The sequence below is a fragment of the Caballeronia sp. HLA56 genome (assembly GCF_054655155.1).
Genome location: NZ_BAAHOB010000002.1, coordinates 1,081,483 through 1,139,153, shown reverse-complemented (window position 1 = coordinate 1,139,153; position 57,671 = coordinate 1,081,483). Strand labels below are relative to the sequence as shown.

At 62.2% G+C, this 57,671-nt stretch carries 49 protein-coding genes (2 of these 49 only partly in view); 27 read left to right on the top strand and 22 right to left on the bottom strand.

Translation table 11 applies throughout. The features are described 5' to 3' along the window. The 10 genes from epsC to ACYQ47_RS11505 form a co-directional block, all read left to right on the top strand. Window positions 1-904: the 3' portion of a serine O-acetyltransferase EpsC gene (epsC, locus tag ACYQ47_RS11550; RefSeq protein ID WP_244830271.1), read on the top strand. Its footprint begins 74 nt before the window's first position; 904 of the gene's 978 nt are visible here — the last part of the coding sequence; its start codon lies beyond the left edge, outside the window; it ends in the stop codon at window positions 902-904. Beyond that, window positions 901-1,161, top strand: coding sequence for a helix-turn-helix domain-containing protein (locus ACYQ47_RS11545; RefSeq protein ID WP_250468178.1), 261 nt, complete (start codon window positions 901-903; stop codon window positions 1,159-1,161). Before epsC ends, ACYQ47_RS11545 begins: the two co-directional genes overlap by 4 nt. Window positions 1,162-1,478: 317 nt before the next feature. After that, window positions 1,479-4,220, top strand: coding sequence for a LuxR C-terminal-related transcriptional regulator (locus ACYQ47_RS11540; protein ID WP_250468179.1), 2,742 nt, complete (start codon window positions 1,479-1,481; stop codon window positions 4,218-4,220). Window positions 4,221-4,363: 143 nt separating this feature from the next. Then, window positions 4,364-5,503 carry an acyl-CoA dehydrogenase family protein gene (locus ACYQ47_RS11535; protein WP_250468180.1) on the top strand — a complete coding sequence of 380 codons (1,140 nt, stop codon included), beginning with the start codon at window positions 4,364-4,366 and terminating at the stop codon, window positions 5,501-5,503. A gap of 27 nt (window positions 5,504-5,530) precedes the next feature. After that, window positions 5,531-6,718 (top strand): lipid-transfer protein, encoded by a 1,188-nt coding sequence (locus ACYQ47_RS11530; RefSeq protein WP_250468181.1) that lies wholly within the window; start codon window positions 5,531-5,533, stop codon window positions 6,716-6,718. Window positions 6,719-6,811: 93 nt separating this feature from the next. Beyond that, entirely contained in the window at window positions 6,812-7,969 is a 1,158-nt protein-coding gene (locus ACYQ47_RS11525) for an acyl-CoA dehydrogenase family protein (RefSeq protein ID WP_459905443.1), read from the top strand. Window positions 7,970-7,994: 25 nt separating this feature from the next. After that, window positions 7,995-8,999 carry an acyl-CoA dehydrogenase family protein gene (locus tag ACYQ47_RS11520; protein ID WP_459905442.1) on the top strand — a complete coding sequence of 335 codons (1,005 nt, stop codon included), beginning with the start codon at window positions 7,995-7,997 and terminating at the stop codon, window positions 8,997-8,999. 88 nt (window positions 9,000-9,087) lie between these two features. Next, window positions 9,088-9,882, top strand: coding sequence for a crotonase/enoyl-CoA hydratase family protein (locus tag ACYQ47_RS11515; protein WP_459905441.1), 795 nt, complete (start codon window positions 9,088-9,090; stop codon window positions 9,880-9,882). Between the two features lie 23 nt (window positions 9,883-9,905). Next, the gene (locus tag ACYQ47_RS11510) at window positions 9,906-11,462 is read left to right on the top strand and encodes a long-chain-fatty-acid--CoA ligase (protein ID WP_459905440.1); all 1,557 of its coding nucleotides are present in this window, start codon (window positions 9,906-9,908) and stop codon (window positions 11,460-11,462) included. A 161-nt stretch (window positions 11,463-11,623) separates the two neighbouring features. After that, window positions 11,624-12,784 (top strand): CaiB/BaiF CoA transferase family protein, encoded by a 1,161-nt coding sequence (locus ACYQ47_RS11505; protein WP_459905439.1) that lies wholly within the window; start codon window positions 11,624-11,626, stop codon window positions 12,782-12,784. A gap of 82 nt (window positions 12,785-12,866) precedes the next feature. Here ACYQ47_RS11505 and ACYQ47_RS11500 read toward each other — a convergent pair whose 3' ends face one another. From ACYQ47_RS11500 to ACYQ47_RS11465, 8 genes are all read right to left on the bottom strand, one after another. After that, on the bottom strand, window positions 12,867-13,691 hold the full coding sequence (locus ACYQ47_RS11500) for an SDR family NAD(P)-dependent oxidoreductase (protein ID WP_250468187.1): 825 nt from the start codon (window positions 13,689-13,691) through the stop codon (window positions 12,867-12,869). 24 nt (window positions 13,692-13,715) lie between these two features. After that, a complete protein-coding gene (locus tag ACYQ47_RS11495) occupies window positions 13,716-14,132 on the bottom strand; it encodes a MaoC family dehydratase (protein WP_459905438.1) in 417 nt (138 codons plus the stop codon). 12 nt (window positions 14,133-14,144) lie between these two features. Continuing rightward, window positions 14,145-14,585: a MaoC family dehydratase N-terminal domain-containing protein gene (locus tag ACYQ47_RS11490; protein WP_244830295.1), complete on the bottom strand. Its 441-nt coding sequence runs from the start codon at window positions 14,583-14,585 to the stop codon at window positions 14,145-14,147. 28 nt (window positions 14,586-14,613) lie between these two features. After that, window positions 14,614-15,798, bottom strand: coding sequence for a lipid-transfer protein (locus ACYQ47_RS11485; RefSeq protein WP_250468189.1), 1,185 nt, complete (start codon window positions 15,796-15,798; stop codon window positions 14,614-14,616). 30 nt (window positions 15,799-15,828) lie between these two features. Then, entirely contained in the window at window positions 15,829-16,968 is a 1,140-nt protein-coding gene (locus tag ACYQ47_RS11480; protein WP_250468190.1) for an acyl-CoA dehydrogenase family protein, read from the bottom strand. A 44-nt stretch (window positions 16,969-17,012) separates the two neighbouring features. Beyond that, complete coding sequence (locus ACYQ47_RS11475; RefSeq protein WP_250468191.1) at window positions 17,013-18,902, bottom strand: feruloyl-CoA synthase; 1,890 nt, start codon at window positions 18,900-18,902, stop codon at window positions 17,013-17,015. 176 nt (window positions 18,903-19,078) lie between these two features. Further along, window positions 19,079-21,919 carry a LuxR C-terminal-related transcriptional regulator gene (locus ACYQ47_RS11470; protein ID WP_250468192.1) on the bottom strand — a complete coding sequence of 947 codons (2,841 nt, stop codon included), beginning with the start codon at window positions 21,917-21,919 and terminating at the stop codon, window positions 19,079-19,081. Window positions 21,920-22,054: 135 nt separating this feature from the next. Beyond that, a complete protein-coding gene (locus ACYQ47_RS11465; protein WP_250468193.1) occupies window positions 22,055-22,945 on the bottom strand; it encodes a DUF2889 domain-containing protein in 891 nt (296 codons plus the stop codon). 87 nt (window positions 22,946-23,032) lie between these two features. On the opposite strand from ACYQ47_RS11465, the gene ACYQ47_RS11460 reads away from it, so the two are divergent. Both ACYQ47_RS11460 and ACYQ47_RS11455 read left to right on the top strand, forming a co-directional pair. Beyond that, a complete protein-coding gene (locus ACYQ47_RS11460) occupies window positions 23,033-24,196 on the top strand; it encodes a porin (protein ID WP_309847916.1) in 1,164 nt (387 codons plus the stop codon). A 45-nt stretch (window positions 24,197-24,241) separates the two neighbouring features. Next, window positions 24,242-24,607 (top strand): BON domain-containing protein, encoded by a 366-nt coding sequence (locus ACYQ47_RS11455; protein WP_459905437.1) that lies wholly within the window; start codon window positions 24,242-24,244, stop codon window positions 24,605-24,607. A gap of 71 nt (window positions 24,608-24,678) precedes the next feature. Here the strand turns inward: ACYQ47_RS11455 and ACYQ47_RS11450 are convergent, their stop codons facing one another. From ACYQ47_RS11450 to ACYQ47_RS11425, 6 genes are all read right to left on the bottom strand, one after another. Continuing rightward, window positions 24,679-26,100, bottom strand: a complete 1,422-nt coding sequence (locus tag ACYQ47_RS11450; RefSeq protein WP_250468196.1) for an aldehyde dehydrogenase family protein — start codon at window positions 26,098-26,100, stop codon at window positions 24,679-24,681. A 9-nt stretch (window positions 26,101-26,109) separates the two neighbouring features. After that, window positions 26,110-27,030, bottom strand: coding sequence for a TauD/TfdA dioxygenase family protein (locus ACYQ47_RS11445; protein WP_250468197.1), 921 nt, complete (start codon window positions 27,028-27,030; stop codon window positions 26,110-26,112). Window positions 27,031-27,058: 28 nt separating this feature from the next. Then, the gene (locus ACYQ47_RS11440) at window positions 27,059-28,747 is read right to left on the bottom strand and encodes a GMC family oxidoreductase (RefSeq protein ID WP_459905436.1); all 1,689 of its coding nucleotides are present in this window, start codon (window positions 28,745-28,747) and stop codon (window positions 27,059-27,061) included. Between the two features lie 83 nt (window positions 28,748-28,830). Further along, on the bottom strand, window positions 28,831-30,144 hold the full coding sequence (locus ACYQ47_RS11435; protein WP_250468199.1) for an MFS transporter: 1,314 nt from the start codon (window positions 30,142-30,144) through the stop codon (window positions 28,831-28,833). Between the two features lie 383 nt (window positions 30,145-30,527). Next, window positions 30,528-31,145, bottom strand: coding sequence for a flavin reductase family protein (locus ACYQ47_RS11430; RefSeq protein ID WP_250468200.1), 618 nt, complete (start codon window positions 31,143-31,145; stop codon window positions 30,528-30,530). A gap of 98 nt (window positions 31,146-31,243) precedes the next feature. Continuing rightward, window positions 31,244-32,173 (bottom strand): DMT family transporter, encoded by a 930-nt coding sequence (locus ACYQ47_RS11425; protein WP_459905435.1) that lies wholly within the window; start codon window positions 32,171-32,173, stop codon window positions 31,244-31,246. A 77-nt stretch (window positions 32,174-32,250) separates the two neighbouring features. Here ACYQ47_RS11425 and ACYQ47_RS11420 point away from each other — a divergent pair, with 77 nt between their 5' ends. After that, window positions 32,251-33,102 (top strand): LysR substrate-binding domain-containing protein, encoded by an 852-nt coding sequence (locus ACYQ47_RS11420; RefSeq protein ID WP_250468201.1) that lies wholly within the window; start codon window positions 32,251-32,253, stop codon window positions 33,100-33,102. A 163-nt stretch (window positions 33,103-33,265) separates the two neighbouring features. Here ACYQ47_RS11420 and ACYQ47_RS11415 read toward each other — a convergent pair whose 3' ends face one another. Further along, the gene (locus ACYQ47_RS11415; RefSeq protein ID WP_244830318.1) at window positions 33,266-33,523 is read right to left on the bottom strand and encodes a hypothetical protein; all 258 of its coding nucleotides are present in this window, start codon (window positions 33,521-33,523) and stop codon (window positions 33,266-33,268) included. Window positions 33,524-34,037: 514 nt separating this feature from the next. Here ACYQ47_RS11415 and ACYQ47_RS11410 point away from each other — a divergent pair. The 8 genes from ACYQ47_RS11410 (at window position 34,038) to ACYQ47_RS11375 (ending at window position 43,966) form a co-directional block, all read left to right on the top strand. After that, the gene (locus ACYQ47_RS11410; RefSeq protein ID WP_459905434.1) at window positions 34,038-36,062 is read left to right on the top strand and encodes an acyltransferase family protein; all 2,025 of its coding nucleotides are present in this window, start codon (window positions 34,038-34,040) and stop codon (window positions 36,060-36,062) included. 127 nt (window positions 36,063-36,189) lie between these two features. Further along, window positions 36,190-37,365, top strand: coding sequence for an acyltransferase family protein (locus ACYQ47_RS11405; protein WP_459905433.1), 1,176 nt, complete (start codon window positions 36,190-36,192; stop codon window positions 37,363-37,365). A 150-nt stretch (window positions 37,366-37,515) separates the two neighbouring features. After that, the gene (locus ACYQ47_RS11400) at window positions 37,516-38,508 is read left to right on the top strand and encodes an ABC transporter substrate-binding protein (RefSeq protein WP_250468204.1); all 993 of its coding nucleotides are present in this window, start codon (window positions 37,516-37,518) and stop codon (window positions 38,506-38,508) included. 35 nt (window positions 38,509-38,543) lie between these two features. Further along, window positions 38,544-39,533 carry a quinone oxidoreductase family protein gene (locus tag ACYQ47_RS11395; RefSeq protein ID WP_250468205.1) on the top strand — a complete coding sequence of 330 codons (990 nt, stop codon included), beginning with the start codon at window positions 38,544-38,546 and terminating at the stop codon, window positions 39,531-39,533. A gap of 94 nt (window positions 39,534-39,627) precedes the next feature. Beyond that, window positions 39,628-40,935, top strand: a complete 1,308-nt coding sequence (tcuC, locus tag ACYQ47_RS11390) for an MFS transporter (RefSeq protein WP_250468206.1) — start codon at window positions 39,628-39,630, stop codon at window positions 40,933-40,935. Continuing rightward, the gene (locus tag ACYQ47_RS11385; RefSeq protein ID WP_459905432.1) at window positions 40,932-41,609 is read left to right on the top strand and encodes a response regulator; all 678 of its coding nucleotides are present in this window, start codon (window positions 40,932-40,934) and stop codon (window positions 41,607-41,609) included. Before tcuC ends, ACYQ47_RS11385 begins: the two co-directional genes overlap by 4 nt. Further along, complete coding sequence (locus tag ACYQ47_RS11380) at window positions 41,590-42,993, top strand: sensor histidine kinase (RefSeq protein WP_310392389.1); 1,404 nt, start codon at window positions 41,590-41,592, stop codon at window positions 42,991-42,993. Before ACYQ47_RS11385 ends, ACYQ47_RS11380 begins: the two co-directional genes overlap by 20 nt. A gap of 130 nt (window positions 42,994-43,123) precedes the next feature. After that, on the top strand, window positions 43,124-43,966 hold the full coding sequence (locus ACYQ47_RS11375; RefSeq protein ID WP_250527562.1) for a PA4780 family RIO1-like protein kinase: 843 nt from the start codon (window positions 43,124-43,126) through the stop codon (window positions 43,964-43,966). 38 nt (window positions 43,967-44,004) lie between these two features. Here ACYQ47_RS11375 and ACYQ47_RS11370 read toward each other — a convergent pair whose 3' ends face one another. The 3 genes from ACYQ47_RS11370 to ACYQ47_RS11360 form a co-directional block, all read right to left on the bottom strand. Next, on the bottom strand, window positions 44,005-44,847 hold the full coding sequence (locus ACYQ47_RS11370; protein WP_244830331.1) for a polysaccharide deacetylase family protein: 843 nt from the start codon (window positions 44,845-44,847) through the stop codon (window positions 44,005-44,007). After that, window positions 44,844-45,926, bottom strand: coding sequence for a glycosyltransferase family 4 protein (locus ACYQ47_RS11365; RefSeq protein ID WP_250468210.1), 1,083 nt, complete (start codon window positions 45,924-45,926; stop codon window positions 44,844-44,846). The genes ACYQ47_RS11370 and ACYQ47_RS11365 overlap by 4 nt, the downstream gene beginning before the upstream one ends. 720 nt (window positions 45,927-46,646) lie before the next feature. Continuing rightward, complete coding sequence (locus ACYQ47_RS11360) at window positions 46,647-47,375, bottom strand: GlcG/HbpS family heme-binding protein (RefSeq protein ID WP_459905431.1); 729 nt, start codon at window positions 47,373-47,375, stop codon at window positions 46,647-46,649. 446 nt (window positions 47,376-47,821) lie between these two features. On the opposite strand from ACYQ47_RS11360, the gene ACYQ47_RS11355 reads away from it, so the two are divergent. Genes ACYQ47_RS11355 through ACYQ47_RS11345 form a run of 3 tightly spaced genes read left to right on the top strand, consistent with a single transcriptional unit; the run spans window position 47,822 to window position 50,773 of the window. Next, a complete protein-coding gene (locus tag ACYQ47_RS11355) occupies window positions 47,822-49,501 on the top strand; it encodes an outer membrane protein assembly factor BamB family protein (RefSeq protein WP_459905430.1) in 1,680 nt (559 codons plus the stop codon). A 55-nt stretch (window positions 49,502-49,556) separates the two neighbouring features. Next, window positions 49,557-50,114, top strand: coding sequence for a c-type cytochrome (locus ACYQ47_RS11350; RefSeq protein WP_250511255.1), 558 nt, complete (start codon window positions 49,557-49,559; stop codon window positions 50,112-50,114). Window positions 50,115-50,155: 41 nt separating this feature from the next. Then, complete coding sequence (locus ACYQ47_RS11345) at window positions 50,156-50,773, top strand: ankyrin repeat domain-containing protein (protein WP_459905494.1); 618 nt, start codon at window positions 50,156-50,158, stop codon at window positions 50,771-50,773. A 1,166-nt stretch (window positions 50,774-51,939) separates the two neighbouring features. On the opposite strand, the gene ACYQ47_RS11340 is transcribed toward ACYQ47_RS11345, so the two are convergent. From ACYQ47_RS11340 to ACYQ47_RS11325, 4 genes are all read right to left on the bottom strand, one after another. Continuing rightward, complete coding sequence (locus tag ACYQ47_RS11340) at window positions 51,940-52,200, bottom strand: hypothetical protein (protein WP_309958589.1); 261 nt, start codon at window positions 52,198-52,200, stop codon at window positions 51,940-51,942. Window positions 52,201-52,237: 37 nt separating this feature from the next. Next, window positions 52,238-52,498 (bottom strand): hypothetical protein, encoded by a 261-nt coding sequence (locus ACYQ47_RS11335; protein WP_309936315.1) that lies wholly within the window; start codon window positions 52,496-52,498, stop codon window positions 52,238-52,240. Window positions 52,499-52,535: 37 nt separating this feature from the next. Continuing rightward, window positions 52,536-52,796 carry a hypothetical protein gene (locus tag ACYQ47_RS11330; RefSeq protein WP_459905429.1) on the bottom strand — a complete coding sequence of 87 codons (261 nt, stop codon included), beginning with the start codon at window positions 52,794-52,796 and terminating at the stop codon, window positions 52,536-52,538. A 490-nt stretch (window positions 52,797-53,286) separates the two neighbouring features. Beyond that, window positions 53,287-53,736, bottom strand: a complete 450-nt coding sequence (locus ACYQ47_RS11325) for a winged helix-turn-helix transcriptional regulator (RefSeq protein WP_250494688.1) — start codon at window positions 53,734-53,736, stop codon at window positions 53,287-53,289. Window positions 53,737-53,875: 139 nt separating this feature from the next. On the opposite strand from ACYQ47_RS11325, the gene ACYQ47_RS11320 reads away from it, so the two are divergent. The 3 genes from ACYQ47_RS11320 to ACYQ47_RS11310 form a co-directional block, all read left to right on the top strand. After that, the gene (locus ACYQ47_RS11320) at window positions 53,876-55,111 is read left to right on the top strand and encodes an MFS transporter (RefSeq protein ID WP_459905428.1); all 1,236 of its coding nucleotides are present in this window, start codon (window positions 53,876-53,878) and stop codon (window positions 55,109-55,111) included. Between the two features lie 276 nt (window positions 55,112-55,387). Beyond that, window positions 55,388-57,187, top strand: a complete 1,800-nt coding sequence (locus ACYQ47_RS11315) for a serine hydrolase domain-containing protein (protein WP_459905493.1) — start codon at window positions 55,388-55,390, stop codon at window positions 57,185-57,187. Window positions 57,188-57,587: 400 nt separating this feature from the next. Next, window positions 57,588-57,671: the beginning of a DUF4118 domain-containing protein gene (locus tag ACYQ47_RS11310; protein ID WP_459905427.1), read on the top strand. It continues 657 nt past the right edge of the window; the window shows 84 of its 741 coding nt (coding positions 1-84); the start codon lies at window positions 57,588-57,590; its stop codon lies off the right edge, out of view.

The window sequence follows — 57,671 nt, the reverse complement described above, 5'->3', positions numbered from 1 at the left end:
GCGATCGCTCGAACCGGGCGGGCGCGAACTTCCGGCGCGCGAGGCGCTGACCGATATCGTCGGCGCGATGAAGGGCGCGCTCTTTCCAATGCGGCTCGGACCGCCCGATCTGCGTCAGGAAAGCGAGAACTTTTACGTGGGCCATGCGCTCGACTTCGCGCTGCAAGGGCTTCTCGTGCAAGCAAAGCTGGAACTGCAATACAAGGCGCGTCACGCACCGCGCGACGATGCGGCCATCGACGCACGCGCGAGCACCGCGGTGAAGGCCTTCGCGAAGACGTTGCCGCGCATTCGGAGCCTTCTGGACAGCGATATTCTCGCGGCCTATCAGGGCGATCCGGCGGCAGGCAGCGTCGATGAAGTGCTGCTCTGCTATCCCGGCATTCTCGTGATGATTCATCACCGGATCGCGCATGAGTTGTACCGGCTGGAGTTGCCGTTGCTCGCGCGCATCGTCGCGGAACTCGCGCATAGCGAAACGGGCATCGATATTCATCCGGGCGCGAAGATCGGCGCGGGATTCTTCATCGATCATGGCACGGGCGTGGTGATCGGCGAGACGACGGTGATCGGCGACCGCGTGCGCATCTATCAGGCGGTGACGCTCGGCGCCAAACGCTTTCCACGCGATGCCGCAGGCAATCTGGAGAAAGGACTCGCACGGCATCCCGTGGTGGAAGACGATGTCGTCATCTACGCGGGCGCGACCATTCTGGGCCGCGTTACGCTCGGTCAAGGCGCGGTGATCGGCGGCAACGTATGGCTCACGCACGATGTCGCGCCGGGAAGCTACGTGACGCAGGCGCTTTCGCAGAGCGCGGCGGTGTCGCATGCGCAGACGCCGACCCAAACGGTCGTGCAAACGCCCAAGCGCGCGCCGCAAGCCGAACAGGTCACGCCATGAGCACGGTGGTGCGTCACTTCGGCGCGACCGTGCGCGAGTTGCGCGAGTCGTTCGGCTGGACGCAGGAACAACTCGCCGAACAAGCCGGGCTCAATCGCTCCTATGTCGGCGAGATAGAACGTGGGACGTGCATCGCTTCCATCGTGACGCTCGACAAGATCGCGCAAGCGTTCAATGTGCCGGCGGGGCGTCTTTTCGGCGCGTCGCGTGGAGATCTGGCGTCGCTGATATCGGAGTCCACGCCATCGGCGAAGTAACGCGGGCGCGTCGGGTTCATCGGCCGTATTGCGTGCGATGCATGCACAGACGCTTCTTGTAGAAGTGTCTTCGTAAGCCTGCGGCAGCATCGCGCTTGGCCGTCCCGGCGGGCCGCTCCTCAAGACGATCTCAATTCGGAACAAAGGCCGCGCGTCGATGAATCCGCCGATGCCGTCGCCGCATGCGTGGCCATCGGGGTAGGGTGGCCGGCTCGCCAACCCACCCGAATCGGGTGGGTGGTAGTAAGGGGCCTTCGGAATGCATCGACCGGGTCCTACAATCGGGACGAATCACGGCCCCGCTTGCAGAGTCCAGCATGTCCGATCTTGGCGAAACCGCAGTCGAATCCCACGTGTCTGTCGTGCGTGTGGCGCACAAGTTCGTACCGCCACGCGGCGCACGTCAGTTGATGCCACGAAGCGCCTTGCTGGCCCGCCTGCTCGACGCACGGCGCCAGCGCTGCATCGTCATTCACGGGCCGGCCGGAAGCGCGAAGACCAGCACGCTCATGGGGTGGCGGCACTCCCTTCTGACGCTCGACTTCGACGTGGCATGGCTGTCGCTCGCGCCTGCGGACGACGAGGTGCGCATATTCTTCGCCGGTCTGCTCGCGAGTCTCGCCTTGGTGGACCGGTCGATCGTCGACTTGGCGGAACGCCTCACCGCACGCGATGGCGACGAACTTGCCGTGGAACATTGGGTCATCGCTCTCGTGCGGGGTGTCGCCCGTCACAAACGCGAACTCGTGCTGATGCTCGACGATGTCCACCATCTCAGGGACGCGCGCATCTTCGAGGCGTTGCGATGGCTGATCGACTACGCGCCGCCGCAACTGCATGTGGTACTGACTTCGCGGCGGCCGTTGCCGCTGTCGCTCGCGCGATTGCGCGCGCAAGGTCTGACCACGGAGTTCGATCAGCAGGACTTGCGTTTCTCCGCCGAGGAATCGGAGCGTTTTCTTCGCGAGCAGTCCGGCCGGATCGGCAAGCGCGACGCACAGGTCGTGCACGAACTCACCGACGGCTGGGCGACCGGCCTCCAGTTATTCGCGAACGACCTCAAAGCCAGACGCGGGGCTCCGCCTGCGCCAGCGAGCGTGTGCGAAGGCGCGGCGTTCGTGGGCTACTTCGAACGCGAGGTGCTGGCCCGCTTGCCCCGCGACGATGTGCTCCTGCTCACCCACGCGGCCCTCTGCGGCCGCTTCTGCGCGCCGCTCTGCGCTGATCTGCTGGAGCAAGCCGGCGTCGTTGGTCTCGCCATCGACGATATCGCCGCGCAACTCATTCGCCTGGAGGCCGACAATCTGTTCGTCACGTCTGTCGCCCCCGAACAGGAGCGCGATGCGTGGTACCGCCTGCATCCGTTGTTGCGCAGCGTCCTGCTGAACCGCGTGGCGGGGTTGCCGGACGAGGCGCAACGTGGGCTTCATGCAGCGGCATGGCACTGGTTCGATGCGCACGGTCACATGGACGAGGCAGTTCAACATGCCGTGCTTGCTGGAAACAGCGAGGCAGCCGCCAATATGGTCGAGGGATTCGCTCACACGCTGCTCGCGCGCGGCGAATTGCGGCAGCTCGCGAGCCTCATGCGCCGCCTTCCGCCGGGACAAGTGGCGGCGCGCTTCGATCTCCTCGTGATGCAGGCGTATCTGCAAATGTATGCCGGCGAAACCGATGCGCTGCAGCAGGGCATTCGGCAGATTGCACGGCGCAGCGAGCGGTCCGGCCCGCGCGAGCGGTATGCGCTTGCCGTGTTGCGGGGTGGACTGGCGCTGCAGCGCGACGATACCGACTCCGTGGCCGCCTTGCTACCGGAATTGCAGCGCGTGCCGTCCGACGCCGACGCCTTCACACGTGCCGGGCGCAGCAACATTCTCTCGTGGATGTTCATCCATCGCGGCGAGTACGCGGAGGCGCGCAAGGTGCTGGAAGAAGGTGCGTCGCGTGAAGGCGCGCCGCGCGGCATCCTGCTCGGCCGATGCATGGGCGGCATGACGCACGCCGCCGAAGGACAGGTGCTGCTCGCGGAGCGCGTTCTGCGCGAGGTGCTGAGCGAGGCAGACAAGCAAGGCGCGGCGTATATCGGTATTGCGTGCATGTCGGCGGCGCTGCTGGGCGAGGCGCTTTACGAACTGAACGATGTCGAGGCCGCGCTCGCGCTGCTGGAGAACCGCATCGACCTGCTCGAACGAGTGTCCATTCCCGACACCGTACTGCGCGCGCTGACCGTGCTGGCCGGCGCTCACTGGCTGGCCGGCAGACGCGGCGAAGCGCTCGATTATCTGACGCGTCTTGAAGATTACGCGGCGCGCCGCCAGGTCGACCGGCTGCTCGCCTGCGCGCTGCACTGGCGTTCGCGCTGGCTGCTGGACGACGGCCAGGTCGACGAAGCGGATGCCGCGCTGTCACGGCTGGAGGCGCTCGCCGTGCGTTACTCGGGCGCGGTGCGCAGCACGGCGTGGGAAATCAGCGTATGCGCCGGTCTTGCCCGTATCGCCATGTGTCTGCATCAGAACGATTTCGACGGCGCCGTCGCGCGTCTGAAGCCGCTCGCCGCGTTGTCCGAGGCGGGCGGGCGGTGGAGCCGCGTGGCGAGCCTGCGCCTGCAGCTGGCCATCGCGGAGCAAGGCCGTTGCAACGACAAACGCGCCCGCGAGCATCTGACCGAGGCGTTGCGCGTGGGCCATCGCCTCGGACTCATGCGCAGCGTGCTCGATGGCGCGGGTGACTCGCAGGCGATGCTCGACGTCGTCGTGTCGGATCCGCACTTCGATCCCGTGCTGGCGTTCTACGCGGAGCGTCTCGTGAATGCGGGGAAAGCACGCGCACGCTTCCCTGCCGGGGCGAGCAGTCCGCAGGCCTCGGGCGATCTGTTGAGCGAACGCGAGAGCGAGGTGCTGAGTTTGCTCGCGCTCGCGCTGCCGAACAAGAAAATAGCGCGCGTCATGGATGTATCGCTCGACACCGTGAAGTGGCATCTGAAAAATATCTATCGAAAGCTCGACGTATCCGGCCGCGATGGCGCTGTCGCCAGAATGCGCGATCTGAACGCCGGCTGACCATGCGCTCGCTGCCCGCTTTCCCGTGCTTTCCACCCTACGCGGGTGGGCTCGTTCCATCCGTTCCCGACGCAGAATGACCTTGTCGAAGCGGCACGCTCCCGCATGCGTGGGCCGCGACAATCCGTCATGAGGAGTGTTCGGTGGAAGTCAAGCGTAATGTCTATCGCGAGGACCATGAAATGCTGCGCGAAACCGCGCGGCGTTTTTTCGAGCGGGAATGCCTGCCCCGTCAGGCCAAATGGGACGAGGCCGGTTGCGTGGATCGTGAGACCTGGCTGAAAGCGGGCCGCGAAGGACTGCTGTGCGTGACCGTGCCGGAAGAATACGGCGGTGGCGGCGGCGACTTCGGGCACTCGGCCATCGTGGCGGAAGAACTGCATCGCGCTGGCGTGTCGGGCTTCAGCTATTCCGTGCATTCGGACATCACCGCGCCGTACATCGTGCGTCTCGGCACCGAGGCGCAGAAACGCAACTGGTTGCCGCCCATTTGTCGCGGCGAGAAGATTCTCGCCATTGCCATGACCGAGCCTGGCACGGGCTCCGACCTGAAGTCCATCCGCACCACGGCGGTCCGCGACGGCGACGAGTACATCATCAACGGCAGCAAGACCTTCATATCCAACGGCCTGAATTGCGACATGGTGGTGGCGGTCTGCAAGACCGACCCGTCCGCGGGCGCAAAAGGCGTAAGCCTCATCATGGTCGAGACTGACCGCGCGGGCTTTCGGCGCGGTCGCAAGCTGGAGAAGGTCGGTCAGGCCGCCGCCGACACGGCCGAACTCTTTTTCGACGACGTTCGCGTGCCCGTCACCAATCTGATCGGTCAGGAAAACGGTGGATTCATCCACCTGATGGAAGAACTGCCGCAGGAGCGCCTGATCATCGCGATCTACAGTGCGGCGAAACTCGAACGCCAACTGGAGCTCACGCTGCAATACGTCAAGGATCGCCGCGCGTTCAATCAGACGGTGTGGGACTTCCAGAACACGAAATTCAAGCTGGCCGATGTCAAGGCGCAAGCAGTGGCCGTACGCACGCTGGTGGACTATTACCTCCGCGAGCATATGGAGCGCAGGCTCACCTTGCAGGAAGCCGCCATCGCCAAGCTGTTCGCGACCGAAACCATGTGGAAGTGCATCGACGAGATGGTGCAGTTGCACGGCGGCTACGGCTACATGCTCGAGTATCCGATCGCGCGCGCGTTCGCCGACATGCGGGTGACGCGCATCTTCGGCGGCACCAGCGAAGTGCTGCGCGACCTGATCTCCAGAAAACTGTAAGCATCCCTACTATTGACGGGAAACATCATGAGCGAAAAAGTGCTGGTGGCAGGCGTCGGAATGATTCAGTTCGCCAAGCCGGGCGCGAGCCAGAGTTACATCGAAATGGGAGCGGAGGCGACGCGCCGCGCACTCGCCGACGCCGGCATTCCCTACGACCTCGTGCAACAGGCCTTTACCGGTTACGTCTATGGCGATTCCACCTGCGGCCAGACCGCACTGTACGAAGTCGGCATGACGGGCATCCCGATCGTCAACGTCAACAACAACTGTTCGACGGGTTCGACGGCGCTTTATCTCGCGCGTCAGGCCATTGCCACGGGCGACGCCGAGTGCGTGCTGGCGCTCGGCTTCGAACAGATGCAGGCGGGCGCGCTGAAGTCGCACTGGGACGACCGCCCGGTCACGCGCGCACGGTTCGTGCCGATCATGCATGGCCTGACGGCGGATCTCGCGCATCTTCCACAGGCGTTGCGAACCTTCGGCGGCGCGGGACGTGAACACATGAAGCGTCACGGCACGACGATGGAAACGTTCGCCGCCGTGCGCGCCAAGGCGAGCCGTCACGCCGCCAATAATCCGCTGGCGCTGTTTCGCAAGCAGGTCAGCACCGAAGACGTCATGAACGATACGGTGCTGATCCCCGGTGTGATGACGCGCCTGATGGCATGCCCGCCAACGTGCGGCGGCGCTGCCGCCATCCTCGTGTCGGAGCGTTTCGCGAAGAAGCACGGGCTGCGCAACGACGTGCGGATCGTCGCGCAGGCGCTCACCACCGATCCGCCCGCTTCGTTCGATCCGCCGTCGATGCTCAATTACGTCGGCACGCATATGACGCGTTCGGCGGCCAACAAGGTCTACGAAAACGCGGGTGTCGGACCGGAAGATATCGACGTATGCGAACTGCACGACTGTTTCGCGCACAACGAAGTCATCTGCTACGAGGCGCTGGGCTTCTGTCCGGAAGGCGGCGCGGAAAAATTCGTCAAGGACGGCGACAACACGTATGGCGGCAAGGTCGTGGTCAATCCGTCGGGCGGGCTGCTATCGAAGGGACATCCGTTGGGGGCGACGGGGCTTGCGCAATGTTACGAGCTCACGCATCAGTTGCGCGGCAGCGCGGACCGGCGTCAAGTCGAGGGCGCGCGGCATGCGTTGCAGCACAACCTCGGGTTGGGCGGTGCGTGCGTGGTCACGCTTTACGGCACGAACTGACGCGGCTTCGAGCGTGACCATGCATTCGACTTCGCACTTCGAACACGGGCGCCGTTCATCGGACGTCTGTCATGCAAACACGGGGAGCGAGACGTGAGTAATCTGCTGGATGCCTTTCATCTAACGGCGTTGCCCATCGAGGCCGAAGCCTTCCGCGCGGAAGTGAAGGAGTTCATCGCGGAACATCTGCCGCCCGCCGCGGCCGACGTCCGCGCCCGTTCATGGATGGGCTTCGATGCCGCATTCAGCCGTCGGCTCGCCGCGCGCGGCTGGGTCGGGCTCACGCTGCCCACGCGTTACGGTGGCGCGGGAATGGATGCGTTTCGACGGTTCGTGCTGGTGGAAGAATTACTTGCCGTTGGCGCACCGGTGGCCGCGCACTGGATCGCGGACCGGCAAAGCGGTCCATTGATCCTGCGCTACGGAACGCAGGCGCAGAAGGACTTCTACCTGCCGCGCATTTGCGCCGCGTCGGCGTTTTTCTGCATCGGCATGAGCGAACCCAACGCGGGCTCGGATCTCGCCAGCGTGCGAACCCGCGCGGTACGCAGTGAAGGCGGCTGGCGGCTGAACGGCCGCAAGATCTGGACGACCAATGCACAGCACTGTCAGTACATGATCGCGCTCGTGCGTTCGTCGGGAGCGCCGGAGGATCGCCAGAAGGGTTTGTCGCAGTTCATCGTGGATCTCACGTTGCCGGGCGTGAATGTGCGGCCTATCGTGGACCTCACGGGCGACGCGCACTTCTCCGAAGTGACCTTCGACGATGTCTTCCTCAACGACGAAGCGCTGATCGGCGAGGAAGGCGCAGGCTGGGAACAGGTGACCGCGGAACTCGCGTTCGAACGTAGCGGCCCGGAGCGGCTTTATTCGAGCGTCGTGCTGCTCGATAGCTGGGTCGCCCATTTGCGAAGAGAGAGCGCGAAACCCGCTGACCTTGCTTTGCTTGGCAGCCTCGTCGCGCAACTGGCGACATTGCGTTGCATGTCCATTGCGGTGACGGCGCGGCTCGCGCGCGGCGAGAGCCCCGTGGTCGAGGCCGCCCTGGTGAAGGACATCGGCACCGAGTTCGAGCAGACCATACCCGCGCTGCTGGAAGCCGCGATCACGGCCGATCCGGCACGGTCCATCGCACCCGAGCTGTACCGGACGCTGGCCTATCTCAGTCAAGTTTCCCCTGCATTCTCGTTGCGCGGCGGCACGCGCGAAGTGCTGCGCGGCATGATCGCGCGCGGCCTGGGCTTGCGCTAATTTTCATGCATCAGGAAAGACTCCCATGTTCACGGAAGCAATCGAGGCCATTCTGCGCGATTACGCGACTCCGGGTGCCATCAGGGCCATCGAAAACGGTGGCTCGCCCTCGGCCGTCTGGGCTGCTCTGGAAGAAGCCGGCTTTCTGGAACTGCTGACGCCGGAAAGCGCGGGCGGTGCCGGGCTTGCACTGTCCGCGCTCGCGCCTGTCTTCGTCACGCTGGGGCGGTTCGCCACGCCCGCGCCGGTGGCGCAGAGCATCGCGGCGCGGGCGTTGTTGCGCGAGAGCGGCATTGCGGCTCCAGCCGGCATGATCACGCTGGCGGGCCGCTGCCGACGACTTGACGATGAGCACCATTCGTTGGAGGCGCCCGCCACGCCGTTCGGGACCATCTGTGAATATGTGCTCGCGAATCTCGATGGCGATCTGCTTCTGCTCGACGCGAACCATGCCGCACGCGAGCCGGGCGGCGTGCGGGGCAGCCCGTGCGCAACCCTGACATGGCGCGGCGACCGCGTTCCCGCGCCGCTCGGTCGAAGCGGCGGGGAAGTGCCTGTGTTCAGCGCGGCCATTCACGCGGCAGCCATCTCCGGTGCGATGGATCGTGTATTCGGCATGACGCTTCGGTACTGCAACGACCGGTCTCAATTCGGCAAGTCCATCGGCAAGTTTCAGGCGGTGCAACATCAGTTGAGTGTGATGGCCCAGCACACGAGCGCGGCGGCAATTGCAGCCGAATTGGCGTTTTCCGGCGCCGGTCCTGTGCCGGCGCGGCTCGCGACGGCGATCGCCAAGGCGCGCACCAGCATGGCGGTGCCGCTGGTGGCGTCCACCGCTCACGCGCTGCACGGGGCTATCGGCGTGACCGCGGAGTACGACCTGCAGCTCTATACGCGCCGACTGCACGAATGGCGCATGGCCGACGGTTCCGAGGCGTACTGGAATTGCGTGGTCGGCGAGGCGGCGCTCGCGCGGATGACCCCCACGATCGCCGACTTCGCACGAACCGCGCCGCTCGAAACAGCCTGAGTGACGGGCCTGAGACGAGGGCCTGAGACAAAACGGCCTGAGACAAAACGGCCGGAGACGACGGCTTCTAATAACGACCGGACATTCCATGAACGACTTTCTGAAGTACGAGCAGGACGGTCATATCGTCACGCTGACGATGAACGAGCCCGAGCGCCGCAATCCGCTGACCGGCAACACGGCGGTGGACGAATTCCTCGACGCGATCAGGCGGATCGAGACGGACCGCTCGGTGCGGGCCGTGATCCTGACCGGTGCCGGAACGGCCTTCTCTTCGGGCGGCAACGTCCATGACATGAAGCGGCATGCATCGGGGTCCATGTCAGGCGTGGAGATCCGTCAGGAGTACCGGCGAGGCATTCAACAGTTGCCGCTCGCGCTCTTCAATCTGGAAGTGCCTGTCATCGCGGCGGTAAATGGCGCGGCAATCGGCGCCGGACTGGATCTCACCTGCATGTGTGATATACGCATTGCGTCGGAACACGCAAAGTTCGCCGAAAGTTTTGTCCGGCTTGGCATCATTCCCGGCGATGGTGGCGCGTGGCTCCTGCCACGCATCATCGGACTGTCGCGGGCGGCGGAACTGACCTTCACCGGCCGGGTGATCAGCGCCCAGCAGGCGCTCGAATGGAATCTCGTATCGCGCGTCGTTGCGCATGACACGCTGCTTGCAACCGCGCGCGCCCTCGCCGAGGACATCGCGGCCAATCCGCCGCATGCGGTGCGCCTTGCCAAACGGCTGCTGCGCGAAGGCATGCATTGCCGGCTCGACACGCTGCTGGAGATGTCGGCGGCTTATCAGGCGTTGGCTCATCAAACGGACGATCACCGCGAAGCCGTGTCCGCTTTCATCGACAAACGGCAGCCGTCGTTCAACGGATAACGCGCCGGCAGAGGGAAGACAGCATGCAGTTGACTCAGGGCCTTCATCGCTCGCTTCGGCAGAACCCGGACCGGACGGCGGTATCGTTCAAAGGGCGCAGGCGGACCTTTCGTGAATTCGGCGATCGCGTCGCGCGGCTTGCGTCGGCTCTGGTCGAACTCGGCCTGACGGAGGGCGAGCGGGTCGGCATGCTGGCGCTGAATTCTGACCGCTACCTCGAGTATGCGATGGGCGTTTGGTGGGGCGGCGGCGTGCTCAATCCCGTCAATATTCGCTGGAGCGCCGCGGAGATCGCCTATTCGTTGAACGATTGCGACACGCGCATCCTGATCGTGGATGACCAGCACCTCGAGGCCGCGCGCGACGTATGCCGCCTCGTGCGAACCGTTCCAATACTGATTCACGCAGGCGATGGCGCGGCGCCGGACGGCATGCTGTCGTTCGACGCCCTGATCGCGGCAGCCGCGCCGATGGAGGACATCGGTCGCAGCGGCGCCGACCTCGCTTGTATCATGTACACCGGCGGCACCACCGGTGTTCCGAAAGGGGTGATGCAGACGCATCTGAACATGTGGTCGTCGTGCATCATGCGGATCGCGGAATCGGCGCCGCTCGCCGGGACCGCGGTGCTGCACGCCGCGCCGTTTTTTCATGTCGCGGCTCTGGGGCGTGCGCTCGTGCAGTTCGTTGCGGGCGAGGCGCATGTGATCATTCCCGCCTTCGACGCGCGCGAAGTCTTGAAGGCAATCGATCAGGAGCACGTCAGCGAAACCCTGCTCGTGCCGACGATGATCCAGGCCGTCTTGAATCACCCAGATTTTGCCCAGGCCGATTTGTCGCGCTTGCGGCGCCTCACCTATGGCGCGTCGCCTATTCCCGAGCCGTTGCTGAATCGCGTGATCGAATGCCTGCCGGGTGTCGAACTGGCGCATTCGTACGGCATGACCGAGGCCTGTCCCAGCATCTCCGTCAATCCGCCCGCCAATCACGATGACGCGGCGAGAAGGAGCGGCCTTTATCGCTCCATCGGCCGTGGGCTGCCCGGACTGCTGGTGAAAGTGGTCGATGTGCAGGGCCAGGAAGTGCCGCGCGGTACGGTAGGGGAGCTCGTCGTGCGCGGACCGAACGTAATGGCGGGCTACTGGAACAAGCCGGAGGAAACCGCGCAGGCCTTACGTCGCGGCTGGCTGCATACTGGCGACGGCGCGTATATGGACGACCGAGGCTATCTGTACATCGTCGACCGGCTTAAGGACATGATCGTCAGCGGCGGCGAAAACGTCTATTCCGCCGAGGTCGAAAACGTGATCGCACTTCACGGCGCGGTCGCCGCGTGTGCGGTGATAGGCGTGCCGCATGACATGTGGGGCGAAGCGGTCCACGCCGTGATCGTGTGCAAGCCCGGCGAAACGACCAGCGAAGAAGAGATACGCAGGCATTGCCGCGCGTTCATCGCCGGCTATAAATGTCCCAGAACGATCGAGTTTCGGGAGCGGCTGCCCTTGTCGGGCGCGGGCAAGATCCTCAAGCGCGAACTCCGCGCGGCATGCTGGGCGGGCAGGGCGCGCGCCGTCAACTGACGAAGTCAGGCAGCGAAGCCTTCCACCCGGCCAGGGGGGTGCCGCTTCTCCTGCATTCTGGCTTACTTCCACTGAATCGAGGCCGTCATCCGGAAGACGGAAAGCCGATCTACCGCGGTGCGCCGAACGCACCGTCATGCAAAATCGAAAAGGGAGGGACGATGGGTGTTTTGAGCGGTGTACGCGTGCTGGAATTCGAGGCAATCGGTCCGGGGCCGTTCGGCGCCATGTTGCTGGCCGACATGGGCGCGGATGTCTTGCGAGTCGACCGGCCCCGTCCGCACGCCGATCTGGGTCCGAAGACCAACGGCAACCGTGCCGATGTCACGGGGCGCGGTCGTCGTTCGGTTACGCTGGATCTGAAGCAACCCGAAGCGGCCGAAGCCGCGCTGGATCTTATTTCCCGCGCCGATGTGCTGATCGAAGGCTTTCGGCCCGGCACCATGGAACGCCTTGGGCTCGGCCCGCAGGCCGCACTGTCGCGCAACTCGCGACTCGTGTATGGACGCATGACCGGTTGGGGGCAAACGGGTCCGCTCGCCGCGCGCGCGGGGCACGATCTGAACTACATCGCGCTGTCCGGCGTGCTGTCCGGCATCGGCCGCGCCGACGGAGCGCCGGTGCCGCCGCTGAATCTTGTCGGCGACTACGGCGGTGGCGGCATGCTTCTCGCGCTGGGCGTGGTGGCGGCGCTCTTCGACGTTCAGCGTGGCGGCGAAGGTCAGGTAGTCGATGCCGCGATGATCGAAGGCGCGGCGCAACTGGGTTCGATCTTTTGGGGCATGCTCGCTTCGGGCAACTGGCGCGAGGAGCGCGAGAGCAATCTGCTGGATGGCGGCACGCCCTGGTACGACAGCTACCGCACTCGCGATGGTCAATACATGACGGTCGGCGCGGTCGAGTCGCGGTTCTATGCCGAACTCCTCACGAAGCTCGGCCTCGCGGACGCGGAATTGCCGGAGCAGCACGATCGCAGCGGCTGGCCGGTCCTGCGCGAACGCTTTGCGGCGGCCTTTCTCGAACGCACGCGCGATGAATGGTGCGCCGTGTTCGAAGGTAGCGACGCGTGTGTCGCACCGGTTTTGAGCTTTTCGGAGGCGCCGGCTCATCCGCAGCATCAGGCGCGCGGCAGTTTCGTCGAGGTGGCTGGCGTGGTTCAGCCTGCACCCGCACCGCGTTTTTCTCGCACGCCTTCGAAAGTCACGCGCGCCGCGCCGCAACGCGGTGAAGGGGGGCTGCGTGCGTTGCACGATTGGGGGTTCGACGACGCCGCCATCGATCGCATGCGCCTTCACGGGGTCGGCTTTCAGGCAGAGGGCTGAGCCCGTCCGAGTCATACGCGGTAGCAAAAAAAAACGGTCCGGCTTCGAGCCGGACCGTTGCGCGTTCATGTCACTGCCCGCATCACTGCAGATTGCCGGCTACCGCCACCGTCTGCCCCGTGATGTAGTTCGACTCGGGCGAGCAAAACAGATAGACGCCGCCAGCCGCTTCTTCCGGCGTGCCCCCGCGTCCCAGCGGATTGCTCATCGCGTGCGCTTTCAGCCGCTCCGCATTCACGCCCACGCGAATATCGCGCCCTTCGATCCTGACCGTCGCGCCGGAATCCGCATCCGCCTTCGTCATGCGCGTGTGAATCAGCCCGAACGCCACGCAGTTGACATTGACGTTGAAGCGCCCCCACTCGCGGCTCAGCGCACGCGTCATGCCGATCACGCCCGCTTTCGCCGACGAATAGTTCATCTGCCCGGCATTGCCGGTGAGCGCCGATACCGACGAAATATTCACGACCTTGCGATATACGTCGCGGCCGGCTTCCTTGTCGGCGGCATGCAACGCCTTCACATGCGGATAGGCGGCGCGCAGAATGCGAAACGGCGCGGTCATGTGACAGTCGATGATCGCGTACCACTGTTCGTCGGTCATCTTCTGGACCACGTCGTCCCACGTATAGCCGGCATTGTTGACGATGATGTCGATGCCCTTGAACGTGTTCATCGCCGTGCCGATGAAGCGGTCGGCGAAGTCGGGCGCGCTTACGTTGCCGACGACCGCGACGGCCTGCGTGCCCATCTTCTTCAAAACCTCGACCGTTTCGTGCGCCGGCTCGGCGTCGAGGTCGTTGATCACGAGACGCGCGCCTTCGCTTGCCAGTTTCTCCGCGATGGCGCGGCCAATACCACGTCCGGAACCGGTGACGAGCGCTACCTTGCCGTCGAGCTTACCCATGTCTATCTCCTTGATGAAACGAAACTACAGTGCGATCGACGCGTCACCCAGGACGCGCGGCTCGCCGTATTGATTGGTGGTCTGGATCTCGACCTTCACGAGACGTTCGCCATTCGCCTCGGATTTGTCGACGACCCGTCCGCTGCACGTGATCCGGTGTCCCAGTTGCGTGATGCCGACGAAGCGCACGCCGAAGTGCCGCAGATTGCGCTGGTCGGTCCACAGCGTCAGCAGGCGGCCGAGCCAGGCCATCGACAACATGCCGTGCGCAAAGACGTCGGGCATGCCGGCACGCCGTGCAAAATCGAGGTCGATGTGCACCGCGTTGTGATCGCCGGATGCGCCTGCGAAAAGCGCCAGCATCGTGCGGTCGACGGGCGCCAGCGTGAGCGGCGGCAGTATGTCGCCCACCTCGATGTCATCGAAACTCAATGGTGTCATTCGGGTTTCTCCTCAGCCGTTGCGATGCACGAGCACGCTGCGCAGATCCGCGACATGCTCGCCATGCTGGTTGGTCACACGCGTTTCGCGCACCACGAAATCGAGCGCGCCGCCTTTCTTGTCGTAGATGTCGGCGATGCGGCACTCGAAGCGCAGCACGTCGCCCGCATAGGCCAGACGGTGATAGGTGAACGACTGCTCGCCGTGCAGGATGCGCGCGACCTGAATGCCGATCTCGTCGCGCCAGCTTTTATCGGGCTGCTCGAGTTCCAGTGAAAATAGGAAGGTGGGCGGCAGTGGCAGGCCGGGGTGGCCGGCATCGCGCGCCGCCGATTCATCGAAATAGATCGGGTTGGTCTCGCCGATCGCCTTCGCGAAAAAGCGCAGTCGTCCCGCTTCGGCCACGGTACGAAAGGCCGGAATCACCAGGCCGATGTGCTTCTTGTCGATCATGTCGGATACTCCATCGGAAGGCGCGGCATCAGGCGGCCTTGTACACGGTCGTGACGCACGCGCCGCCGAGCCCGAGGTTATGCGCCAGCGCGACCTTCGCGCCTTTCACTTGACGTTCGTCGGCCGTGCCGCGCATCTGATGGGTCAGCTCGTAGCACTGAGCAAGGCCGGTCGCGCCGAGCGGATGACCCTTGGACAAGAGCCCGCCCGAGGGATTGACCACCCACTTGCCGCCGTATGTGTTGTCGCCGTCGTTGACGAGTTTTTCCGCATCGCCTTCGGCACACAGACCAAGGCCCTCGTAGGTCAACAACTCGTTCTGCGCGAAGCAGTCGTGCAATTCGATTACGTCGATGTCTTCGGGACCGACGCCTGCCTGCTCGTACGCGAGCTTCGCGCCGGAGCGCGTCATGTCGAAGCCGACCACGCGGATCATGTCGCGGCTGTCATAAGTGCTCGGCTCGTCGGTGGTGAGAGACTGGCCGGCGATCAGCACGTCGGTGCGCAAGCCGTGCCGCCGCGCGAACGCCTCCGACACGACGATCGCCGCAGCTGCCCCGCAAGTCGGCGGACAGGCCATCAGGCGCGTCAGCACGCCTTCCCAGATCATCGGCGAGGCCAGCACGTCTTCCGGCGTCACGACATTGCGGAACACGGCGAGCGGATTGCGCGCCGCATGCTGGCTCGCCTTCGCGCGAATCCTGGCAAAGGTTTCGAGGCGGGTGCCGTACTTCTCCATGTGCGCCCGGCCCGCGCCGCTGAATTGGCGGATGGCAGACGGCAGATCGGTTCGGTCGACCAGTTCGTTGACCAGATCCAGCGCGCGTTCGAGCGCCGGTGCGCGGTCGCTCCACTTCGATGACAGCGCGCCCGGCTGCATGAATTCGAAGCCGACCGCAAGCGCGCAGTCCACCGCGCCGCTCTGGACGGCCTGACGGGCGAGGAACAACGCCGACGAACCGGTTGCACAGTTGTTGTTGACGTTGATGACCGGAATGCCGGTCATGCCCACGCGGTAGAGCGCTTTCTGACCGCAGGTCGAATCGCCGTAGACGTAACCGGCGTAGGCCTGCTGGACGTCGGCGTAGTCGAGCCCGGCATCGGCCAGTGCCTGGCGTACCGCGCCGGCGCCCATCACGTCGTAGGTGTCGCTGGTGCCGGGTTTCTTGAACGGGATCATGCCGACGCCGGCGACGAAGACGTTACGAGTCATATCACTGCTCCGTGGAAAAGAAGGTTCGACTTACAGCTTGCGGGAGATGAGGTCGCGCATGACCTCGCTCGTGCCGCCATAAATGCGGTTCACGCGCGCATCGGCGAAGGCGCGTGCGACGGGGTACTCGAGCATGTAGCCATAGCCGCCGTGAAGCTGCACCATCTCGTCGAGCGCCTTGCCAAGTGTCTCGGTGGCGTAGAGCTTGGCGATGGCGGCTTCTTCGAGCGTCAGGCGACGGCGCACGTGCTCGGCCAGATAGTGATCGACCATCAGGCGCACGGCCGTGGCCTGGGCCTTGATGTCGGCAAGCTTGAATTTGGTGTTCTGGAAGTCCCATACGGTCTGATTGAAGGCGCGGCGGTCCTTCACATAGTTCAGCGTATGTTCGAGGCAGGCTTCGAGCTTCGCCGCCGCGCCGATGGCGATGGACAAGCGCTCCTGCGGCAGTTCACCCATCAGGTAGGCAAAGCCCTGACCTTCCTCGCCGAGACGGTTGGCGACCGGAACGCGCACGTCGTCGAAGAACAACTCGGCGGTGTCCTGCCCGTGCATGCCGACCTTGTCGAGCTTGCGGCCACGGCGAAATCCCGCACGAGTTGCCTCGACCACGATCAGGCTCACGCCCTTCGAACCCGCGCTCGGGTCTGTTTTGCAGATCACGATGATCAGGTCGGCATTCAGACCATTGCTAATGAAGGTCTTGCTGCCGTTGATGACGTACTCGTCGCCATCGCGCACGGCGCTCGTCCGCACGGACTTGAGGTCGCTGCCGGTACCCGGTTCGGTCATTGCGATGGCGAGAATCGCCTCGCCCGAGCAGACTTTGGGGAGCCACTTCTGCTTTTGCTCTTCGCTGCCGATGCGCGCGATATAAGGCGCGATGACGTCCGAGTGAACGCCGAAGCCCAGCCCGCTCAGGCCCGCGCGATTCACTTCCTCGTTGAGCACGGCCGCATGCCCGAAATCGCCGCCGCCTCCGCCGTATTCGGCTGGCAGCGTCAGGCACAGCAGTCCTTCACGGCCCGCCTTCAGCCAGGTTTCGCGATCGACGCGGCCGGTCTTGTCCCATTCGGCCTGTTTCGGAACGCATTCCCGTTCCAGAAAGCGGCGCACGCTGGTGCGCAGCATTTCGTGATCGTCGCGGAAGACGGTTCGAGTAATGTGCATGACTAAGTTCCTGAGAAAAGATCCGCCTGATCCGGGTGTGAGGCTTACCGTGCGCAGGCGATATGCGCGGCCGGCTCGGCGTGAAAGAGAGGCTCGATCAGATGAGCGCGCCGCGCGCGGGTGACGGCCTGATTGACGTAGCCTTTTTCGGCGATCTCGTTGGCGTCGATGGAAGGCGGTTCCGCCATCAGCATCACGCGTTCGATGGTGCGGCTGGCGCCACCGCCTCGCTGAGTGACGAGGCGTTCGCGCAGCGCGGCCACCACGAGCGGATGCCGGGCGAGCGCTTCCGCGTCCAGTTCGGCAAGCTCGGGGGCGAGCCGTTTGCAGGCGGCCACGTTCGGCCATGCAAGCGCGGTGAGATAGTCGTGATCGTGACCGCAGATCACCGCGTCCGAAATGAGCGGGGCGCACAGTTCGAGCAGACCGAGACGGACGGCGCCCGTGCGTACCCAGGTGCCGTTGGTGAGCTTGAAGTCTTCGACCACGCGGCCGGCGAAGAGCAGGCCTTCGCCCGCGTCTTCCGGATTGGCCAGACGGACGGCGTCGCCGAGGCGGAAGAATCCTTCTGAATCGAACGCGGCCGCGCTCAGTTCCGGATTGTCGAGATAGCCGCCGAAGACATTCGCGCCGCGCATGCGGATCTCGTAGCGTCCGTCGCCGCCGTCGAGCGGCACCAGCTTCACTTCGGAGCCGGGAACCGGGCCGCCGATGTTACCGAGGTCTTTCGACGGCCAGCCACAATAGGTGCCCATGCCGCTCGTTTCCGTGCAGGCGAGACCGGTCGAAAAGACGATGCGCCGGCCGATGGTATCGACGGCGACGCGCTGGATGCGATTCCACACGTCGGCGGGAAGGCTGGCCCCGCCATAGCCGAAATACTGGACGTCGGCGAACAGGCTCCGCGCGAGCACGGGGTCACGTTCGAGTTCGCCCGCCAGTACGGCCCACGCCGAGGGAACACTCGTGAACACGGTGGGCGAGACGTCGCGCAGATTGCGAACCGTGCGCTCGATCAGGCCCGGAAGCGGCCGGCCGTCGTCGATATAGTGGGTCGCGCCGAACTGGATCGAACGGCCGAGATTGAGCACGCCGCCCAGACCGTGATGCCAGGGCAGCCAGTCGAGAAAGACCGGTGGCGATTCCAGCAGCCAGCCGAGGTTGTCGGCGTAGTAGGACGCGACTGCCCTGAAGTTGCCGTAGGTGAGCGGCACGCCCTTCGGAACACCAGTCGAGCCCGAGGTGAACAGCACGCGAACGGTGTGGGCGCCGTCGATCGATGCATGCGCTGCCGCGACGGCGGCGCTGCGCGCGTGCGTCAATCCGCTGGCGAGCAAATCGGCCCAGGTGCGGTGGCCGGGCGCGGCGTTGCACACGGTGATGATCGATGTGCCCGCGACGCCCGAAGCGGCGAGAGCGGCAAGCGCGCGCGCGAACTGCGCCGCATCCTGCACGAACACCGTGGCGGGCGGAACCATTCGCAGCACGCCTTTGAGACGCGCGAAGTCCCGGCTGACGAGCGAATAAGCAGGCGACACCGGCGCACTCGGAATGCCGACGTATTCGGCCGCGAGCAGCAATACCGCCTGCTCGATCGAATTGCCTGATAGCAGGATCACGGGACGCTGCTGACCCAGTCCCATTTCGAGCAGCGCAGCGGCAACCGTCTGGACTTGTACCCACAGTTCGCGCCAGCTAATGGTGCGCCATGCGCCCGTTGCATCGCGCTCGGCGAATGCCGTGTCGTCGCCGCGACGCTCGGCCCACGCGGGAATGAACGCGGCAAAGCTGCGCTCGGCAATGACCGGCGGCGCGCTCGCCGAACTGAGGATAAGCGTGCCGTCGGGACGGTGCTCGATGTGCGGCCGGCGCTCCGGGAAACGCACGGGACGATAAGGCGCTACTGCAGATACGTCATCCATCAGCGTACTCATTTACGCCTGTCTCCTTGGCTTCAGTGCGCACCGCGGCGCGCACCGGCGTTATTTCGTGGAGTTTTGTGTGCGCAATGATTACGCACTACCCCTTGAATCGAAGGATAGTGCGTTGCGGCTGCGACGGAACCACCCAAGGCGGGTGGCGTGGCTGCGCAAGAACGAGTCAGGGCTCGTCAGCCTGCTCCACTGGCGGCGCTGCCCAGCGTCGCGTTGCTCAGTTCGAGATCGCGCACGCGGGCGACCGCTTCGTCGCGGCTTGCCACGCCGAGCTTCCCGTAGATGTTCTTCAGATGCCACTTGACGGTTTCGGGCGAAATGCCGAGCGTGCGCGCGATTTTTTTATTCGGCAGCGCGTGCGCCAGCAATCCAACCACGCGCGTTTCGCGTTCGCTCAACGTGTCGATGCTCCCGCCCGCGTTGTTGAGCCGCGCGGCCGGCTTGGCACCGCTGCGCGGCGCGCCTTGTTGCGCGGCATGCAATCGGTCCACGTAAAAGGAAAGCACGGGATCGTGCGGTTCACTCTGCTCGACATGAGTGATGAGATCGAGGGCGCCGGGGTCCGTATCGAGCAAACTGCGTATGAGACCGAGCCGGTGTCCGCGCCGCAATGCGGCCAGCACGGCCACGCGCGCCGCGTCCGGTCGGCCGCGCCGCTCATCGACCAATGCCGACTGCATTTGCAGACAGGCAACGTGCCGCTGCCAGCCGTGCGCTTCGTAAAACGGAATGAGCGATTGCAGACGCAGTGCCGCGCTTTCCCAGTCTTCGTGCGCCATGCACCAGTCGATCTGCCCGCGTGCCGCCATCGCCCGAATCTCCGCGACGGTCGTGGAAGGGGCGGCGTCGCTGTGCGCGGCCATCGTGTCGAGGCGGGTCAGTCCCGCTTGCGCCGCGTCGAACTGTCCGCATGACAGATGACGCCGCGTCTGTTCTGCCACGGCATGAGCGACGAGCCGCACGAGGCCGTGTTGCGTCGCGTATCGTTCAAGCCGTTCGAGGTATGCGAACGCGTTCAGCCGATGCCCGGTCGTCCAGTGCACCGCCGAAAGCACGGTGAACACGCGCAGCACGGAGTCGGGGATGGAGACACGCTCCAGCACGTCGATACGCTCTTCAAGCAGCTTGCGCGCGGCGCCGGGTTCGCCGAACTCGTAGAGCGCTTCGGCCAGCAACGCGGCGGCGAAACATGCGGCTTCGGCGGCCGCACTGCCGAGTCTGTCGGCCTTGCAGAGTACGTCGCGGGCAATGCGCTCGACCTGTACGAACCTGCCTTCCAGCGCATGGCTGAATCCGATCATGCAGCGGCCGTTCAGCGCGCCCGCTGGCGTGCCGGAAAGCGGTGCGCCTTCGAAGAGCAGTTGCGCCGACTGCGTCTGCACGCGCCGCGCCTCTTCGTACGCGCCGTGGCGCATGTGGATCCACGAGAGCAGGTTGGTGCGCGCGCCCGTCGCGAGACTGTCCGCGTCGGTGGGAATGTCCAGCAGTTGCGGCAACATCAAGGCGGCGGCGTCGGGGTCGTCGCGTTGCACGGCGAGCGCCGTGCGCAAAAGAGCCAGGCGGTAGCGCGATTGAGTGTCGGCGAAAGGAATGTCGTCGTGCAGTCGCGCGATGGCCGCCGCGCAGGCGCCGAATTCGCGCGCATACAGATGCAGATGCGCCATCAGAAGCCGCAGACCGATGCGAGCCTGAACCTCGACGCATGGGAGCAGCCGCATGAGCCCGACGAGCTTGCGCAGTTTCCCGGCGACCTGCATGGTGCGGGCAACGCGCTGGACGAGATCGGCCGCGGCGGCCGCTTCGCCCGCGAGCAATGCGTGGCGCACCGCCTCGTCGGGATGATCGTGATCGCGAAACCAGGTCCATGCCGCCCGATGCACGGCACGTCGATGCACTTCGCTGCGCGCCTGAAAGCGTTCCAGCAGGGTCTCGCGAAAGAGCGGGTTGAGCCGATACCACGTTTCGCTGCCCGCGCTTTCGATCGGCGCAATGAAGAGGTTGTCGCTTTCAAGTCTCGCCAGCCGCACGCGCACTTCGCCCGCTGTCTGTTCGTCTCCGAGCAAGGCAATACACAGCGGCGCGCAAAACAGCGTGCAGGCCGAAATTCGAATCAGCAACTCGACCTCGGCGAGCGCAAGGCGCGACAACACTTCCCGCTCGAAGTACTCGGTAAGGCCGCGCGCGTCCTGAAGCCTACCGTGCGTCGAGAGATCGGCCCCGGCGATATCCGCCGCGCCTGGTTTTCTCTTTTTCAAGCGCATCGCGCACAGTTGCAGGCCGGCGACCCAGCCATCCGTCTGCTCATGCGTGTAGCGGGCATCTCGCGGATTGATTTCACCGAGCTGCTCTCTCAGGAATTGTTCGGATTCCGCAGCGGTGAAGCGAAGATCGCGCATGTCCAGTTCGAGCACGAGTCCCTCGTCGCGCGTCCGGCCAAGCGAGAGTGGCACGCTGCCACGCGAAACGAGCACGAGGTGAAGGTTGGGCGGCGCGTAATCGAGGAGCCACTGCAACGCTTCGTGACTGCGTGCGTTGGCGAGATGATGCAGGTCGTCGAGCACCAGCACGACGTCTCCGGGATGACCGGCGATGCCGCGCACGAGCGCGATGACGGTGCGTTCGACGGCTTCGTCATCCAGTCCACGACCGCCCAGCAGCCCGGCTTCGCGGGAGATGGCGGGGTCGACGTGCGCGAGGCTGGCGACGAGGCAATCGAAAAAGTGGGCGAGGTCGTTGTCTTCCGGTGCGAGGGTGAGCCACGCGATGTCGAAACTGAGCGACAGTAAAGCCTCGCGCCACGCAATCACGACACTCGTTTTGCCGCAACCGGCGGGACCTTGAAGAATCACGCAACGACTGCGGCGCGCGTCGAGCAACCGGGCGAGCAAGCGCTCGCGCGCAACGATGCGTGCGGCGCCGCGCGGTGCGACCAGACGGGATTCGGTGTTGGGTTCGATCCTGCCGTTTTGCAGGCGGCGCGAGAGCGGACGGTCCTCGAAAGGAGAATTCTGCGGCATGCTGACCTGCGCCTTGCGCGTTCCGGTTAGGCGCCTGAGCGGCGCCTGCCAGAAGACAAAATGATGACCGGCTTATTGTAGCGCAGCGCTAGTCGCGGATTTTCACGCCGGGGCGGGGCGGTCGAGATCATGCAACTACGATATTTTACCGGCGCGTGAAGGAACAGTCTGAGAAGCTTCGCGCTCGCGCTTGCGCCGGGAGACGAAACGCACGACCTCGCCGTCCGCGCGCCACGCATGGCAGGTGTCGAGCATTGGCATGTCGGCTTGGTCGGACTGCTCTTGACGGACCTTTCCGCTGGCGCGCAAGCCTATGAGCGTCTGGATAGCGGTCGTCGCAATTGGCCCGAGCAGTTCGCTCAGATGCGTGCAACCGCTTGTCCCGGCAAGGCGGCGTCTTACTTCCTTCATGAATCCCGCGCCGATTGCCACGCCCGCGAGGCACGCGTAGGCCGCGTTGATCTCCGCGCAATAGCGGCTTGGCGCGGCCTCGGTGCGAGCCTCTATGCGATGGATCACGAGCCTGCTGTCGACGGTCACGACGATACGCATGTCGTGAATTGGCGAGCCGGCCGGCACGACCTTGAAGATCAGATTGGCGTCGTCGGCCTTGGTGTCGATCATGTGGCCTTCAATATCGAACAGGCCGTCGCTTCTTTCATAACCCGCACACTCGATGCGTCGGGTATGCACAGGCCGCCGCGTGACGGGCATGGATCGGATCGCGGACATTGCCACCTCGCTCAAGGATAAGTGCAGCAGATCAATGCATGGGTCATGCAAGAACCAATGCCCGGGAGCATCGGCACGCTGATGACCGGTTCTGTCGAGCGTAACGGCGCGGCGCGCTTTTGCCGCCCCCTCTTTCGGGTAGGCGTCGAGGCCGCTCGCCCTTGCCTCGCTCGGGGTATTCCCGTCCCCCCTCGGTTCGGGTAGTGGTTCCGTCTGGCGGTCCTTGCAATATTGACTCGCGACAACAGAGACGTCGATCTTGGGCCCGCGCGCCGACGTGGCGATCCGCGGCATCGGCTCGATGCGTGTTGGCTGGCCACGGTCGACACACCTTGGCATTGCTCATGTTCACCGGATTCAGAACGACAAAGGGAGACATGCATGCGTTTCAGGATCAGACCTGTATTCGGGGCTGTTTTGATGCTCGCCGCCGGGGCGGCTTCCGCGCAGTCGAGCGTGACCCTGTACGGCGTCGCGGACGTGTTCGTACAGTATCTGGATAACGGTGGACGGCATTCATATGCCGAGCGAAGCGGCGGGTCGACAGGTTCGCTGGTCGGCCTGAAGGGTTCGGAAGACCTCGGCAACGGGCTGAAGGCGGTGTTCGATGTCGAGAGCGGGTACAACACGAATAACGGCACTTACTTCGCCGACAGCACCGCCATGTTCTACCGGCAGTCCTGGGTGGGATTGAAGCACGACACCTACGGCCAGTTGAGCTTCGGGCGTCAATATCAGCCCAGCTTCTGGGCGGTGTATTTCACGGACCCGTTCCGCGGCAACGAAGCGTTGTCGCCGCTGGCCGCAGCCGATCTCGCCGGCGCCACTGATCGCGCCACTCTCGCGACCCAGTACGTGTCCGGGCGAACCAGCAGTTCGATCGTCTATCTCTCGCCCGACCTGAGCGGCGTTCACCTCTATGCGATGTACGCGCTGGCGTCTGCCACGACCCAGCCAGTGACCGTCACTTCAGGCAACATGCTCGACCTGGCCGCGAGCTATTCCGGTTACGGCTTTTACGCGGGCGTCGGCTATCAGTATCAGCACGGCTCGAACGAGACCGCGCCGCTGGTGCCTGCCGCGCCTTCCCTCTTGACATCGTTCCCGTTGATGGCGACCGAACATTTCACCGGGGCGCTGGCGTATCGGCTGGGCATCGTGAACTTCCAGTTCAACTATTCCTACAACCGCCCCAAGGATGTGCCCGATGGCGCGCTGGTAACAGTGACGCCCGCGGTGAGCCTGCCGCTCGGGACTCTGGTGCATTCGTACAGCATCATGGAGCTGGGCGCGACGATTCAGGCCACGCCTTTCGATACCGTTGAACTTGCGGGCATTCAACGCGTCGTGCGCGGCGTTCACGACAATAGCCTCGGTGTCGAGGTCGGCGTCGACCACAACATTTCGAAACGCACCAGTTTTTATATGCGCGCCGGGTACGTGAAGAACAACGGCAGCGCAAACATGAGCTGGCCCGGCGTGGCGGGAGTCGTCAGCGGCTCGAAACAAGTTCTGGGACTCGTTGGCATGACACATCGTTTCTGACGATGGGGTTCGTTCACGACAACCAAAGAGAGAAAGGAAATCCTGATGCAATCGATTAAAGCGATGCGGCTCGTCGGCGCTGCTTTCATGCTGGCGGCTTCCATAGGCGGGTCTTCCGGTGCGCACGCTCAGAGTAGTTATGCCGCGTCCTCCGTGCCGGCATCGAATGCGAAGGCAAGCAAAGCAGCCAGCAAGGCGGCCGACCGGGCGTTGCAAAAGAGCGTGCTCCGCGCACTCAGCAAGACTCGGGGGCTGCGGGTGGCCAGCATCACGGTTCGCGCGTCTGAAGGGGCGGTGATACTGGAAGGCACCGTACCGGAAGAGGCGCAGATCGGACTGGCCACTCAAGTGGCCGAAGGCGTGGAGGGCGTGAAGTCAGTGAAGAACGCGCTGACCTTGTCCACGATCTGAGGGCGCTTTGGCGGCGCCATGAGAAAGGCCTCGTGCTGCAGGCCTTTCTTTCCACCGATTCACGTGTTCCGTCAGGCAGTGACCGACTTGCATTCCAGAAACTCGGCCAGCCCTTCCGCTCCGCATTCGCGCCCGTTGCCGGAAGTTTTATAGCCGCCGAAGGGCACGGTGATGTCCATCATGGCGCCATTGATCCGCACCGATCCCACGCGCAGCCGCGTTGCGATGCGCCGGGCCCGTTGTGCATCGCCGGTGGCGATATAACCCGCAAGCCCGAAGTCCGTGTCGTTGGCGATAGCGATGGCTTCTTCCTCATCGTCGTAGGCGATCACCACCAGCACAGGGCCGAAAATCTCTTCACGCGCGATCTTCATGCCGTTGTGAACATCGGCAAAGACGGTGGGGCGCGCATAGAAACCTCGCGAGATGCCTTCCGGCCGGCCCACGCCGCCCGCCGCGAGCCGCGCGCCTTCTTCGAGCCCGGTGCGAATCATTCGCTGCACTTTGTCATACTGGGCGCGGTTGGAGATCGGTCCCATCTTCGTGGCCGGATCGGCCGGGTCGCCAACCGTCACTGCGTTGGCAACGGCGGCGGCAATCGTCACGGCCTCTTCGTAACGGTCGCGCGGCACCAGCATGCGGGTGGGCGCGACACACGTCTGCCCCGAGTTGGCCATGCATTGTGCGACGCCGCTCGTCACTGCGGCCTTGAGGTCCGCGTCGTCGAGGATCAGGAGCGGCGACTTGCCGCCAAGCTCCTGAGCGACTCGCTTGACTGTCGGCGCGGCGCTCATGGCGACTTCGATGCCAGCGCGCGTCGAACCGGTGATCGACACCATGTCCACGTCGCGATGCGCGGACAATCGCTCGCCCACGACCCGTCCTTCGCCGAAGATCATGTTGAAGACGCCTGCCGGCGCGCCCGCTTCATGCATGATTTCCGCGAAAACGACGGCGTCGAACGGGGCGATCTCGGAAGGCTTCAACACGATGGTGCAGCCCGCCGCGAGCGCAGGCGCGACCTTGGCGGTGATCTGGTTCAGAGGCCAGTTCCACGGGGTGATGAGCGCGGCAACGCCGATCGCTTCGCGGCGTACATCGCTCTTGCCGTGATTCGTCTCGAATTCGAAATGCCGCAGGGTTTCAAGGGCCGCCTGAAGCTGCGCGAGGCCGATCGGCGCCTGCAAGTGCCTGCACAGTGCGATGGGCGCGCCGATCTCGCGGCGCACGGCGTCGGCAAGATCGTCGAGACGGGCGCGATACCTTTCGATCACCCGTTCGAGCAAGGCGATGCGTTCCTCGCGGCTCGTCGCTGACCACGCCGGGAACGCAGCGCGTGCCGCGGCCACGGCGCGGTCGGCATCGGCTGCCGTGCCCATCGCGAGCTTGCCGGTTGGTTCCTCGGTGACGGGATCGACGATATCCATCAGCGTGCTGCCGGCGCACGGTTCGACCCACGCGCCGCCGATGTAGAACGTGTTCAATATTGTCATGCCGTCTCCTCAGGCTATGCCGACCGGACGGTCGCCGATTACCGTGGCGCGCATCATATGGCGCGGCGCGGGGAAGTAGTCCTGCACGGCGTAGTGCTGACAGGCGCGGTTGTCCCAGAAGGCGATCGTGTTGGGCCTCCACTTCAGACGAACCTGGTATTCGGGCGCCTGAGCTTGACGGAACAGGTATTGCAGCAGATCCATCTCGGCGAGCTTGTAGTCGAAGCCGACGCGATAAGCCTCAGCCGTCACGTGCCCGTAGTTCGATAGATGCGTGGTAAAGGCCTCATTGACGTAGAGAACCTTCTCGCCGGTTTCCGGGTGCACGCGCACCACCGGATGCGTGACCGGCGGAAACTTCTGGCGCATGACGGGATGCTGGTCCTTCGGCAACGCCGTGCCGAACAGCGGCAGAATGTCGTGGACGGCTTCGAGATGAGCGATGCGTGCCTTGATCTCCTCGGGAAGGTTCGCATAGGCCGCGACCATGTTGATCCAGATCGTGTCGCCGCCCACGTCCGGGCATTGCACGCAGCGCAGCATCGAACCCATGGACGGAATGTCACGCCACGATACATCCGAGTGGTAGATGTTTTCGCGTCCACGGCGCGTTTCGTTGCGCCCGAGGATCACCAATTCGGGATGCTCCGGGTGATGCGGAAACGCCGGGTGGATCTCCAGTTCGCCGAAGCGCCGCGCCAGCGCCACATGTTGGGACGGCGTGATGTCCTGATCGCGGAAAAACAGGACCTTGTATTCGAGCAGCGCGCGGCGCAAGGCGAGACAGGTGTCGTCGTCGAGCGGATCGCGCAGGTCGACGCCTTCGATCGTCGCGCCGATCGTCGGCGTGTGACGCTCCACCGCGAAGGGCCATCTCTCGGGTACGGCGTGCGTTGTGTTGAACGCGGGTGCGGTTTCGATTGCTTGCATGTGATGCTCCATTTGAAGCTGTCCGAATCTATCTGTTTGCGGCGCGGATCAAGTCCGCCGCCTTTTCGCCGATCATGATGGCCGGCGCGTTCGTGTTGCCGCCGATGAGCGTCGGCATGATCGACGCGTCCGCCACGCGCAGACCGTCGATGCCGCGCACGCGCAGGCTTGGATCGACGACCGCCTGCGTGTCGATGCCCATCTTGCAGGTGCCGACCGGGTGATAGACGCTGTCGGCCTGACTGCGCACGAACGCACGGACCGCGTCTTCGTTCGAGCCGTCGGGTCCGAAGTCGTCGGTGAGCATTTCTTTGCCGCCTGCATCGGCCAGAGCGGGTTGCGCATAGATGCGGCGCACGATTTTGACGCCCGCAACGAGCGCGTCCATGTCCGCTTCGGCGGAGAGAAAGCGCGGGTCGATCGACGGAGCATCGCGCATGTCGGCCGTGCGCAGACGAACATGACCGCGGCTCTCGGGCCGCAGGACGTATGCATGACAGGAATAGCCGTGTCCGAGCTTCGAGCGCTTGTTTTTGTTGCGATCGCCGAGCAGCGCCAGCACGAAGGCCAGTTGCACGTCGGGCACGGCAAGGTCGTGACGCGTCTTGACGAACGCACCCGCTTCGGCGAAGTTGGAGCTGACCATGCCCGTGCGGTTGCGCCGGTATCGCACGATCTCGGACATGAGACGCAGGAAGCCGCCGGCTGAATAGCCATAGAGGTCCGTCGACCTCACCTGCTTGTTGACGATGACGTCGAGATGGTCCTGCAGGTTTTCGCCGACGCCGGGCAGGTCGTGAATCACGTCGATGCCTACGCTGCGTAGATGTTGGGCCGGACCAATGCCGGAGGCCATCAGCAGTTGTGGCGAATTGAACGCGCCGCAAGCGAGCACGATCTCGCGGCGGGCCCGCAAGGTTTGCTCGACGCCCGCGCGCACGACGTGAATGCCACTTGCACGCTTGCCCTTGAAGACGAGACGAAGCGCATGGGCGTCGGTGAGCACGGCAAGATTCGGCCGACCTCCGCTGAAGCTCGGGTCGCGCTTGTCGCCACGATGCAGATACGCGCGCGCGGCATTCCACCGTTCGCCATTCCATTGCGTGACCTGGTAGAGCCCTGCGCCTTCCTGCTCCGCGCCGTTGAAATCGTCGTTTGGGCGATAGCCGGCTTGCAGCGCGGCCGCGACGAAACGCCGGGAGAACGGATTGGGCGTGCGCAGGTCGCTGACGTGCAGAGGGCCGGTGCCGCCGTGCCAGGGATCGCCGCTGTCGTCGAGGAAGCGCTGGTTGCATTCGCTGCGACGGAAATAGGGCAGTACGTCGTCGTAGCTCCAGCCGGTGCAGCCGAGCTTTGCCCACGCGTCGTAGTCGCAGCGGTGCCCGCGGATGTACACCATGCCGTTGATCGACGAACTGCCGCCGAGTCCCCGGCCACGCGGCTGGAAGGAGGGGCGACCGCCGAGACCGGGCTGCTTCTCGGAGTAGTAGGCGTAGTTGCGCGGACCGTGCTTGCGCACCGTGACCGCAAGGCCGATAGGCGCCCATACGCTCAGGTGGTGGTCATGGGGACCGGCTTCGAGAAGCGCGACGCTCACCGACGGATCTTCGGCCAGTCTGGCCGCCACCGCACAACCGGCCGATCCCGCGCCCACGACGATGTAGTCATACTCCGCAGCGCTCGTATCGGGCTGCTGGTTTCTCTCAGGTCTATTCATGGCTCGGTTTGCGGTTCAGATGAGCACGGTGTTTCGCTGCTTGTTCGCCGGAAGGCAGTGGGGAGGCCTCGGGGCAAGGTCCATCAGGCGGGGGCGCGGGCGGCCACGTGCTGCAACGTCTTCACGGACTGCTCGGGACGAAGCCAGCGCAGCGCGGCGAGCGCGGCGGCAAGCAGCAAAACGGCACTCACGACGAAGCCGAGTTCATACGCATGGCTAGTGCCGCCGCCGTGGGTCTGCACGATCCGCCCCATCACCGCCGGTGCAATGGCGGCGCCGAGGCTTGCGAGCGCGGTGTGGATCGCGACCAGCGCACCGCGTTGACTATCCGGCACTATCTCCGCGAGCAGGGCGGGCGCGAGCGTGAAGCTCAGTGTCGGCAGCGCGCAGGCGATGGCTAGCAGCGCGACTTTCTGAATGGGCGGCGCATTCAGCAGGATCAGCAAGACGAACACCAGCGCGCCGGCCATGGCGCTCAGGCAGATTGGATGCACCCGCGCCCGGCGGCTCGATGCGCCGCCTGCCAGCATGCGCTGCGAGATCCAGCTGAGGCCAAGGTTCACGGGCGCCGCCGTGGCGACCACTGCCGCGAAGCAGCGGCCTGCCTCGACGCCGGAGAAACCAAGCCCTTTCTCGAGATAAGTGGGCAGCCAGGTCAGGCTGAGTCCGAGTGTCCAGTAGGCCGTGAAGCCGAGCGCGAACACGGAGAGGACCGAACGGTCCGTCAGGATGCGGCGATACGAAAGCCGTTGCGACGAGGCAAGCGCGGATTGATTAACGGTACGCTGGTTGCCGCGCGCTGATCGTCTCTCGTCGATCGGTCCTTCGCGGCCGAAGCATAGCCAAAGCACGCACCAGATCATGCCTATTGCGCCGAGCAGCACGAAGTTCATGCGCCAGCCCCATTGCTTCGTCACGAGCGGAATCAGCATCCCGGCCAGCAACATGCCAGCGGCGGCTCCCTGATTGATTACAGCCACCGGCAGATTGCGTCTGCGATCGGGAAACCATTTGTACAGCGCGTGCACGGAGACCGGAAACGACGGTCCTTCCGCCGCGCCCAAAATCACCCGGCAAGCCAGCAGCCCGAGTGCGCTCGTGGTCAGCGCCTGCGGCACTTGCAGCACCGCCCAGGCCAGCCCCATGGCGAGCAAAATCCAGCGCGTCGCAATGCGGTTGGAGAGAAACCCGACGACGACGGTCGAAGCCGAAAACAGCCAGAAGAAGCTGCCGGCGACGAGGCCGTACTGCTGCGGCGACAGATGAAGTTCCGCCGTCAGCGGCACGGCCACCAGACCCAGCACGATCTTGTCGAGAAAATTGATGAGGGAGAGGGCCGTCAGCATGACGGTCATGGTCCATGCCGGGCGCGACTGGAAATCGGGCGGAGACATCATGCTCAGCCCCGCCGGAAGACGCTGTCGCCGGCGCCTGAAGCGGCCGCGAGGAACCTGGGTTGCATTGTTGTCTCCTTGGTATTTTTCTGGCCTCGCCGCATGCGGCGGCATGCCAATGACGGTTTCGTAACGTCACGGTAATACCTAGCAGTGGGAGGCAACCCACCCGGAACAGGTAGGGGAGGGAAAACCTTGTTGATGGCCGGGGATGAGCGGTGGGCAGAAGACCGCGCGTGGGTTTCCGGCTTCCGCGAAAGGAATTGACCTTGCACCGGTGTCTCGCGCGAATCTTCAAAGAGCGGCCAATGGCTGGCGTGTATGCAAGAAAGTATCAGTCTGCGGTCTCGTCGTTCGGATACGCGGCTGAGTTCCTTGCTCGACCCTCACGCTCTGAACGTCTTTCCGAGTTCGTGATCGGCGAGTCTAAAGTAGTGGCGGAAGTTATAGACCAGCGGTGACCATTTTTTGGCATCGATATGGTGCATGTTCTTGACGAAGGCTTCGTCTGCATGCACGCGAACGATCTCGACTTCTGCGGCGACGCCACCGCCAAGCGCTTGAAGTTGCTCGCCGCCCATTCGGTGAATGTGACGCACGCGAGCCTCCAGATGCATGGGACACTCAGCAACGCGGTAAGGCTTCACGCAATCACTGGCGAGCTGAGTGAACCCCGCTTCCTCGAACTTGCACTTCTCGAAGCGAAATTGCTTTTTCTTCAACTCGGGGACGGGGTTCTTTCCAGTCAGAGGCGCGAGTTTTTCGACCTGCTTCCACATTTCCGGCGACGGAAGATTGATCACGCATTCCGCATGCCGTTCGAGATTTTCAGCCGTCTTTGTCTCGTCCAGCAAGCCGAGCATGAGCGTCCAGCCGAGCGCCCAGAACGACGACATCGGCGCGAGATTGGTCGTGCCGTCCTCGTTGAGCGAGCTGATCAGAGCGACCGGTGTGCCGAAGTAAAGAATCTTCGGTTCGATTGTCTGGAAGATGCGTTGAGCCATCGTGTCCTCCTTCGGGTCAAGGGACAAGCAGATGATGCTCAAGTCATTTTGCGACAGTCGACTGCGGCATGTTTCAGCGTCATGTGAAATGTCGACCGTCAACTCGGCACAGGCGTTCGCGTCATCAAGACGATTCCCATCGCCGCCACGACGGTTCCGGCAAGCATCGACCAGGAAAGTGGTTCACCGAACATGGCCCATGCCCATACGAGCGTGACCGATGGGCTCAAGAAAAGGACGCTCGATACTCTCGCCGCTGACGAACGCTTCAGACATAACCAGTACAGACCATATCCGCCAAGCGTGGAGAGGAGCGCCGTCCAGACCACGCTGGCGGCGAATCCCGTGGTGGCAACCGGCGCGATGCTTCCTTGAAATGTCTGCAGGCCGAGAAAAACCACGCACGTCACGCTGCAATGGAGCCAAAGGGTGGCCAATAGACTTAGCGAGCCAAGACGACCGGACGCGCGTTGCTGCCACACCGTAGCCACGGCCAAGGACGCCATGCCTGCCACCGGCAGGCCGTACGCCCACACAGGAGCAGAACCAAGTGTAAAAGCATCGCGACTGACGAATAGCACGCCTGCCACGCCCAGCGCCATGCCAAGCCACGTCCGGCGTGAACTACGCTCGCTGAAAAACACGGACGAAATCACCACCGTACCGACAGGCAGAAGGTTTGCGATCAGCGCAGAAAGTCCCGCCGATACCCCGAGTTCAATGCCCTTTCCGATGCCAGCGATATAGCCCGCCATCGCGAATAAGCCGATCACGCCGTGCCGCAGTAACACGGCGGGCGGCGTGCGCATGATTTCGCGCGCCACGAACGGAAGCAGGCAAAGCGAGACCGCCGCGCAACGCCATAACACCACGAGGAAAACTGGTGCGTAGTCGGCGGAAAAGCGCATGCCGACGAAGCCGGAGCTCCACGCGACGATCATCAACGCTTCCAATGCCGGTAAAGGCAAGCGCAGCGGCCGCAGTGCGAGCGGGCGGGATGTCGGGCAAGGTGTCGAGAGCTTGGTCATGCACCTAGCGTAGACAGTGCGCGACGATTCGAAAATCAAAATATACTGAGCATCTTGTTCAATTCGGTTAAACCACCATGGAAGCGGTCCTCGACATCGAACTGTTGCGCACGTTTCACGCGGTAGCGCGACTCGGCAAATTTCGCTCGGCAGCGGAGTTCGTGCACAAGAGCCCGGCCGCGATCAGCATTCACATTCAGCGCCTCGAAGCGATTGCTGGCGGCCGCTTGCTCGATCGGGACAATCAGGCGGTGACGCTCACCGTGCTCGGCAAGCGGTTACTTTCCAGTACGAGTGAGCTACTAAACGCGCACGACCGTGTTTTGCAGGATTTTCATGGGAAAGCGCTGGCGGGGAGGGTCGTGCTGGGTGTGCCGGATGAATATGCATCGCATGTGATTCGCGACATTCTCCCCGGCTTTTCGACAATGTGGCCCAACGTCGTGCTCGAAGTGAGGACCGCGCCAAGTCTCAAACTTCGTGACCAGGTGGGCCGGGGCAAGCTCGATGTGGCGCTATTGGTTCAGCCTATCAAGGCAAGCAGGCCCGCTGAGGTGCTGACAGTGACTACGCCGGTATGGGTCGGAAGCGCGGCGTTCACGCTGGACGAGAGCCGTCCGCTTCCGTTGGCTCTTTATGCCGAGCCTTGCCCGTATCGTGCAGCGATGACCAATGCGCTGGAACGCGCCGGGCGAAAATGGCGGGTAATACTCGATAGCGCTTCGAGTCAGGCCATCAAGGCATGCGTCGAATCCGGGCTTGCGGTCACGCTGTTGGACCGCGCGCGGGTGAGCGAAGAGATGAGAGTCTTGGACAAGCTGCCGCGCGTCGTGGACCACGAAGTGGTTTTGATGCGGGATGCCGGCGGCCGTGGTAGCGAAGCGATCGACTTGCTCATTGCCACCCTCCGGGAGAATTTCCGGCTCTAGGAATGGGATGGCTTCGAGGCGTGGGCGTTGTCGGTTTCGCCTTAAGTACTTGGACATGCGCTCGACTTCTCAAAGCAGAGGCTTGAGCGGCGAACGGGCACGCGCCAACAGGAGCATGCCCGCCTGATTCTCGATGCGCGATTGAATCCGCGACTAAATCGCCTTACTGCGGCGCGGCGTTCGTCGTCGTGCTGCTGCTCTTCTTGGCCTTCGAGTGCTTCTTGGGAAACGTCGAGTGCTTGCCGGTCGGGCCCGAAGGCGAGCCGGTTTCGCCGTCGCCGTTGGGCGTACCGACGCCGACGCCACCCCGACCCGCGCCGTTGCTGCCCGGCTCGCCCGCGCCATTCCCTTGCGCGAACGCGCCGCACGACAAGCCGAGCGTCAGTGCCGAGACAAGAATGCCTTTAGTTACGATCTTCATATTGTCCTCTTGATGTTGATAGTCGGCCGCGAGCAGATCCCGCGGCATGGAAGCGTCTAAGGCAATCCGCGTGCCGAGAACCCCGGCGTCGAATTGAGACGAACGCTTGTGCGTCAACGAGTACGGGACTTGATGCTTTCAAGCCACCGTCGGGGAGATTAACACTCTTGTTTGAACCATTGACGTTTGCGTGACGTCGGCAGGGCGAGGTCATCCGCGTGCCGCGAATAATCGAACAAACAACATGTCGTGGCGCGAGAACAACTCAACGCTTTCTTCGTTTTCAGGGTGAACACTTGGACCGCATCGCCGCTCGGCCCTTTGCTGGCGGCCTATCTAACCGCGTGCCGCTGGCACGTCGCGAACACTCCTGGTGCGCTAACGAACCCAGCGACATCGTTTTCAGCGGAAGCAACAAAACAACCCGGTTATTGTTCTTACGATTGCTGAAGGAGGCGGCGCCGTAATTCTTTAGACCGCGCCTCGATCCATCCAGACCTTAGAAAACAAATCCATGCAAACAACGAGAATGCCCGCCGAGACGGGCCTTGCTGGCGAACGGCGCGCGGAATCCGCCGTCCGCACGGCGTTCCGCTACGACATCAATGGCCTGCGCGCGTGGGCAGTGCTTCCCGTCGTCCTCTTTCACTTCGGCATTCCGGGTTTTTCCGGCGGCTTCGCCGGTGTCGACGTGTTCTTCGTCATTTCTGGCTTTCTGATGACTGGAATCGTCGTCGCGGCGCTCGAGCGCGGCCGCTTCTCGCTGGTCGATTTCTATCTGTCGCGCGCGGTGCGTATCGTGCCGCCGCTTATCGCGTTGTGCGTAGTCTTGCTCGGAGTCGGTTGGTTCTGGCTCGTGCATGTCGATTATCGGGAGCTCTCGCTCAACGCGGCCTCCGCGCTCACGTTCGTTTCCAATGTCCTTTTCTGGAGACGCTCCGGCTATTTCGATTCGGCGTCGCATGAGAAGTGGCTCCTGCACACGTGGTCGTTGTCCGTGGAATGGCAGTTCTATCTGTTGCTGCCGCTCGCAGCCGCATTCGCATGGCGCTGGCGGCGCAGAGCCGGTGTCATTGCGCTGTTGTCCGCTGCAGGCGTGGCGTCGCTGAGTTGGTCGATTTATGCCACGTGGCGCTGGCCCGCCGCCGCGTTCTATCTCCTGCCAAGCCGCGCGTGGGAAATGCTCGCCGGAGGCATGGTCTGGCTTTACGCCGGACAGCGCAAGTTGCCCGCCGCGCTCACGCGTGTGCTCGAAGGCGTCGGACTTGCGTTGATCGCGCTGGCGGTCGTGCGCTTCGATTCCAGCCTCAGTTGGCCCGGCGGCTCTGCAATCGTGCCCGTGCTCGGCGCGGCGTTGGTCATCGCGGCATCGAGACAGCGCTCCATGTTCACGGGCAACGGCATCGTGCAATGGCTCGGCACGCGTTCGTATTCGCTCTACCTTTGGCACTGGCCGGTCGCGGTGTTGCTGGTCTACTCCGATCGTCTGCACGATCCCATGAGTATCGCGGGCGGTATCGTTGCGGCCGTGCTGCTTGGCGAGGCGTCTTATCAACTCATCGAACGGCCGACGCGCGCATATCTCGCTCGCGCGACGAAGCCCGCACGCTTGCTGTATCTGGGCACGGCGATGGTAGGCGTGACCCTCGTCGCCATTGGCGCGCGATATCAGCACGTCCCCAACCGCGTGCCGGAGTTGTGGGACATGGCCGCGAACGAGCAACTCGATTTCAGCCCGATGCGCGACCAATGCCTCGCGTCGTCCGGAGGCAAATCGCCGGCTTGTACGTTCGGCAGTGGTCCACTTCGGGCGATCGTGCTCGGCGACAGCCACGCCGATGCAATGGTGAGCGCCGTCCAGAAAGCACTGCCCAACGGTTCGATCATGGAGCTGAGTTACTCGGGCTGTCCGACGATCTACGGTGAGCATGCGGTCCCGGGTTCGCGCGATGCCGACGAGCAATGCGCCAACTTCAACGCTTGGGCCTTGCGCAAGCTGGCATCGATCGACTCGGCCATCCCCGTCTTGATCGTCAATCGCACGTCGGACTATGCGTTGGGTCCGATCGATGGCAGCGCACTCAGTCACCATCCGCTGGTCTATTTCTCGCGCCCGTACGATTCGCCGACGCCCGCGTTCCTCGCGGAGTATGCGCAGCATCTCGTGGCATCGGCTTGTCTGATTGCGAAGTCGCATCCGGTCTATCTCGTGCAGCCGGTGCCGGAGATGCCATTCGAGGTGCCGCAAGCCGTGTCGCGTCAGTTGATGTTCAAGCGGGGCACCAACGACCTGTCCATTCCGCTCGACGACTACGACAGGCGTAACCATGTCGTGCGGATGGCGCAGGAAGCGGCGGCGTCGCAATGCGGCATCAAACTTCTCGATCCCAAGCCGCGCCTTTGCGATCACGGGCGATGCTGGGCGAGTCAGCAACTGAGACCGCTGTACTACGACGCGGATCACCTGAGCGAATTCGGCAACAAGCGCCTGGTTCCGATGTTCCGTGAAGCCTTTGCGCAATCCATTGCTACGCGTTAGAAGAGACGAGCTAAGCCTCGACTGCGGATAATTACAAATAGATTCGGTAAATTAGAAAATCGTAAGATTATGTTCTGCACGAGTATCGGGACACCGTACTCCACCGCACTTTTCAAAATTTTCACGATTGGTAAATTCGCGCAAACCTAACAAAAAAGGCAGCGGGGGATTAATGGCAGAGACCAACAATAGATATGAGGCGCTGGACGGCCTCAGGGGCGTGGCCGCGCTCGCGGTCATGATTTCCCACCTCAGTCAGGAAATGCTTTTCAGGAACGCTTATGAAGCGGTCGATTTATTTTTCGTGCTGAGCGGTTTTGTCATCGCGCATTCTTACGGCGCTCGGTTGCAGAACGGCATGACCAACGCGGAATATATAAAGAGACGCATTATCCGGCTTTATCCGATGCTCATATTTTCGCTGCTGATCGGGCTACCCGTTTTCATCGAGGCGGGGCGCGAGGGGCTCACGAACTTCTCGTCGGGGAACATCATTTCTTCGACGCTCTATAACTCGTTTCTCGCGCCATATATCGGCGAACTGGGCGGTCCCATTTTCCCCAGTAATCCCCCCGCGTGGTCGCTCTTCTTCGAAATGGTGGCCAGCCTTTCGTTCGTGTTGATCGTCAGGCTGCAAATGCGCTCGATATTCAAGATGATCCTTCTGAGCGCGGCGGCGTTCCTGACGACGAGCGCGCTGACGACCATCGACCTGCATGGCCACGGTCTGTTCGATTTCGAGCAGGGCTGGTCCGGCAGCCGGTTCGACGGCGGATTTTTCCGCGTGGCCTTCGGTTTCCTGGTGGGTGTATTTCTCTACAACAAGAAAGATTCGATCACGAGAATCGCGACCGCGATCGTACCTCGCGCGTTCGCCAATATTTACTTTCTGTTCACGCTCGTACTCGTTCTGTTTTTCTTTCCCATGTCGCTGCACGGGATTTACCCGATGTTCGTTATCTTCGGCGTCGCGCCGTGGCTGGTGGCGTTCGGATCGACTGTACGTTGCACATCGGCGGTGGATATCAATATCGCGCGTTTTCTTGGCTGGATTTCCTACCCGATTTATCTGATCCACTATCCGATCGGGCAGGCGGTCTTTATGTACTTCGGAAAAGCGAACCAGTATGCGGTAGCGCCCATGCTGGCAACTTGCGCGATTACCATCGTGTGCGCGGTGCTCCTGACGAAGTTCGTAGAAGAGCCGATTCGCGCGTTTCTCGCCAAACGGTTTATTCGCTCTTCCAAAACTCAGGAGAGCGTAACCGAGCTCGGCATGCGAACGGATCAGCATCCGGTTTGAGGCCGCGCGCGATCGCATACCGTTCGCGCGTCGGGAAACTACGTAGAAAAGAGATGCTTCGCGGAAAGCATTCAGAAGGGCGCGGTTTCTTATACTCCTCGACATCACGACGCCTGCGACGACAGGCGCCCAGATAACAAGGAGACTTCGATGCCGCGTCGTGCAGGACCGCTTGGCCGCGCACTCATTTGCCTGATCGCGTCATGCGTGGCTCAGGTGAGCCTCGCGCAGCCGATCCGGCTCATGACCGGCGGCGCGGCCAAGCTCATCTATCTGCCTGTCGTGCTCGCGGATCGGCTTGGCTACTTCCGCAGGGAAGGGCTCGACGTGCGCGTGCTGTCCGTGCCGGCCGGCATCGATACTTCCACCGAACTGGTCGCGGGCGCAATCGAAGGCGCGGTGGGCTTCTACGATCACACCATCGGTCTTCAAAGCCGCGGCATGGACGTGCAGTCGGTCATCGTTCTCGGGCAGTCGGCCGGACTCATCGAGCTTGGCACGAACGGCATGCGCAACATGGCCGATGCCAAAGGCCGGCGCCTCGGCGTCACGGGCTTCGGTTCATCGACTTACTTTCTCACGCGCTACCTCGCCACGCGCGCCGGCCTCGCGCCCGACGCCTACACCATCGTTCCGCTGGCCAATGAAGCCGCCTTCGACAAAGCGCTTTCGAGCGGTGACGTCGATGCCGTCATGACCGAGGAGCCCACCGCCACGCGCCTCTTGTCGCGCGGCGCGGCAAAGCCGCTCGTCGACTTACGCAGTGTCGCCGATACGCAAAGCCAGCTGGGCGGCCCATACGTCGGTGCCTGTCTTTACATGCGGCGCGACTGGATCGACGCGCATCCGGATGAAACCGGCCGGCTCGCGCACGCGTTGCTCGACGCGCTGCGCTTCATCGGCACACACAGCGAAGCCGATATCGAGGCCGCCATGCCGGCATCGCTCAAGGGCAACGACCCGGCAATCTACCGCCAAGCCTTGTCCGTGATGAAGCCGGCGTTCTCCTCGACAGGCCGGATGCCCGCCAGTGCGCCATCGACCGTGCTCGCGACCCTTGCGGACATCGATACCGAGGTATCGGCGCGTCACGTCGATCTCACGCGAACCTGGACCGACCGTTTCGTCGCCGACGCGCACTGACGCGCCGCGACCTTCATTTCAATGGAGACATGCCGATGCGAGCCATTCAAATTCACGAGTACGGCGGACCCGAAGTGCTGCGGCGCGTCGATATCGAGATTCCGAAGCCGCGTGCGGGAGAAGTGCTGGTGCGCGTCGTCGCGGCCGGCATCAACTTCATGGACGTTCACACGCGACAAGGCAAGTATCGCGATTCGCGGACCTATCCCGTGAGCATTCCATGCACGCTCGGCATGGAAGGCGCGGGCGAAGTGGTTGCCGTGGGCGCGGGCGTGACCTCGTGCGGCAAGGGCGACCGAGTCGCGTGGTGCATCTCGTGGGGCGCCTACGCCGACTATGCGATCGTGCCCGCTGCGCGGCTCGCACGCATTCCGGACGCGATTGCTTATGACGTCGCGGCCGCGTCGATCTTCCAGGGTTCGACCGCGCACTATCTGCTCGACGACGTGGCAAGGCTCGAAGCGGGAATGACTTGCCTCGTGCATGCGGCGTCGGGCGGCATCGGCCAGTTGCTCGTGCAGTTGGCAAAACGGCGCGGCGTGGAAGTATTCGCGACGACGAGCACCCCGGACAAGGCGGCCATCGCAAAGGCGCGCGGCGCCGATCACGTGCTGCTCTACGAGAACGGCGGCTTCGCGGATCGTACCCGCGAGTTGACCGACGGCCGTGGCGTCGACGTCGTGTTCGACGCGGTCGGCAAGAGTACCCTGCGCGACAGCTTCCGGGCAGCGCGTGTGCGCGGACTCATCGTGAACTACGGCTCCGTCACCGGTCCCATGCGCGACCTCGATCCGTACGAACTCGGCGAGGCCGGTTCGCTCTTTCTCACGCGCCCGCGCCTGGCCGACCATCTCGCCGATGCGACCACCGTGCAGCGACGTGCCGACGACATCTTCGCCGCCATCGTCGAAGGCGCGTTGCGCGTGGAGATCAACGGGCGCTACACGATGGATAACGTCGAGGCGGCGCATGCCGCGCTCGAAGAACGTCGTCAGTCCGGTAAGGCGGTCATGGAAATCGGTTGACCGCTTCACTCACAGGCATCGCATGACTTTTTTCTTCCGGCGCTCGCAGTGCCGCGCCGGTGACGCAACTCGTCCTTTTGCAGAAGGGGACCTCATGGCATCCGTTATTCAAGGCCGTACCGAATCGCCGTTTCGATCAGTGTTCCGCGTGGTCAGCGGCAACTTTCTCGAGATGTTCGACTTCACCGTCTACGCTTATTACGCGAGCGCGATTGCGCACACGTTCTTTCCCTCGGATAACGAGTTCGTCTCGCTGCTTCTCTCGCTCTCGGTGTTCGGCGCGGGCTTCGTCATGCGTCCGGTCGGCGCGCTCGTGCTCGGCGCGTATGTCGATCGCCACGGGCGTCGTCGCGGCCTGATCCTCTCGCTATGGCTCATGGCCGTGGGCACCGCGTGCGTGGCGTTCGTTCCCGGCTACGCGTCGATTGGCGTGGCGGCACCCATCGTCGTGCTGATCGGGCGGTTGCTGCAGGGCTTTTCGGCCGGTGTCGAACTGGGCGGCGTGTCGGTTTATCTCGCCGAGATCGCGACGCCGGGCAAGCGTGGCTTCTTCTGCTCGTGGCAATCCGGCAGCCAGCAAGTGGCGGTGATCTTCGCGGCTTCGCTCGGCGTGCTGCTGAATCAGTTGATGCCGGTCGCCGACGTCAACGCATGGGGCTGGCGTATCCCGTTTCTGATCGGCTGCCTGATCGTGCCGTTCCTGTTCATGATTCGCCGCACGCTGCGCGAGACCGACGAGTTCGCCGCGCGCAAGCATCATCCGAGCATGGGCGAGATCATGATGTCGATGGTCGAGAACGCCGGGCTGATCGTGGCGGGCATGGGGCTCGTCATCATGACGACCGCGTCGTTCTATCTGATCACGACCTACACGCCCACTTTCGGCCGATCGGTGCTGCATCTTTCGTCGCTCGATTCGCTTATCGTCACCGTCTGCGTGGGCGTGTCGAACCTCGTGTGGCTGCCCATTTCCGGCGCCGTGTCCGACCGCGTCGGCAGGCGGCCCATCCTGCTCATCTTTACCGCGCTGACCATCCTGACCTCGTATCCGGCGATGCAATGGCTCGTCGCGGCGCCGTCGTTCGAGCGCCTGCTCGCGGTGGAACTGTGGCTCTCGGTGCTCTATGCGTGGTACAACGGGGCGATGGTGGTCGCGCTCACCGAGCTGATGCCGGCGAACGTGCGCACGACCGGTTTTTCGATGGCGTACAGCCTCGCCACGATGGTGGGAGGCTTCACGCCGGCCATATCGACGTCGCTGATCCACTTCACCGGCGACAAGGCGGCGCCCGGCGCATGGATGGCCGTGGCCGCGCTGTGCGGCGCAATCGCGACGCTCGTCCTTTACCGGTCGCGCGAAGCCCGCAATGGATACCGGTGGCAAAGCGTTCCGGAGCAATGAAACTTCTGCTGATCGAAGACAACCGCCAGCTGGCGCACTGGCTGAGCAAGACGCTGACCGACGAGGGCTTCCTCGTCGAGCATGTGCCCGATGGCGAAACCGCCGGAGCGGCGCTCGCCGGCACGCGCTATGACGTCGTGCTGCTCGACCTCAACCTGCCCGGCATGTCGGGCAAGGCGGTCCTGCGGCGCATGCGCGCCCAGGCCAACGACACGCCCGTGCTGGTTCTGACGGCCACGGGCGACATCGGCGAAAAGGTGATTTGCCTGGCCGATGGCGCCGACGATTACGTCGTCAAGCCGTTCGACGAACGCGAACTGATCGCGCGTATCAAGGCGCTTGCGCGGCGGCACGCGCCGGTGCGCTCGAACCGCTTACGCTGCGGCACCTTGCTCTACGACATGGACCGGCGGCAATTCTTCGTCGGCGATGACGCGCTGTCGCTCACGCCGCGCGAACACGCGGTACTCGAAGCGCTCATTCTGCAAACCGGGCGGACGGTCTCGAAGGCCGTGCTCGCCGAAGCCTTGAACGACCGCGACGCGCCACCGAGCGGCGACGCCATCGAGATCTACGTCTCGCGGGTCAGGAAGAAAATCGAAAAGAGCACGGCTGCGATCATTACGTTGCGCGGGCTCGGCTATCTGCTGGAACATGAAGAGCCGCAAGCATAGCCTGCGCGCGCGGCTCCTGATCTGGCTGATCGTTCCGACGACGATCTTCGGGATCGTCGCGGGATGGGCCACGCACTTGAACGCACGGCGCACGGCCGATCTGCTGCAGGACGCGGCGTTGCTTGCCGCAGCACGCGTGATGGCCGCCGATGTGCGCTGGAACGACAACGATCTGGTGGCTTCGGTATCGCCGAGCACGATTCAGATCGTCGGCACGCCCGAAGGCGATCAAGTGTTCTATCGCATCGAGATCGCGGGCGGCGCGGTGATCGCGGGAACATCCGACTTTCCGCGGACGCGTCTGAGCGCCTCTCCGCAGTGGTACGACGCGCAGGTGGCAGGCTCGCCCATTCGCGCCGTATCGCTTAAACGCGCCATGTTCGACAATGGCAAGACCATCGAACTGGTCGTTTCCATAGGTCGCACGCTCGTTGCCCGCGACGCGCTGGTTGCATCGCTCTGGACGCCGCAGATTGCTTATATTCTCGGCAGCATCGCGGTTGCCATGATCCTGATCTGCACCGGGCTCGCACTCGAGTTGAGACCACTCGAGAAGCTCGCGAGCGGCTTGGCCGTTCATCCGCTCAAGAGCAAGGAGCGAATCGACGCGACAGGTCTTCCGGTGGAACTGCATCCACTCGTCACGGCGTTCAATGCATCGCTCGATGTCATCGAACGGCAAACGGCGACGCAGCGCCGGTTCATCGCCGACGCCGCGCATCAGATACGCACGCCGCTTACGCTGCTCGGGTCGCAGCTTCAGTACGCGCGCCGCCAGCACGGTTTAGACGAAGTGAGGGAAACGCTCACTGCCATGCATCAAAGCAACCGCGCAATGGTGACGCTGATCAATCAGCTTCTCATGCTCGCCCAAGCCGAGGCCGCCGACTACACCGCTTACGAAGGCGAAGCGGTGGACTTACGCGCGGTCATCACGCTGGCCGTCGAGAAGCTCGCGCTCGTGGCGCGGCGGCGCGACATCGAACTGGCTGTAGCGTTCGAAGGTGCGCTCGTCGTGACGGGAAGCGAGCCGCTCTTGTCGGCCGTGTTTTCCAATCTCATCGATAACGCCATACGCTACTCGCCGCGCGGCACGCGCGTCACGGTCGATGCCAAGGAAACGCACGTTAGCGTGACCGTCAGCGTCGTGGATGAAGGGCCGGGCATTCCGGCGACGTTGCGCGAGCGCGTTTTCGAGCCGTTCTTCCGGGCATCGGCAGAAGAAGGCAGCGGACTTGGACTCGCGATTGCCAAGGAGATCGTGCGGGCGCACGGCGGCGTGGTTGCGATCCACGACGCGCCGGGAGGCGTGGGAGCAATGGTGGAGGTGGTTCTGGCGCGCGAACAGGAGCCGAGGCGGCCGTCCGCGCGCACCCCCGTATAATTCGGCATGAATCGCACAATCTGCCCTTTGGCTGCGCCGCTCTTTTCCATGGCGTCGGTCCGTCAGTCTTCCGCTCGCGGAACGTTACGCATCTCGAACGCTCGCGCCACGAGCCCCATCCGAGGCTCGCATGAAAACGCCTAAACGCCTCATACCGCTTCTCGAAGAAGGACTCATCGACGAGGTCATCAGCCAGCTCATGAGCGGCAAGGAAGCTACCGTCTACGTCGTGCGCTGCCAAGACGCGACGCGTTGCGCCAAGGTCTACAAGGACGCGAAGCAGCGCAGCTTCCGGCAGGCATCGTCGTATCGGGATGGCCGCAAGGTCAAGAACAGCCGGCAAGCGCGCGCGATGGAAAAAGGCACGCGTTACGGCCGCGAAATGCAGGAAGCGTTGTGGCAGAACGCCGAGGTCGATGCGCTGTTTCGCCTGGCCAATGCGGGCGTGCGCGTGCCTCAACCCTTCATCTGCACCGACGGCGTGTTGCTGATGGAACTCGTCGTCGATGATTCGGGAAACGTGGCGCCGCGCCTCAACGACGTTCACCTGACCGAAGCGCGCGCGCTGGAACTGCACGCAATGCTGCTCAAGCAAGTCGTGCGCATGCTGTGCGCGGGCGTGATTCACGGCGACTTGTCGGAATACAACATTTTGCTGGCGGCCGAAGGTCCGGTGATCATCGACTTGCCTCAGGCCGTCGATGCGGCGGGCAACAACGAAGCCGCGCCCATGCTCAAGCGCGACGTCGACAACCTCGCGAGTTACTTCGGTCAGTTCGCGCCAAAACTTCTGCGCACCGACTACGGAACGGAGATATGGTCGCTGTTCGAAGCGGGCGGCCTGCATGTCGATGTCGCATTGACCGGTCACGTCGAAGCGCCCACTGGCCCTGTCGATCTCGATAGCGTGTTGCAAGAGATCGAAGACACGCGTCTGGAAGAAGACGCGCGCGTGCGGCGAGAGCAGGACTGAGCGCAGATCGGGTTCGGCTATCGCTCAACGCTTACCGCTTACCGCTTGACGCTGAGGTAAGCGCGGCTCACCAACGGCCGGCTATGCACCCACATACGCGAACGAAGCCACGATGCCGGGCGATCTCTCACCTCGAGACGTCGGATCGATCCACGCGCTTCGTTCGATGCCTCTTGCCCGCGTGAATTGGTGCCGGGATGACAGGTATAGAAGTGGCTAAAGCCCGCGTCCAGTGCGACTTCGCGATAGTCCTCGTCGTAATAGCCTTGCGGCCAGCATAGATGGTCCGATACCTGGCCCAGCCGCGCGTTCAAGGTCGCGCGCGACGTCTTCAAATCTTCACTGAGGCGCTGCCGCTTCTCATCGGCCGACGCGGTCTTTTGGTCCCAACGAACATGCGTATGCGTATGGCTATGAAATTCGAACGTGCCGGCATGGCGCATCGCATCGATTTCGGACCAGCGCAGGATCGTGTCGTCGGCGCGTCCTTCTTCGATAGCGCGTTCGCCCGCATGATGGTCGAGCAGTGCGGGCAATGCATGGGCTGGCGCGTTGGCTGCATTGGGCCGCACGTTGCCATCGCCCGGCCAGCTGCTGACGAGAAAGCACAGTGCGGTAAAGCCATGACGCTGCAGCACCGGATGTGCATGGACCCAGTTATCCAGATAGCCATCGTCGAAGGTAATGACGAACGAGCGCTCCGGCATTTCTTCGCCGCGTAGAAACGCCGCGAGTTGCACGGCGCCGATCGTGCGATACCCCGCGCTCGCGAGATACGCCATTTGCTCCGCAAAATGCTCGGGCTTGACGGTGATCATGCCCGGCGACGGACTGACGTGGTGATACATCAACACGGGAATGGCGCGCGCTTGTTGTTTCATCGGCGAGATTCCCTCTCTTTCAATGCGCGCCGGTAGAAGAGCGCGGTTTCGTATGCCATGTTTGCAATGGTGAAGCCGCGCTCGGTGATACGCATGCCATTGGTGCGCAGACGTTCACGCAAGCCGGGTTCATCGATCATGCGAGCGATAGCCGCGCGCAATGCCGGCGGATTGCGCGGCGGTACCAGCAGACCATTTACATCGTCTTCAATCAATTCGGGCACGCCGTCCACACTCGTGCCGATGACGGGCAGGCCCGCGGCCATCGCTTCGATGAACGCTTGGCCGAGCGCTTCCTGATGCGTCGGCAGCACGAAGAAATCACTGCCTCGCAAAATGTTGGGGACGTCGGTACGAAAACCGAGCAGATGGATGCGACTCGCAAGACCCAGACGCGTCACGATGCCTTCTATGCGTTCGAAAGCGGGACCGTCCCCGGCCATCACGATATGCAGGTGTGGATGCGTGTCGAATAAAGGCCGTACCGCGTCGATCAGATCTTCGTGTCCCTTCTCGTCGCGCATGATCGCCACCATGCATGCGATGGTGGCATCCGGCCCGAGTTTGAGTTCGTCTCGCAGCGACGAATGCGTGGCGCGCTCGGTCGCGATGCCGTCGTGGATAGTCTCCACGCGCTTCTCGGAGACCCCAGCCGAAATCAGATAGCGGCGCACGAAATGACTGACCGCGATGACGCGATGAGGAATCCACGTATAAGTAGCGAGGGAACTGATAGGCAATGCGAGATGCCGCGTACGCACGACGAGAGGCGTTCCCGCCAATCGGGCGGCCGTGCCGGCAACCAGACTGTCGTGACCGCTGTGCGTGTTGAGCACATCGTAAGCACGGCGTTGCAACAGCGCCTTGATTCTCATCATGGAGCGCACGTCGCCGCCGCTTCGCATGCGCGCGTGGTGCACGGCGAAGCCAAGCTCGGTTGAACGAATGCCGAGACGTGCATCGCTCGGACACAGCAGTTCCACGCTATGGCCGCACTCACGCAGCGCGACCATCTCCTTGAGCGTACGGATTTCCTGACCGCCCCATCCCTTCGAGGACTCGCTATGTAGGATCTTCAACGCACTGATCTCCAAGGCCTTTGCGTCATTAAAAAAACGCTTAGGAAATTTTTGGTAATAATTCGATTGGCTTTCTGCCTTCATATCTTTAGTAAAGAAAATGAAGGGAATAAAAGAAAAAGTCTTTGAGGATTTTTCTAGCCGAGGGATGAGACAGGCCGCTTCAAACGAAGCAGGTCTGGATCCTCTGCAGAGAATTCGGCTCGATGTCCATCACGGCAAGCGAAGAGGTCGCTACCATGCGGATGCCTGGCATCGATAGCTAACGGGGATGTCTTACTTGCGGTTGACCAACAGCATGCAAATTTTTTGCTTTAGCGGAAATAGCTTAACGTGCATCTAAAGAGGTCGTTAGTTCTTTTAGGTGACTATAGGTCGGCATTCGCCGTTGAGACGGTGGCAAACGTATGCGAGTAGGTTTTGGCTAAGAAGTCGTGATGACGAAGCTCAAGGGCTTAGTTCCTTGCAATTTTTCGCTACCTAAGCGTGAGAGTCTCATTCGCTTGCAATGGACAATGCCGCAAAGAACGATGCGTCGTTAAGCAAAAGCTAAAAAGATGCGTCTATCAGTCAATGACAAACGACTTCAATTGGTTTCGGCTGCGACAGCGGCGCAATCGTTTGCTCATCGACAGGGCGCTTATCGCTTATGCGCTCGGAACACGTCGATGCCGATCAGTCGGACGGGCCGTCCTCTGCCCGTCGCGTCATTGAAGGCGGTCAGTGCGGAATATTCTCGACTCCGCTTGCGCTTAGATCGCTCGGGAAGCAGTGAGGCTGTTCGAATCCCATCGGCGAGGCTCCGGTCGAGTATTTGATATTGTCCGTGTTGTTCGGTCCTTCGCCAGCAGGCACGGAGCCAAGTCCTGCAAGCTTGCGCATGCGATAGGCAATCGCATGGTCGGCGCACGAACTGTCACCGCTCACGCCAAGGCCGCCAATTACTTTTCCACCGGCGTAGAGCGCCACGCCGCCGCCGAAAGTGATCACGCCGCCTACGCTATGGTTGATCCCGCTGCCTTGTTCCAGGAAGCGCGCGTCGAAGGGATTGGAATCGTTCAACCCATAAAGCGATCCGCCCGGCTGCGTGGCGGCATAGAGATTTGCGGTGGAAAGCGCAAGCGCATCGTTGCTAAAACCGTTTGCGGTGTACGCCTTGGCTATTGCTATGGCGCGACTGCCAGGCCATGCATCGCCGGTCTTGGTGACCGAACATAGATGACCCTCGCGGTCGACGATGGCGGCCCACATCCGGTTGGGCTTGAAAATTCCGCCGTTCGAGTCGGATAGATTGACGACGGTGTAAAGCTGTCGTTCGACGAGAGAAATCGTTCCTTGTGGAAGCGTGCACCGGCCGGTAGGGACATCGTCGTAATCGTGTGCGTAAATAAATGAGGAAGCCGAAATAAGCACACCCACGGCCAAGCACTTCGCGACTTTTTCAAGCATGGCGATTCTCCCGACAAGAGACGTTTAAGGAAGGAACAAGAAGGGGTTATGAATTTTTATTTTGGTAAACCGTAGTAGGCCGAATGGAATAGAACGAGCGTTTAATCGCTAAGGAATATGGGCTTTCGAACATTCAAGAATGCGCCATTAATTTACGTGTAATGGATTCGTATGTGTGAGCTTGGGCCGTGTCGGGAAGGGTATATAGGTGATAGAAGTGTCGGCTGAAGAATGAATCGCTTGGCACGAGCCGCGCGGCTGGTATCAATACGCTCTGGAAGTGCCTCGTTAAATTGCCTATGCTTTTTCTCGGATTCCGCGCGTTTCGCGACGCGCATCTCGAATCCAGCCCACAGGCGCAGAAGAAAACGAATAAGGAGACCGTCATGGCAGGCTATCCCTGTGCTTTGCTTGGTTCAGTCGCGGCTCTTGTCGGCGTTTTCGGAATGATTACAGCGCCTGCGGCTTACTCTGCCGACGAAATCCAGAACGCCAACACGACGGCCACAGCGCCGGTTCCCACGTCATTGCGGCCGATATCGCAGGCGCAACTCGATGCCGCCGCGAACGACAGCGCCTCATGGCTGCATTCGAACGGATCGTATGCCGAGACGCGTTATGCGCCGGCAGCGCAGATCAATCGTTCAAACGTAGCGAAGTTGAGGCCGGCATTCATCTTCCAGACGGCGGTGATGGAGTCGATGGAAACCGCGCCGATCGTATCCAACGGCGTCATGTTTCTCACGACCTCCTACAACCACGTCTATGCAATCGACGCGGTCACCGGCAAGGAGTTCTGGCATTACAAGCACAAGATGGGACCGGTTACGACCTTTTGCTGCGGACCGAATAATCGCGGCGTCGCCATAGCCGGCGACCGCCTGTATATGGGCACGCTCGACGCCAAGCTCGTTGCGCTCGATGCAAAGACCGGCAGCGTCGTGTGGACCTCGCAGATCGCGGACCCGGAGGACGGCTATTCGGAAACGATGGCGCCGGTCGTCGTCGATGGCAAGGTGTTGATCGGCACGAACGGCGGCGAGTACGGCATACGTGGTTTCGTCAAGGCATTCGACGCGAACTCAGGTCAATTGCTCTGGACCTTCTACACCATTCCCGACTCCGGCAGCGAAGGCGTGTGGGCCGAGAACGACGCCGTGGGCCGCAATATGAAGCGCGATATCGAGGCGGAGAAAAAGACGCTCGCGGAAAAAGGCCACGACTTCGAGAAGACGCTTGGCGGCGGTGTGTGGATGGCGCCTGCGGTCGATCGCGCGACACGTACGGTGTATTTCGTAGTGGGCAATCCCTCGCCGGACCTTCATGGCGCCATTCGTCCTGGCGACAATCTCTACACCGATTCGCTCGTCGCCATCGATCTCGATACCGGCAAGTACGAATGGCATTACCAATACATCGCGCACGACGTGTGGGATCTGGATGCAGTGAGCCCACCAATTCTCATCGACGTAAAGGACAAGAGTGGACAGATGGTTCCGGCCATCATTCATGGCGGCAAGACCGGATTCGTCTATGTGCATGATCGCCGCGACGGTCACATCATCCGCATTTCCGAAGCGATGATTCCTCAAGAAGGCGTCTGGACCTTGCCGACAGCGACCGGCGCGCGCATGCTGCCGGGCGCGAACGGTGGCGTCGAATGGTCGCCCATGGCGTTCAATCCGAAGACGCGCATGGCGTATGCGGCAAACTTGCATCAACCGATGACGTATCAGGTTGAAGACGCCGCTTATCCCGGCGGAAAACTATGGCTCGGCGGCGCCTTCAAGACCATTCCAGCCGAGCAACAGTGGGGCAAGCTGGTTGCGGTGAATGTCGATACCGGCAAGATCGCATGGGGTTACAAGACGGACCAGCCCTTGATTGGCGGTGTGCTCGCGACTGCGGGAGGACTTGTCTTCAACGGTGAGGGTAATGGCCTCTTTCGCGCCTTCGATGCGAGTACCGGCCGCAAGTTGTGGGAGTTCCAATGCGGTGCGGGCGTGAACGCACCGGCCGTGTCGTACATGGTGAACGGCAAGCAATACGTCGCGGTCGCGGCGGGCGGCAACACGCAGCTGGACTTCAAGCGTGGCAATAGCCTTCTCGTGTTTGCGCTGCCTTGAGGTGACGATGCGTCCATCGAAACGCAAGAGAGACGAACGCATTCGTGTAGCGGGAATGGTCGCTTGCCTGTTGTTTTTAATGCCAGCGTTCGCGCGCGCCGATGCGCAGGCCGGCGCCGCCAAAGCCGTCGTATGCGTTGCATGCCACGGGCAGAACGGCAATTCGACGAGCGGCGATTATCCATCGCTCGCGGGTCAGACATCGCGCTATCTGTTCCTTGAATTACGCGATTTCAAGGCAGGCCGTCGAAGCGATCCACGCATGTCGCCGATGGCCGCCAATCTGTCGTCGGAAGACATGCACGATCTCGCCGATTACTTCGCGGCGCAGACACTCGTGTCGACCGATTTCAAGGCCGACCCGGTCAAGGTGGAGGCGGGCAAAAAGAAGTCCGATGAAGTGCTCTGCACGATGTGCCATCTCGGCGGCATGAAAGGGCAGAACGAAATACCGCGGGTCGCGGGTCAGCAGTATCCGTATATCGTGAAGCAACTGCAGGACTTCCGCGCGAAGAAGCGCACGAACGATGCGGGCAACATGACGAGCGTGACGAAGAACCTGACCGACGCGGACATCGAGAATCTTGCGAACTACGTCGCTAATCTGCAATGACCTTTTCCATACCGATTAGCAAAGCACTCGTGTTCGCATGCATGACGCTTGCGTTGCTCGACTCCGTTCATGCCGATGACGATGCCTATGCGCTCAACGAACGCTTGCTTAACGCGACTCGCAATGGCGACACGCATGCTGTGGTCGAGCTACTCGATCAAGGCGCGAAGATCGATTCGCGTAACCGTATAGGCGACACGCCGCTCATCAGCACATGCAAGCGCGGCATGACGCCGATGGCGCACTTGTTGATCGAGCGCGGCGCTAATGTGAGCCAGGCTGACGTGCAGGGCATTACACCATTGATGGCTGCCGCGTTCGACGGCAACGATGAGATCGTGGCGTTGCTTATTGCGCGACACGCGGATGCGGCGGCGACGGATCGCGTAGGCAAGACAGCGATGGAATATGCGGCTGGACTCGGGCAAACCGCGATCGTGCAGCGTCTATTAGACTCGGGTGTCGACGTGAACGCCGCGTATCACAATCATCTGACGGCGCTCATGTGGGCGGCGGGATACGATCGAGCGCAGACTGCGTCGATACTGCTTGCTCGTGGCGCGAATCGGGATTTGAAGGATGACCGCGGCAAGACTGCGCGGGAAATTGCCGATGAGACGCGCTCGGCTCATGTGGCGAGCTTGCTTAGCGCGCCATGATTGCTTTCGCTCGTGAGCGTGCAGTGCGATTCAATCGTTAGGCGATTGCCGCAGTGCGTCGTTGCGCGGATGCATGTCCAATTTCGTTGCGTCCAAGTCGCCGTGTGAATCGTCTCTTTTGCTCTCAAGCTTGATATGCACCGCTTTGCGAGAAGGCGTCGAGTGCTCTTCCAACACGCGCGGGTCTTGTCTCGAGAGTGGCATTCGCAAGATATTGCTCAATGTGGACCGTATGAATTCTCGGTTATTCGGACGGTTATGCTGGACGGTGTCTGTTCGATCAGTGAAGGAACTGGACCATAGCGTTGTTTGTTAGTCGGTTGACCATGGCGTCCAGATCAGTTCACCTGCGTTCCTGCCTGCCGAGCGTCCGTTCTCTTGTTCTCGGCACCTTCGTTTCCATAGCAAAAGCCTTTACTACTTCCGGCAAAAAAAAGCCGCCCGCAAAGCGGGGCGGCCAGAATGAACATGTCTTTAACCCGAGGACCATGTTCTTTGAGAGAAACTCAGTTAACGGATGCCCGTCTTGGTTCTTAAGCGTCAATTTAACGATACTTGCCTTTTTTTTGGAACATGATTGGGCATTTGTTGGACAACAACCTTGCTTTTGTGTTGGGCGGCGAAACGGTGTTTCATCTTGACGCTAGAAGGGAGCGCAGGAGTGGTCCACCAGCAGCGTAGCGCGACAGACAACTGCGTGACCGGTGTCCGCCGATATAGCGCTCGCGGATGAGCGCTTCTGCCAGGCAAACCCTCGCACTCGAGTTGACAACCAAGACAGTCGTCTTTCGGTAATCGCCACTCGAAACGAAGCGAAACCGACGTTTCGGCCACGCTAGGAAAGAGTCAAGGAATTTACGTTTGTTCGGCCGGCTAAAGGACGCAACGGCTGTCGCAAGTAACGGACGCCTTTTTTTTTCGCCGTATAGAGCGAATAGCTTCAGTTCGAAGAGACAGTGTAGGGCTGTTCGGAGAGTCATCAGCTTCCAACTCAATACCGTGCGACAGCCAACGAAAAAAAGCCCGCTAAAGAGCGGGCCAAAAAAAGCAGTTCACCCAGAGGGCCGCAAGGAGATACGGTCCTCTCGTTGAGGCTCGGACGTTATCGGCAAGAATCAACGAGAGAAGAAGGCACGTGGTCCTTCCCTCTCTGAGCCTGCGAGGCCTCAGACCTTCATGCCGACGAACATGCTGCCGAGCGCATCGACCGACTTGGTGATGCTCTTGACGTCCACGTTCGTGTGTTGCGAGGCATCGACCTGCGTGACCGGTGCGACGTTGATTTGCGGGCTCGCGAAAGACACGCCGCCTGCCTGATAGTTCGAGTTGACGCCGGTGTTCGAGAAGATCGAGAATCCGCCCGCGATGGAGCCCATTGCAGCGCGATCGAGTTCTTTCTCAGCAACAAGGTTCTTGATGGTCAACATGATAAATCTCCTAAGAAATGTGTTTGGGTGGTGAGAATTAAAGTGCCAAGCCGCCGAGCAGGCTGCCCACAGCGGTGATCGATTTGTTGACGGTCTTGAGATCGACGTTGGTGGTGGTCGATGCATCGACTTGCGAAACAGGTGCAATGTTCGCTTGCGGCGAAGCGAACGACACGCCGCCAGCTTGCACGTTGCTGTTGATACCGGCGTTCGAGAAGAGCGAATTACCGCCCGTGATGGCGCCCATTTCAGCGCGGTCGAGTTCCTTGGAAGCAACGAGGTTCTTGATGGTCAGCATGATGAATCTCCTAAACAGTGTGATTGGATGGTGTGAATTAAAGCGCCATGCCGCCGAGCAGGCTGCCCACGGCGGTAATCGACTTGTTGACGGTCTTGAGATCGACGTTGGTGGTGGTCGATGCATCGACTTGCGTGACAGGTGCGATGTTCGCTTGCGGCGAAGCGAAGGACACGCCGCCTGCTTGAACGTTGCTGTTGAAACCGCCATTCGAGAAGAACGAGCTTCCGCCCTTGATAGCGCCCATTTCAGCACGGCCGAGTTCTTTGGAAGCGGCGAGGTCTTTGATCGTCAGCATGGTGAATCTCCTAAGTGGTTGGGTTGGTCGAGCGATAACTTGTTGCGCTCGCAGCTACATATGCGAGAGGCATGCCAAGCAAGCCACCAAGGCGGTTACTATTTTCTAAGTGAATGAATCCAAACGTTAAAAATGCTAAAAACGGCTTTTAAGGGCAAGCGTCCATACGCATTCGAAATTGGGGGTGTATTAAAGCGGCAGACAGCGTTCTGGAAAGTGAACGTCACAAACCGACACCTTTGGGACTTGTCTCCGACTCACGATTTCCAAGGCAGACGCGGCTGCGCTCTGAAGGTCTTTTGTCGAGTGCCGAGAGTACATGGCAAGGAGAGCCCGCACGCAATGGCGTCAATCGAATGATGGTTCGAACTCGCTAAGCCACAATGCACTCGTGTCGGCACCGCAGACGAATCCGTCGACGCGCGGAAGGCAACGAGTCAAACGGAGACCGTGCAATTGTTCTGAGTGCCTTTCACACCGAAAAAGATCGTCACACCGTGACTTTCTTAACGTATGTTCCACGCGCCGCGGGTGCGATACCGCTAGCCGTACGCAACGTCAGCTTAGCCACCGGCTTACCGCTCGCGCGATCGATTAGCTGCGAGTGCTTTTCGCCGCGTGCAAAAAGGTTGGCTTCACCCCATTGCCGCAACGTGACAATCACAGGGAACAGCGCTTCGCCCTTCGGCGTTAGCGCATATTCCTGATAAGCGGAGCCGTCCGACGCAGGGACCACTTCGAGCACGGCCGCATCGACGAGGAGTCGCAAGCGGTCCGTGAGAATATTGCGCGCGATCCCGAGACTTTCCTGAAACTCGCCGAAGCGCCGCACGCCGTCGAACGCATCGCGCACGATAAGCAGCGCCCATCGCTCGCCCACGATATCGAGTGCCCGTGCGACGGGACACGATGAATCCGCAAGACTTTTGCGCTGCGCCATTTGCATTTCTCCAGTCAAATCCGAACCGATATCTGTCTTAGCGACCCACCTCAACCAGTTGCATTTTAAAACAAGTTTCCCTAGACTGGATTCTAGTTGCATTGTGAAACTAGTTAAAGATATAAGGGCAGGGCGATCCATGAATGCCGGAAGCACACCGTGCGACGCGACAGAACAAAACGACAATCCCGCAGAAGATGCGCCTCGCTCACTGCCGTCCGTCCTCGTTTTGCTGCTCGCAGTGTGCTGCGCGGTGAGTGTCGCGAACGTCTACTACGCGCAGCCCCTGCTCGACGCCATTGCCGAAGACTTCCGCATTACGCAGGCAGCCGTTGGTGGCGTCATCACGGCAACGCAAGTTGGCTGCGCGCTGGCTTTGTTGCTGGTCGTACCGCTTGGCGATCTGCTTAACCGCAAGGTCTTGATGTGCATTCAGCTCGTCTTTCTCACGGCTGCTCTGGCCATGGTCGGCTTCGCGCATTCGCCGGCGATATTGCTCATCGGCATGGTCGGCGTCGGGATGCTCGGCACCGCGATGACGCAAGGATTGATCGCGTACGCGGCGACACTTGCGCATCAATCGGAACGCGGTCGCGTAGTTGGCGCCGCGCAAAGCGGCGTGGTAGTCGGGTTGCTCATGGCGCGTTGCTTCGCCGGCGTCATTACCGACCTTGCAGGATGGCGCTCGGTGTATTTCATATCGGGTCTATTGGCGGCCGTCATGCTGCTCGTGCTTTGGAACGCGGTGCCGACGGCGCGCATGAGCCCGCTCAAGCTGACCTACGCTCAACTGCTAAGGTCGATGTTCATGCTGCTTGCATCCGAGCGCGTGTTGCGGGTTCGTGGCGTGATCGGCCTTTTCATGTTCGCGGCGTTCAGTATTTTCTGGAGCGCGCTGGTCTTGCCGCTCAGCGCGCCGCCGCACTCGCTGTCGCATACACAGATCGGCGCGTTCGGGCTGGTCGGCGCAATCGGGGCGCTGGCCGCAGCGAGGGCAGGTTATCTGGCCGACCGAGGTCTCGGGCAGTGGACCACTGGCATCGCGCTGATCTGTCTTGTGACTTCATGGATACCCATAAGCCTCATGTCGCAGAGCATGATCGCGTTGATGGTGGGAATCGCGTTGCTCGACCTCGGCGGCCAGGCAGTACACGTGGTCAATCAAAGCATGATTTTGAGCGGCCAGACTGCGTCGCACGGGCGTCTCGTGGGCTGCTACATGCTTTTCTATTCGGCGGGGAGCGGTATCGGCGCGGCGGCGTCCACTTACGTGTATGCGCAAGCGGGCTGGATGGGTGTCTGCGTCCTCGGGTTCGCCGTAAGTGTGGCTGCGCTCGTTTTCTGGGCCGTTACGTTGCGTTCACAAAATCGTTAAGCGACGACTCATGCAAAGCCGCTTCGCAAGAAAGGCGAAGCGGCAAATGACGCTTGTCCAGGCGATGTCGACGGGAGACGAATACACCGCACCGAAGAGCAAAATTTTCGATGCTAAGAAGCCGTTAGGAAGGCTATAATTCGCCGCGCAAGGCAGAAACCGCACTACGTAGGCTCTGGATCAACAAGGAGAACCGCCGTGCTTCCATCTGACCGCAATAACGACAAACCTTCCAGCTCGGGACGCCGGCAGTTCCTCGGTTTCACCGGCGCAGGCATGCTAGCGACACTGCTGCCCGGTTGCGGCGGCGACGACAACCACGCCGCCTCCTACCCGCAGACCATTGCGATGGGCCAGCAGGCTATCCAGCAAGCCATCGGCAATACGGCGCAGCCCGTGGCCGCCATCTCGGTTGCCATGCTCAAGGGCAACGACGTCGTGTGGCAGCAGGCGTTCGGCGCATCGTCGGTGCCGAGCCAGACCCAGGCCACGACAGCGACGCGCTTCAATATCGGATCGGTTAGCAAGCTCTTTGCAGGGCTTGCCGCAACGATCCTCCAGGACCGTGGACTGATTACGCTCGATACTCCCATCGTCCGCTATCTGCCCACGTTCTCGATGCTTTCCCCCGAGTACACGCGAATCACGACACGCCATCTGCTGTCGCATTCGTCGGGTTTTCCCGGTACCAATTCGCGCAATCTCTTCACGTTCTCGCCGGTTCCCGGCTATGCGGCCGACACGCAGGCCGAGCTCGCCAACACTCATCTGAAGCATTTGCCGGGCGAGCTTGCGGTGTATTGCAACGACGGCTTCACGATGGTGGAGCAACTCGTCCTGGCAATGACCGGGCAAAGCTTCGCGAGCTTCGTCGAGGCGAACATTCTCGCGCCGCTGAAGATGACCAATTCGAGTTATCTGACAAGTGTGCCGACCGATGGCTCGTTCTCGTATCCCTATGTGAACGGCACGCAATATCAGGAGTTCGTCAACGCTTACGCGACGGGCGGGCTGAGTTCGACGCCCGGCGACATGATGAATCTCGCGCGGATGTTCCTCGGCGGCGGCGCGTTCGAGGGCAAGCAGATCGTGTCCGCGGCGGGCATCGCGCAGATGGGTACGGACCAGACAGCGGGGCTCCTGATCAATCCATCGCCGGAATGGCGTTGGGGTCTCGCATGGGATTCAGTCGTGCAACCGGGGCTAGCCGCTGCCGGCGTTCTCGGATGGGAAAAGGACGGCGGCACGGCCTTCTTCACTAGCGAGTTCTTCATCGTGCCGAAGGCGCAACTGGCGTTGATGGTGACCGGCAATACGGGCTACGACGCGCGCAAGCTTGCGGAGAGCATCGTGCTTTCGGCATTGAAAGAGGACGGAACCATCGCCGCGCTGCCGCCCACGGTCGGCGGCACGGCGCCTTCAGCGGCGACGGGTCCGGTTATCGCGGACACGGCCGGCATCTACGGCAACTCGGACTCGCCGGTTCAGGTGATCGCCAACGGCGACGGCAGTGTGCAACTCGACCAGTGGAATGGTGTGACGCGCACGTGGGGGCAGCTTGGCGCGGGCGCCTATCAGTACCGCAGCGACGGATGGTACTGGAGCAATAGCGATACGGCCTCATACCGTTTCGCGGTCGTCACCGGAACCGACGAGGACGGCACCCCATTCAGCTATCGTTATCTGATGAAACGCGTCGTCCCTGGCGCGGGCTATGCCTTCCTTACGTTACCCATCGGCCAGCAACTTGCCGCGCTCGCACCACTCGACGCCGCGTGGCAGCAACGCCTGGGCACGCAATGGCGCGTGACGAACGACTCGCCGACAGCGGTGCCAATAGTGGTCGACGGCAACGAGCCCGCGTATCTCACCAGCCTGCCCGAATTGCCGGGCTACGTGCTGTATGGCAATAGCGACCTTCGCTATCAACTCTTCGTGCCGCTTGCAGATGACCGCGGTGGCATGTCGGTTAAGGTGCCGGGCAACTTCGGCCGCGATCTCTACGAGATTCGCTTTGCATCGGCGAGCAACGCCACCACGCTGACCTTGGGCAGTTCGATTTACGCGCAGGTGTAACGCCCTCACGACGAAAGCCGTGTCGACGCCTCGCGCGTCGACACGCATCGGCACGTCTAGCAAACCCTCACGTTCACGTCAAAAGAACCACACGTCTGGTGCCTTGTCGCCATGCGTATGCGTAATGTAATCGATCACGCGAAACGGCTTGCTAAGGGTCGCCTAAGTATCCAAAGCTTAGTATGGCCTTAATCATCGCGATCTCAGTCAAGGCTCATCGAAGCGAAAGATGGTGCGCGTCGCGGCTGGCATGTGGTGTGGTTTGTCGGACGGAAAAGCGCGCAACGGGTGAGCATGAATGACGTATTCAGACGCCGAGACGCACCATCCAAAACTCCGTGGAGTACGAGTGTTAAACAACGCAAGGAGCTGGGCGCCCAGAGGCGCCTGGCGCTATGGAGTGGCACTGGTCGCCGCGCTTGCTGCCTTCGGTGCGCGAGAGTTGATGCACCCCGTGCTGGAAGCGCACATGCCTGCACTTTTC

What these genes read in the sequence shown, in the direction of transcription:
- ACYQ47_RS11545 (WP_250468178.1), top strand. Translation starts at nt 901, where the DNA reads ATGAGCACGGTGGTGCGTCACTTCGGCGCGACCGTGCGCGAGTTGCGC.
- ACYQ47_RS11540 (WP_250468179.1), top strand. Translation starts at nt 1,479, where the DNA reads ATGTCCGATCTTGGCGAAACCGCAGTCGAATCCCACGTGTCTGTCGTG.
- ACYQ47_RS11530 (WP_250468181.1), top strand. Translation starts at nt 5,531, where the DNA reads ATGAGCGAAAAAGTGCTGGTGGCAGGCGTCGGAATGATTCAGTTCGCC.
- ACYQ47_RS11520 (WP_459905442.1), top strand. Translation starts at nt 7,995, where the DNA reads ATGTTCACGGAAGCAATCGAGGCCATTCTGCGCGATTACGCGACTCCG.
- ACYQ47_RS11515 (WP_459905441.1), top strand. Translation starts at nt 9,088, where the DNA reads ATGAACGACTTTCTGAAGTACGAGCAGGACGGTCATATCGTCACGCTG.
- ACYQ47_RS11510 (WP_459905440.1), top strand. Translation starts at nt 9,906, where the DNA reads ATGCAGTTGACTCAGGGCCTTCATCGCTCGCTTCGGCAGAACCCGGAC.
- ACYQ47_RS11505 (WP_459905439.1), top strand. Translation starts at nt 11,624, where the DNA reads ATGGGTGTTTTGAGCGGTGTACGCGTGCTGGAATTCGAGGCAATCGGT.
- ACYQ47_RS11500 (WP_250468187.1), bottom strand. Translation starts at nt 13,691, where the DNA reads ATGGGTAAGCTCGACGGCAAGGTAGCGCTCGTCACCGGTTCCGGACGT.
- ACYQ47_RS11495 (WP_459905438.1), bottom strand. Translation starts at nt 14,132, where the DNA reads ATGACACCATTGAGTTTCGATGACATCGAGGTGGGCGACATACTGCCG.
- ACYQ47_RS11490 (WP_244830295.1), bottom strand. Translation starts at nt 14,585, where the DNA reads ATGATCGACAAGAAGCACATCGGCCTGGTGATTCCGGCCTTTCGTACC.
- ACYQ47_RS11485 (WP_250468189.1), bottom strand. Translation starts at nt 15,798, where the DNA reads ATGACTCGTAACGTCTTCGTCGCCGGCGTCGGCATGATCCCGTTCAAG.
- ACYQ47_RS11480 (WP_250468190.1), bottom strand. Translation starts at nt 16,968, where the DNA reads ATGCACATTACTCGAACCGTCTTCCGCGACGATCACGAAATGCTGCGC.
- ACYQ47_RS11475 (WP_250468191.1), bottom strand. Translation starts at nt 18,902, where the DNA reads ATGAGTACGCTGATGGATGACGTATCTGCAGTAGCGCCTTATCGTCCC.
- ACYQ47_RS11470 (WP_250468192.1), bottom strand. Translation starts at nt 21,919, where the DNA reads ATGCCGCAGAATTCTCCTTTCGAGGACCGTCCGCTCTCGCGCCGCCTG.
- ACYQ47_RS11465 (WP_250468193.1), bottom strand. Translation starts at nt 22,945, where the DNA reads ATGCCGCGGATCGCCACGTCGGCGCGCGGGCCCAAGATCGACGTCTCT.
- ACYQ47_RS11460 (WP_309847916.1), top strand. Translation starts at nt 23,033, where the DNA reads ATGCGTTTCAGGATCAGACCTGTATTCGGGGCTGTTTTGATGCTCGCC.
- ACYQ47_RS11455 (WP_459905437.1), top strand. Translation starts at nt 24,242, where the DNA reads ATGCAATCGATTAAAGCGATGCGGCTCGTCGGCGCTGCTTTCATGCTG.
- ACYQ47_RS11450 (WP_250468196.1), bottom strand. Translation starts at nt 26,100, where the DNA reads ATGACAATATTGAACACGTTCTACATCGGCGGCGCGTGGGTCGAACCG.
- ACYQ47_RS11445 (WP_250468197.1), bottom strand. Translation starts at nt 27,030, where the DNA reads ATGCAAGCAATCGAAACCGCACCCGCGTTCAACACAACGCACGCCGTA.
- ACYQ47_RS11440 (WP_459905436.1), bottom strand. Translation starts at nt 28,747, where the DNA reads ATGAATAGACCTGAGAGAAACCAGCAGCCCGATACGAGCGCTGCGGAG.
- ACYQ47_RS11435 (WP_250468199.1), bottom strand. Translation starts at nt 30,144, where the DNA reads ATGATGTCTCCGCCCGATTTCCAGTCGCGCCCGGCATGGACCATGACC.
- ACYQ47_RS11430 (WP_250468200.1), bottom strand. Translation starts at nt 31,145, where the DNA reads ATGGCTCAACGCATCTTCCAGACAATCGAACCGAAGATTCTTTACTTC.
- ACYQ47_RS11425 (WP_459905435.1), bottom strand. Translation starts at nt 32,173, where the DNA reads ATGACCAAGCTCTCGACACCTTGCCCGACATCCCGCCCGCTCGCACTG.
- ACYQ47_RS11420 (WP_250468201.1), top strand. Translation starts at nt 32,251, where the DNA reads ATGGAAGCGGTCCTCGACATCGAACTGTTGCGCACGTTTCACGCGGTA.
- ACYQ47_RS11415 (WP_244830318.1), bottom strand. Translation starts at nt 33,523, where the DNA reads ATGAAGATCGTAACTAAAGGCATTCTTGTCTCGGCACTGACGCTCGGC.
- ACYQ47_RS11410 (WP_459905434.1), top strand. Translation starts at nt 34,038, where the DNA reads ATGCAAACAACGAGAATGCCCGCCGAGACGGGCCTTGCTGGCGAACGG.
- ACYQ47_RS11400 (WP_250468204.1), top strand. Translation starts at nt 37,516, where the DNA reads ATGCCGCGTCGTGCAGGACCGCTTGGCCGCGCACTCATTTGCCTGATC.
- ACYQ47_RS11395 (WP_250468205.1), top strand. Translation starts at nt 38,544, where the DNA reads ATGCGAGCCATTCAAATTCACGAGTACGGCGGACCCGAAGTGCTGCGG.
- tcuC (WP_250468206.1), top strand. Translation starts at nt 39,628, where the DNA reads ATGGCATCCGTTATTCAAGGCCGTACCGAATCGCCGTTTCGATCAGTG.
- ACYQ47_RS11385 (WP_459905432.1), top strand. Translation starts at nt 40,932, where the DNA reads ATGAAACTTCTGCTGATCGAAGACAACCGCCAGCTGGCGCACTGGCTG.
- ACYQ47_RS11380 (WP_310392389.1), top strand. Translation starts at nt 41,590, where the DNA reads ATGAAGAGCCGCAAGCATAGCCTGCGCGCGCGGCTCCTGATCTGGCTG.
- ACYQ47_RS11375 (WP_250527562.1), top strand. Translation starts at nt 43,124, where the DNA reads ATGAAAACGCCTAAACGCCTCATACCGCTTCTCGAAGAAGGACTCATC.
- ACYQ47_RS11370 (WP_244830331.1), bottom strand. Translation starts at nt 44,847, where the DNA reads ATGAAACAACAAGCGCGCGCCATTCCCGTGTTGATGTATCACCACGTC.
- ACYQ47_RS11360 (WP_459905431.1), bottom strand. Translation starts at nt 47,375, where the DNA reads ATGCTTGAAAAAGTCGCGAAGTGCTTGGCCGTGGGTGTGCTTATTTCG.
- ACYQ47_RS11355 (WP_459905430.1), top strand. Translation starts at nt 47,822, where the DNA reads ATGATTACAGCGCCTGCGGCTTACTCTGCCGACGAAATCCAGAACGCC.
- ACYQ47_RS11350 (WP_250511255.1), top strand. Translation starts at nt 49,557, where the DNA reads ATGGTCGCTTGCCTGTTGTTTTTAATGCCAGCGTTCGCGCGCGCCGAT.
- ACYQ47_RS11345 (WP_459905494.1), top strand. Translation starts at nt 50,156, where the DNA reads ATGACGCTTGCGTTGCTCGACTCCGTTCATGCCGATGACGATGCCTAT.
- ACYQ47_RS11340 (WP_309958589.1), bottom strand. Translation starts at nt 52,200, where the DNA reads ATGTTGACCATCAAGAACCTTGTTGCTGAGAAAGAACTCGATCGCGCT.
- ACYQ47_RS11335 (WP_309936315.1), bottom strand. Translation starts at nt 52,498, where the DNA reads ATGCTGACCATCAAGAACCTCGTTGCTTCCAAGGAACTCGACCGCGCT.
- ACYQ47_RS11330 (WP_459905429.1), bottom strand. Translation starts at nt 52,796, where the DNA reads ATGCTGACGATCAAAGACCTCGCCGCTTCCAAAGAACTCGGCCGTGCT.
- ACYQ47_RS11325 (WP_250494688.1), bottom strand. Translation starts at nt 53,736, where the DNA reads ATGGCGCAGCGCAAAAGTCTTGCGGATTCATCGTGTCCCGTCGCACGG.
- ACYQ47_RS11320 (WP_459905428.1), top strand. Translation starts at nt 53,876, where the DNA reads ATGAATGCCGGAAGCACACCGTGCGACGCGACAGAACAAAACGACAAT.
- ACYQ47_RS11315 (WP_459905493.1), top strand. Translation starts at nt 55,388, where the DNA reads ATGCTAGCGACACTGCTGCCCGGTTGCGGCGGCGACGACAACCACGCC.